Annotated in this window: 64 protein-coding genes and 1 pseudogene (1 of these 65 running past the window's edge); 36 read left to right on the top strand and 29 right to left on the bottom strand. The window is 72.0% G+C overall.

Annotated features, from left to right (window positions below; translation table 11 throughout):
* The 3 genes from DEJ30_RS15030 to epsC form a co-directional block, all read left to right on the top strand.
* Positions 1–815 carry the 3' portion of a dipeptidase gene (locus tag DEJ30_RS15030; RefSeq protein WP_110862505.1) on the top strand. Its footprint begins 223 nt before the window's first position, so 815 of the gene's 1038 nt are visible here — the last part of the coding sequence; its start codon lies off the left edge, out of view; its stop codon occupies positions 813–815.
* Between the two features lie 199 nt (positions 816–1014).
* Positions 1015–1953 (top strand): cysteine synthase A, encoded by a 939-nt coding sequence (gene cysK / locus DEJ30_RS15025; RefSeq protein WP_110862504.1) that lies wholly within the window; start codon positions 1015–1017, stop codon positions 1951–1953.
* On the top strand, positions 1950–2534 hold the full coding sequence (epsC, locus tag DEJ30_RS15020; RefSeq protein ID WP_258369978.1) for a serine O-acetyltransferase EpsC: 585 nt from the start codon (positions 1950–1952) through the stop codon (positions 2532–2534). Before cysK ends, epsC begins: the two co-directional genes overlap by 4 nt.
* A gap of 142 nt (positions 2535–2676) precedes the next feature.
* Here the strand turns inward: epsC and DEJ30_RS15015 are convergent, their stop codons facing one another.
* Entirely contained in the window at positions 2677–2976 is a 300-nt protein-coding gene (locus DEJ30_RS15015) for an excalibur calcium-binding domain-containing protein (protein WP_220032965.1), read from the bottom strand.
* A gap of 140 nt (positions 2977–3116) precedes the next feature.
* Here DEJ30_RS15015 and DEJ30_RS15010 point away from each other — a divergent pair, with 140 nt between their 5' ends.
* Positions 3117–3500, top strand: coding sequence for an MmcQ/YjbR family DNA-binding protein (locus DEJ30_RS15010; protein WP_110862502.1), 384 nt, complete (start codon positions 3117–3119; stop codon positions 3498–3500).
* A 51-nt stretch (positions 3501–3551) separates the two neighbouring features.
* Here DEJ30_RS15010 and DEJ30_RS15005 read toward each other — a convergent pair whose 3' ends face one another.
* Entirely contained in the window at positions 3552–4181 is a 630-nt protein-coding gene (locus DEJ30_RS15005) for an MOSC domain-containing protein (RefSeq protein WP_258369977.1), read from the bottom strand.
* 118 nt (positions 4182–4299) lie between these two features.
* On the opposite strand from DEJ30_RS15005, the gene DEJ30_RS18305 reads away from it, so the two are divergent.
* The 4 genes from DEJ30_RS18305 to DEJ30_RS14990 are packed head-to-tail and all read left to right on the top strand — an operon-like array spanning position 4300 to position 5965.
* Entirely contained in the window at positions 4300–4449 is a 150-nt protein-coding gene (locus DEJ30_RS18305; protein WP_181420165.1) for a hypothetical protein, read from the top strand.
* Between the two features lie 9 nt (positions 4450–4458).
* Entirely contained in the window at positions 4459–5013 is a 555-nt protein-coding gene (locus tag DEJ30_RS15000; RefSeq protein ID WP_110862500.1) for an RNA polymerase sigma factor, read from the top strand.
* Positions 5010–5660 carry a hypothetical protein gene (locus DEJ30_RS14995; protein ID WP_146238611.1) on the top strand — a complete coding sequence of 217 codons (651 nt, stop codon included), beginning with the start codon at positions 5010–5012 and terminating at the stop codon, positions 5658–5660. Before DEJ30_RS15000 ends, DEJ30_RS14995 begins: the two co-directional genes overlap by 4 nt.
* Entirely contained in the window at positions 5657–5965 is a 309-nt protein-coding gene (locus tag DEJ30_RS14990) for a hypothetical protein (protein WP_110862498.1), read from the top strand. Before DEJ30_RS14995 ends, DEJ30_RS14990 begins: the two co-directional genes overlap by 4 nt.
* Positions 5966–6053: 88 nt before the next feature.
* On the opposite strand, the gene DEJ30_RS14985 is transcribed toward DEJ30_RS14990, so the two are convergent.
* From DEJ30_RS14985 to DEJ30_RS14955, 7 genes are all read right to left on the bottom strand, one after another.
* Positions 6054–6926 carry a phospholipase gene (locus DEJ30_RS14985; RefSeq protein WP_110862497.1) on the bottom strand — a complete coding sequence of 291 codons (873 nt, stop codon included), beginning with the start codon at positions 6924–6926 and terminating at the stop codon, positions 6054–6056.
* 298 nt (positions 6927–7224) lie between these two features.
* Entirely contained in the window at positions 7225–7680 is a 456-nt protein-coding gene (locus DEJ30_RS14980) for a MarR family winged helix-turn-helix transcriptional regulator (protein WP_027466277.1), read from the bottom strand.
* Between the two features lie 176 nt (positions 7681–7856).
* Entirely contained in the window at positions 7857–8507 is a 651-nt protein-coding gene (locus DEJ30_RS14975) for a GntR family transcriptional regulator (RefSeq protein ID WP_110862496.1), read from the bottom strand.
* 153 nt (positions 8508–8660) lie between these two features.
* The gene (locus DEJ30_RS14970) at positions 8661–9128 is read right to left on the bottom strand and encodes a DUF1810 domain-containing protein (protein WP_110862495.1); all 468 of its coding nucleotides are present in this window, start codon (positions 9126–9128) and stop codon (positions 8661–8663) included.
* Positions 9125–9916, bottom strand: a complete 792-nt coding sequence (locus tag DEJ30_RS14965; protein ID WP_181420164.1) for a YqjF family protein — start codon at positions 9914–9916, stop codon at positions 9125–9127. The genes DEJ30_RS14970 and DEJ30_RS14965 overlap by 4 nt, the downstream gene beginning before the upstream one ends.
* Complete coding sequence (locus DEJ30_RS14960; RefSeq protein ID WP_110862493.1) at positions 9913–10311, bottom strand: hypothetical protein; 399 nt, start codon at positions 10309–10311, stop codon at positions 9913–9915. Before DEJ30_RS14960 ends, DEJ30_RS14965 begins: the two co-directional genes overlap by 4 nt.
* A 64-nt stretch (positions 10312–10375) precedes the next feature.
* The gene (locus DEJ30_RS14955; RefSeq protein WP_110862519.1) at positions 10376–11641 is read right to left on the bottom strand and encodes a phosphopantothenate--cysteine ligase family flavoprotein; all 1266 of its coding nucleotides are present in this window, start codon (positions 11639–11641) and stop codon (positions 10376–10378) included.
* 64 nt (positions 11642–11705) lie between these two features.
* On the opposite strand from DEJ30_RS14955, the gene DEJ30_RS14950 reads away from it, so the two are divergent.
* Entirely contained in the window at positions 11706–12497 is a 792-nt protein-coding gene (locus DEJ30_RS14950) for an NRDE family protein (protein ID WP_181420163.1), read from the top strand.
* A 210-nt stretch (positions 12498–12707) separates the two neighbouring features.
* On the opposite strand, the gene DEJ30_RS14945 is transcribed toward DEJ30_RS14950, so the two are convergent.
* Complete coding sequence (locus DEJ30_RS14945; protein WP_110862491.1) at positions 12708–13646, bottom strand: SDR family oxidoreductase; 939 nt, start codon at positions 13644–13646, stop codon at positions 12708–12710.
* A gap of 211 nt (positions 13647–13857) precedes the next feature.
* Between DEJ30_RS14945 and DEJ30_RS14940 the strand changes: the two genes are divergently transcribed.
* The 3 genes from DEJ30_RS14940 (at position 13858) to DEJ30_RS18300 (ending at position 16680) form a co-directional block, all read left to right on the top strand.
* Positions 13858–14967 (top strand): LLM class flavin-dependent oxidoreductase, encoded by a 1110-nt coding sequence (locus DEJ30_RS14940; RefSeq protein ID WP_258369976.1) that lies wholly within the window; start codon positions 13858–13860, stop codon positions 14965–14967.
* A gap of 188 nt (positions 14968–15155) precedes the next feature.
* Positions 15156–15818, top strand: coding sequence for a hypothetical protein (locus DEJ30_RS14935; protein WP_110862490.1), 663 nt, complete (start codon positions 15156–15158; stop codon positions 15816–15818).
* A gap of 370 nt (positions 15819–16188) precedes the next feature.
* Positions 16189–16680, top strand: coding sequence for a pyridoxamine 5'-phosphate oxidase family protein (locus tag DEJ30_RS18300; protein WP_181420162.1), 492 nt, complete (start codon positions 16189–16191; stop codon positions 16678–16680).
* A 126-nt stretch (positions 16681–16806) separates the two neighbouring features.
* Here the strand turns inward: DEJ30_RS18300 and DEJ30_RS14925 are convergent, their stop codons facing one another.
* Entirely contained in the window at positions 16807–18054 is a 1248-nt protein-coding gene (locus DEJ30_RS14925) for a hypothetical protein (protein WP_110862488.1), read from the bottom strand.
* A gap of 239 nt (positions 18055–18293) precedes the next feature.
* Between DEJ30_RS14925 and DEJ30_RS14920 the strand changes: the two genes are divergently transcribed.
* The gene (locus DEJ30_RS14920) at positions 18294–19703 is read left to right on the top strand and encodes an MFS transporter (RefSeq protein ID WP_110862487.1); all 1410 of its coding nucleotides are present in this window, start codon (positions 18294–18296) and stop codon (positions 19701–19703) included.
* 133 nt (positions 19704–19836) lie between these two features.
* Positions 19837–20613 carry an endonuclease/exonuclease/phosphatase family protein gene (locus DEJ30_RS14915; protein ID WP_110862486.1) on the top strand — a complete coding sequence of 259 codons (777 nt, stop codon included), beginning with the start codon at positions 19837–19839 and terminating at the stop codon, positions 20611–20613.
* A gap of 759 nt (positions 20614–21372) precedes the next feature.
* Here DEJ30_RS14915 and DEJ30_RS14910 read toward each other — a convergent pair.
* Genes DEJ30_RS14910 through DEJ30_RS14900 form a run of 3 tightly spaced genes read right to left on the bottom strand, consistent with a single transcriptional unit; the run spans position 21373 to position 24094 of the window.
* Positions 21373–22047, bottom strand: coding sequence for a methionine ABC transporter permease (locus DEJ30_RS14910; protein ID WP_220032964.1), 675 nt, complete (start codon positions 22045–22047; stop codon positions 21373–21375).
* Positions 22044–23144 carry a methionine ABC transporter ATP-binding protein gene (locus DEJ30_RS14905; RefSeq protein ID WP_110862485.1) on the bottom strand — a complete coding sequence of 367 codons (1101 nt, stop codon included), beginning with the start codon at positions 23142–23144 and terminating at the stop codon, positions 22044–22046. Before DEJ30_RS14905 ends, DEJ30_RS14910 begins: the two co-directional genes overlap by 4 nt.
* On the bottom strand, positions 23144–24094 hold the full coding sequence (locus DEJ30_RS14900; RefSeq protein WP_110862484.1) for a MetQ/NlpA family ABC transporter substrate-binding protein: 951 nt from the start codon (positions 24092–24094) through the stop codon (positions 23144–23146). Before DEJ30_RS14900 ends, DEJ30_RS14905 begins: the two co-directional genes overlap by 1 nt.
* 241 nt (positions 24095–24335) lie before the next feature.
* On the opposite strand from DEJ30_RS14900, the gene DEJ30_RS18295 reads away from it, so the two are divergent.
* A complete protein-coding gene (locus tag DEJ30_RS18295) occupies positions 24336–24845 on the top strand; it encodes a 2'-5' RNA ligase family protein (protein ID WP_181420161.1) in 510 nt (169 codons plus the stop codon).
* 171 nt (positions 24846–25016) lie between these two features.
* On the opposite strand, the gene DEJ30_RS14890 is transcribed toward DEJ30_RS18295, so the two are convergent.
* The 3 genes from DEJ30_RS14890 to DEJ30_RS14880 form a co-directional block, all read right to left on the bottom strand.
* The gene (locus DEJ30_RS14890) at positions 25017–26264 is read right to left on the bottom strand and encodes an FAD-binding protein (RefSeq protein ID WP_110862483.1); all 1248 of its coding nucleotides are present in this window, start codon (positions 26262–26264) and stop codon (positions 25017–25019) included.
* Positions 26265–26298: 34 nt separating this feature from the next.
* Positions 26299–27780 (bottom strand): MDR family MFS transporter, encoded by a 1482-nt coding sequence (locus DEJ30_RS14885; RefSeq protein ID WP_110862482.1) that lies wholly within the window; start codon positions 27778–27780, stop codon positions 26299–26301.
* Between the two features lie 167 nt (positions 27781–27947).
* Positions 27948–28229, bottom strand: a complete 282-nt coding sequence (locus tag DEJ30_RS14880) for an acylphosphatase (RefSeq protein ID WP_035808828.1) — start codon at positions 28227–28229, stop codon at positions 27948–27950.
* Between the two features lie 144 nt (positions 28230–28373).
* On the opposite strand from DEJ30_RS14880, the gene DEJ30_RS14875 reads away from it, so the two are divergent.
* From DEJ30_RS14875 to DEJ30_RS14845, 7 genes are all read left to right on the top strand, one after another.
* Positions 28374–29081: an NUDIX domain-containing protein gene (locus DEJ30_RS14875; RefSeq protein WP_110862481.1), complete on the top strand. Its 708-nt coding sequence runs from the start codon at positions 28374–28376 to the stop codon at positions 29079–29081.
* An 8-nt stretch (positions 29082–29089) separates the two neighbouring features.
* Complete coding sequence (gene nadA / locus DEJ30_RS14870; protein WP_110862480.1) at positions 29090–30361, top strand: quinolinate synthase NadA; 1272 nt, start codon at positions 29090–29092, stop codon at positions 30359–30361.
* Between the two features lie 32 nt (positions 30362–30393).
* Positions 30394–32130 carry an L-aspartate oxidase gene (locus tag DEJ30_RS14865; protein ID WP_110862479.1) on the top strand — a complete coding sequence of 579 codons (1737 nt, stop codon included), beginning with the start codon at positions 30394–30396 and terminating at the stop codon, positions 32128–32130.
* Positions 32127–33032 (top strand): carboxylating nicotinate-nucleotide diphosphorylase, encoded by a 906-nt coding sequence (nadC, locus tag DEJ30_RS14860; RefSeq protein ID WP_110862478.1) that lies wholly within the window; start codon positions 32127–32129, stop codon positions 33030–33032. Before DEJ30_RS14865 ends, nadC begins: the two co-directional genes overlap by 4 nt.
* A 2-nt stretch (positions 33033–33034) precedes the next feature.
* Positions 33035–34174: a cysteine desulfurase family protein gene (locus DEJ30_RS14855; RefSeq protein WP_110862477.1), complete on the top strand. Its 1140-nt coding sequence runs from the start codon at positions 33035–33037 to the stop codon at positions 34172–34174.
* Positions 34175–34253: 79 nt separating this feature from the next.
* Positions 34254–34520, top strand: a complete 267-nt coding sequence (locus DEJ30_RS14850; RefSeq protein WP_146238609.1) for a hypothetical protein — start codon at positions 34254–34256, stop codon at positions 34518–34520.
* 218 nt (positions 34521–34738) lie between these two features.
* Positions 34739–35029 carry a hypothetical protein gene (locus tag DEJ30_RS14845; protein ID WP_110862475.1) on the top strand — a complete coding sequence of 97 codons (291 nt, stop codon included), beginning with the start codon at positions 34739–34741 and terminating at the stop codon, positions 35027–35029.
* A gap of 3 nt (positions 35030–35032) precedes the next feature.
* On the opposite strand, the gene DEJ30_RS14840 is transcribed toward DEJ30_RS14845, so the two are convergent.
* The gene (locus DEJ30_RS14840) at positions 35033–35500 is read right to left on the bottom strand and encodes an MSMEG_6728 family protein (RefSeq protein ID WP_110862474.1); all 468 of its coding nucleotides are present in this window, start codon (positions 35498–35500) and stop codon (positions 35033–35035) included.
* 88 nt (positions 35501–35588) lie between these two features.
* Between DEJ30_RS14840 and DEJ30_RS14835 the strand changes: the two genes are divergently transcribed.
* Positions 35589–36185 (top strand): NAD(P)H-dependent oxidoreductase, encoded by a 597-nt coding sequence (locus tag DEJ30_RS14835; RefSeq protein WP_110862516.1) that lies wholly within the window; start codon positions 35589–35591, stop codon positions 36183–36185.
* Positions 36186–36197: 12 nt separating this feature from the next.
* Here DEJ30_RS14835 and DEJ30_RS14830 read toward each other — a convergent pair whose 3' ends face one another.
* From DEJ30_RS14830 to DEJ30_RS14820, 3 genes are read right to left on the bottom strand one after another with little or no spacing between them, the layout of a single operon-like run.
* On the bottom strand, positions 36198–36650 hold the full coding sequence (locus DEJ30_RS14830; protein ID WP_258369973.1) for an MmcQ/YjbR family DNA-binding protein: 453 nt from the start codon (positions 36648–36650) through the stop codon (positions 36198–36200).
* Entirely contained in the window at positions 36647–37015 is a 369-nt protein-coding gene (locus tag DEJ30_RS14825) for a DoxX family protein (protein ID WP_110862473.1), read from the bottom strand. The genes DEJ30_RS14830 and DEJ30_RS14825 overlap by 4 nt, the downstream gene beginning before the upstream one ends.
* A 47-nt stretch (positions 37016–37062) precedes the next feature.
* Positions 37063–37575, bottom strand: coding sequence for a MarR family winged helix-turn-helix transcriptional regulator (locus DEJ30_RS14820; protein ID WP_110862472.1), 513 nt, complete (start codon positions 37573–37575; stop codon positions 37063–37065).
* An 89-nt stretch (positions 37576–37664) separates the two neighbouring features.
* Between DEJ30_RS14820 and DEJ30_RS14815 the strand changes: the two genes are divergently transcribed.
* Entirely contained in the window at positions 37665–38723 is a 1059-nt protein-coding gene (locus DEJ30_RS14815) for an LLM class flavin-dependent oxidoreductase (RefSeq protein ID WP_110862471.1), read from the top strand.
* Here the strand turns inward: DEJ30_RS14815 and DEJ30_RS17945 are convergent.
* Positions 38720–39184 (bottom strand): MarR family winged helix-turn-helix transcriptional regulator, encoded by a 465-nt coding sequence (locus DEJ30_RS17945; RefSeq protein ID WP_181420160.1) that lies wholly within the window; start codon positions 39182–39184, stop codon positions 38720–38722. The two genes, DEJ30_RS14815 and DEJ30_RS17945, sit on opposite strands and share 4 nt — an antisense overlap.
* A 70-nt stretch (positions 39185–39254) precedes the next feature.
* Here DEJ30_RS17945 and DEJ30_RS14805 point away from each other — a divergent pair, with 70 nt between their 5' ends.
* Complete coding sequence (locus DEJ30_RS14805; RefSeq protein WP_110862470.1) at positions 39255–40133, top strand: NmrA/HSCARG family protein; 879 nt, start codon at positions 39255–39257, stop codon at positions 40131–40133.
* Positions 40134–40162: 29 nt separating this feature from the next.
* A complete protein-coding gene (locus DEJ30_RS14800) occupies positions 40163–41059 on the top strand; it encodes an NADP-dependent oxidoreductase (RefSeq protein ID WP_110862469.1) in 897 nt (298 codons plus the stop codon).
* 81 nt (positions 41060–41140) lie between these two features.
* On the opposite strand, the gene aroQ is transcribed toward DEJ30_RS14800, so the two are convergent.
* Positions 41141–41584 carry a type II 3-dehydroquinate dehydratase gene (gene aroQ / locus DEJ30_RS14795; protein WP_027466301.1) on the bottom strand — a complete coding sequence of 148 codons (444 nt, stop codon included), beginning with the start codon at positions 41582–41584 and terminating at the stop codon, positions 41141–41143.
* Positions 41585–41726: 142 nt separating this feature from the next.
* Between aroQ and DEJ30_RS14790 the strand changes: the two genes are divergently transcribed.
* Positions 41727–43397, top strand: coding sequence for a sodium:solute symporter family protein (locus DEJ30_RS14790; protein ID WP_071405106.1), 1671 nt, complete (start codon positions 41727–41729; stop codon positions 43395–43397).
* A 22-nt stretch (positions 43398–43419) separates the two neighbouring features.
* On the top strand, positions 43420–43755 hold the full coding sequence (locus tag DEJ30_RS14785) for a hypothetical protein (RefSeq protein WP_110862468.1): 336 nt from the start codon (positions 43420–43422) through the stop codon (positions 43753–43755).
* Positions 43756–43971: 216 nt separating this feature from the next.
* On the opposite strand, the gene DEJ30_RS18290 is transcribed toward DEJ30_RS14785, so the two are convergent.
* On the bottom strand, positions 43972–44133 hold the full coding sequence (locus DEJ30_RS18290) for a hypothetical protein (protein WP_181420159.1): 162 nt from the start codon (positions 44131–44133) through the stop codon (positions 43972–43974).
* A 464-nt stretch (positions 44134–44597) separates the two neighbouring features.
* Between DEJ30_RS18290 and DEJ30_RS14775 the strand changes: the two genes are divergently transcribed.
* The 3 genes from DEJ30_RS14775 to DEJ30_RS14765 are packed head-to-tail and all read left to right on the top strand — an operon-like array spanning position 44598 to position 46404.
* Positions 44598–45014, top strand: coding sequence for a VOC family protein (locus DEJ30_RS14775; protein WP_110862466.1), 417 nt, complete (start codon positions 44598–44600; stop codon positions 45012–45014).
* A gap of 37 nt (positions 45015–45051) precedes the next feature.
* Complete coding sequence (locus DEJ30_RS14770) at positions 45052–45672, top strand: DNA-3-methyladenine glycosylase I (protein WP_110862465.1); 621 nt, start codon at positions 45052–45054, stop codon at positions 45670–45672.
* A 51-nt stretch (positions 45673–45723) separates the two neighbouring features.
* Positions 45724–46404 carry a DJ-1/PfpI family protein gene (locus DEJ30_RS14765; protein ID WP_110862464.1) on the top strand — a complete coding sequence of 227 codons (681 nt, stop codon included), beginning with the start codon at positions 45724–45726 and terminating at the stop codon, positions 46402–46404.
* A gap of 153 nt (positions 46405–46557) precedes the next feature.
* Here the strand turns inward: DEJ30_RS14765 and DEJ30_RS14760 are convergent, their stop codons facing one another.
* Positions 46558–47028, bottom strand: a complete 471-nt coding sequence (locus DEJ30_RS14760) for a GNAT family N-acetyltransferase (RefSeq protein WP_110862463.1) — start codon at positions 47026–47028, stop codon at positions 46558–46560.
* Positions 47025–47852, bottom strand: a complete 828-nt coding sequence (locus DEJ30_RS14755; protein ID WP_181420158.1) for a LysR family transcriptional regulator substrate-binding protein — start codon at positions 47850–47852, stop codon at positions 47025–47027. Before DEJ30_RS14755 ends, DEJ30_RS14760 begins: the two co-directional genes overlap by 4 nt.
* A 33-nt stretch (positions 47853–47885) precedes the next feature.
* Between DEJ30_RS14755 and DEJ30_RS14750 the strand changes: the two genes are divergently transcribed.
* A complete protein-coding gene (locus DEJ30_RS14750; RefSeq protein ID WP_017888549.1) occupies positions 47886–48275 on the top strand; it encodes a DUF5997 family protein in 390 nt (129 codons plus the stop codon).
* 39 nt (positions 48276–48314) lie between these two features.
* The gene (locus tag DEJ30_RS14745) at positions 48315–48821 is read left to right on the top strand and encodes a hypothetical protein (RefSeq protein WP_110862461.1); all 507 of its coding nucleotides are present in this window, start codon (positions 48315–48317) and stop codon (positions 48819–48821) included.
* Between the two features lie 48 nt (positions 48822–48869).
* Here DEJ30_RS14745 and DEJ30_RS14740 read toward each other — a convergent pair whose 3' ends face one another.
* Both DEJ30_RS14740 and DEJ30_RS14735 read right to left on the bottom strand, forming a co-directional pair.
* Complete coding sequence (locus tag DEJ30_RS14740; protein ID WP_110862460.1) at positions 48870–49319, bottom strand: phage holin family protein; 450 nt, start codon at positions 49317–49319, stop codon at positions 48870–48872.
* A 175-nt stretch (positions 49320–49494) separates the two neighbouring features.
* Entirely contained in the window at positions 49495–50970 is a 1476-nt protein-coding gene (locus DEJ30_RS14735; RefSeq protein ID WP_110862459.1) for an MFS transporter, read from the bottom strand.
* 110 nt (positions 50971–51080) lie between these two features.
* Between DEJ30_RS14735 and DEJ30_RS14730 the strand changes: the two genes are divergently transcribed.
* Positions 51081–51647: a TetR/AcrR family transcriptional regulator gene (locus DEJ30_RS14730; protein WP_110862458.1), complete on the top strand. Its 567-nt coding sequence runs from the start codon at positions 51081–51083 to the stop codon at positions 51645–51647.
* Positions 51648–51656: 9 nt separating this feature from the next.
* Positions 51657–52184 carry an Lrp/AsnC family transcriptional regulator gene (locus DEJ30_RS14725; RefSeq protein ID WP_110862457.1) on the top strand — a complete coding sequence of 176 codons (528 nt, stop codon included), beginning with the start codon at positions 51657–51659 and terminating at the stop codon, positions 52182–52184.
* Positions 52185–52200: 16 nt separating this feature from the next.
* On the opposite strand, the gene DEJ30_RS14720 is transcribed toward DEJ30_RS14725, so the two are convergent.
* Entirely contained in the window at positions 52201–52632 is a 432-nt protein-coding gene (locus tag DEJ30_RS14720; protein WP_110862456.1) for a GNAT family N-acetyltransferase, read from the bottom strand.
* 111 nt (positions 52633–52743) lie between these two features.
* Between DEJ30_RS14720 and DEJ30_RS14715 the strand changes: the two are divergent.
* A pseudogene (locus DEJ30_RS14715) lies at positions 52744–53087 on the top strand (hypothetical protein); the annotation flags it as partial.

Below are 53087 nucleotides of genomic sequence, written 5' to 3'. Positions count from 1 at the left end.
TCGACCTCGCGCACCGCATCATCGAGCGCTACCCCGACGACCTCGCGCTCGCCCGCACCGCCGCCGAGGTCCGTGCCGCCGTTGACTCCGGCCGGATCGCGTCGCTGCTCGGCGCCGAGGGCGGGCACTCGATCGGCGACGACCTCGCGGTCCTCAGGACCCTCGCCCGGCTCGGCGTCCGCTACATGACGCTCACCCACAACGACGACACCCCCTGGGCCGACTCCGCGACCGGGGAGCGGGCACACGGCGGCCTGACCGACCGCGGGCGGCAGGTCGTCGCCGAGATGGAGCGGATCGGCATGCTCGTCGACCTGTCCCACACCGCCCCGGCCACCATGCGGGACACCCTCGACGTGGCGACCCGGCCCGTCGTGTTCAGCCACTCGTCGACCGTCGCGATCGACGACCACCCGCGGAACGTGCCCGACGACGTGCTCGCCCGGCTGGCCGACAACGGCGGCGTGGTGATGATCACCTTCGTGCCGAAGTTCGTGTCGCGGGCGTGGGCGGACTGGGAGGAGTCGGGCATGTCCGGTGAACCGCCCCTGGTCACGGTGTCGGACGTCGCCGACCACGTCGAGCACGCGCGCGACGTCGCCGGTGTGGCGCACCTGGGCCTCGGCGGTGACTACGACGGCACCCCGGTGCTGCCGCCGGACCTGCGGGACGTGTCGCGGTACCCGGTGCTCGCGGCGGAGCTCGTCCGGCGCGGCTGGGGCGAGTCGGACCTGCACGCGCTGGCCGGCGGCAACGTACTGCGGGTTCTGGAAGCGACCGACGAGCGGTTCGCCCGGACGGCGTTCGTGCGCTGACGCGGTGGGGCGAACGCCTCGCATCCGCCGTGCACACCGAGTGATGGACAGGGCCGCCGACGGCGTGGAGGCGCGACTCGCGTCCCGCGCGCAGGCGCCGTCACGGACAGGACCGCCTGGGGTCCGGTCGCTAGGATCGGGCGCACACCGCGCCTCCAGGAAGAGCGATGCGCGACCTGAGCTGCGAAGGACGGACCGGATGAGCGGCACCATCTACGAGAACATCTCCCAGGCGTTCGGCAACACCCCCCTCGTCAAGCTGAACCGGCTGCCGAAGGCGGGCGGGGCCGAGGTGCTCGCGAAGCTCGAGTTCTACAACCCGGGCGCCAGCGTCAAGGACCGCCTGGGCGTCGCGATCATCGACGCCGCCGAGGCCTCCGGCGCGCTGCAGGCCGGCGGCACCATCGTCGAGGGGTCGTCCGGCAACACCGGCATCGCCCTCGCCCTGGTCGGCGCCGCACGTGGCTACCGGGTCGTCATCACGATGCCCGAGACGATGAGTGTCGAGCGCCGCGCGGTGATCCGTGCGTACGGTGCCGAGATCGTCCTGACCCCCGGGCCCGAGGGCATGAAGGGTGCGGTCGCCAAAGCCGAGTCGATCGTCGCGGAGACCCCGGGCGCGATCCTCGCCCACCAGTTCGAGACGGCTGCGAACGCTGAGATCCACCGGAAGACCACGGCGGAGGAGATCCTGCGCGACACCGAGGAACACGTCGACGTGTTCGTCGCGGGTGTCGGCACCGGCGGCACGATCACCGGTGTCGGGCAGGTGCTGAAGGAGCGAGTGCCCGGCGTGCAGATCGTCGCCGTCGAGCCGAAGGACTCGCCCCTGCTCTCCGAGGGCAAGGCGGGTCCGCACAAGATCCAGGGCATCGGCGCGAACTTCGTCCCCGAGGTCCTCGACCAGAGCGTCATCGACGAGGTGTTCGACGTCGAGCTCGACGACGCGCTCCGGGTCGCCCGCGCCCTGGCGACGCAGGAGGGCATCCTGTCCGGCATCTCGTCCGGCGCGATCATCCACGCTGCCCTCGAGATCGCGGCACGCCCCGAGAACGCCGGCAAGCGGGTCGTCGCCATCGTGTGCGACACCGGAGAGCGCTACCTGTCGACGGTGCTCTTCGAGGGGCTCACTGCGTGAGTCGTCCCCTCCGACGAGGCGTGCTGCGGACCATCCGTGAGGACTTGTCCGCAGCACGCCGAGGTGACCCCGCTGCCCGGGGCGACCTGGAGAACGCGATCGTCTACTCCGGGTTGCACGCCATCTGGACGTACCGGGTGACCCACCGCCTCTGGCACGCGCAGGGGCTGACCGGGTCCCGGTTCGCGGCCCGCCTGCTCGGGCAGGTCGCGAGGTCGGTCACCGGCATCGAGATCCACCCGGGGGCGCGCATCGGCCGTCGGTTCTTCATCGACCACGGCATGGGCGTCGTCATCGGGGAGACCGCGGTGATCGGAGACGACGTGCTCGTGTTCCACGGAGTGACCCTCGGCGGGCGCGGGGGCGACCACGGGCCGGGGGCTCGACGGCACCCGGTGGTGGGGGACCGCGTGGTGCTCGGCGCCGGGTCGTCGCTGATCGGGGCGATCACGATCGGTCCGGACTCCGTCGTCGGTGCCAACACCGTGGTGACGAAGGACGTACCGGCGGGGTCGGTCGTCACCGGCGTCGCCGGGACTCCGCGTCCCCGGTCCGGGCACGAGGGCGTCCCGACGCTCTGAGCGCGTCGCCCAGCGCCGCGCCGGGCGCACACCGGGCGTGGCAGGCCGCAGGACACCGGTGTTCGCGCGTCGCAACGCGGTGTGCGGGTGTTCAGGGCGCGACCACCGGTGTCGTGCAGGTGTCACCGAGCGCCAGCGAGCGTCAGCTCTTCTCGCAGGCGATGCCGTCCTTGTCGCGGTCGAGCTTGACGTTCGCCTTGTACAGGGCGTCGTCCTTCTTCACCGTGCCCTTGAGCGCGCGCGAGGTGGTCTTGCCGCCGGAGACGACCTTGTTGCTCGTGACGGACTTCTTGGCGATGCCGCCGGAGTACACCTTCTGCACCGCGGAGCAGTTGGCGTAGGACTTCGGCGCTGCCTGCGCGGTCGAGGTCCCGCCGACGACGACGGTGGTCGCGAGGACAGCGGTGGCGGCGGCGATGCCGAGGGTACGGATGATGCGCACGGGTTCCCCCTGGAACTGGTGGTGGTCGCGCGAGCGACCGCCGCGTCGGGTACGCGGCGTGGCGATCCTACGACGTGATCGAGGCGCACGACCCGCCCCCGAACGGGTGCGCTGTCGGCGGCCTGCGCCATGCTGGTCCCATGGACGGCCAGCAGCTGCACGAGATCGCGAGCCGCACGGCCCTGGGGCTGCCGGCGGCCGTCGAGACCCAGCCGTTCGGCGAGGGCTCGCTCGTCTACAAGGTCGTCGGCAAGATGTTCGTGATGATCAGCGAGGTCCGAGGCACCCCGATCGTGAACCTCAAGTGCGCACCACCGCACGGTGCCGCGCTCGTTCGCGACCTCGCCGAGATCACGCCCGGGTGGCACATGAACAAGCGGCACTGGATCACGCTGACACCGGGTGACGGCATCGACGAGACCCTGGTCGAGGACCTCGTGGCGAACGCCTACGACCTGGTGGTCGCCGGGCTGCCTGCGGCGAAGCGTCCGATCGACCCGTCGCGCGGCGTGCTGCCGGGCTGACCGGGCGCAAGGGGCTCGACGGGCTCGACGGGCTCGACGGGCTCGACGGGCTCAGGCCCGCGCGGCGACCTTCGACAGGTCCTGGACGACCTTCGGTGCCAGCCGCTCACCCGAATCGAGCACGGCCCGTGCACGCTCGGGCGACAGGTCGCTGAAGATCTCGCCGATGGTCACCCCGTGGTCGGGCCGGTGGGTCACCTCGATCGGGTCGCCCGCCGCGACCGAGCCGGACTTGACCACGCGGAAGTACGCCCCCGGCCGCCCCTCGTCGGCGAACCGCTTCACCCACCGGTCGATCCCCATCCGCCGGGCGAAGGTGCCGCAGGGCGTGCGGGGGATCGTCACTTCGAGCACGAGGGTCTCGCCGATCCGCCAGCGTTCCCCGGTCACGGCCCCGGTGACGTCGATGCCGCTGGTGCGGAGGTTCTCGCCGAACAGGCCCGGCGTGACCTCGCGGTCGAGCAGGTCGGCGAAGTACGCGGCGTCCTCGTCGGCGTAGGCGTACACGGCCTGGTCCACACCGCCGTGGTACTTGCGGTTCGCCTGCACGTCGGCGCGCAGGCCGAGGGGTCGGACCCGGACGCTGCCGGTGACCGGGCGCTTGTCGATCGCGGTGACGCCGATGATGCCGGAGTCCGGCAGCAGGCGGTCGACGCGGCAGACGGCGGTGACGAGCGACATGGAGCCACTCTGGCGCACCCGGGTCGGTGCGCCAAACCCCGACCGGCAGCTGGTGCTGATGTGTGACGAAACGGGTGCGACGCACGTCCCATCGTCGACCACACCACGAGGAGACGACATGACCCGCACCGTCGCAGTCCCCAGGAACGCCCCCGCGCACGTGCTCGCCCTGGCGCGTGTCCGGTCGCTCACCGCCCGGCCGGTCGGACCGCTCAAGGTCGTGCCGGCCCACCGGCGCACCCAGCCGTTCTCCATCCACCACCAGTAGAAGGAACGCGTGCACCACCAGTCCCTCGCCGAGCTCGACGACGCGGTCCTCGCCGGCCGGTCGTCCGACGGTGACGTCCGGGCCTTCGAGGTCCTGATCCGTCGCCACACCCCGCTGCTCCGCGCCTACGCTCGTCGGACCCTCGGTTCCACCGATGAACTCGACGACGTCGTGCAGGAGACCTTCATCACCGCCTGGGACCGCCTCGACAGCCTCGAGGACCTCGCGCGGGTGAAGTCCTGGTTGATGCGCATCCTCAGCCGGAAGTGCCTGGACCGCATCCGCGCACGTCGCATCCACGACGACGTCACCGAGCTCGAGGTCGCCGCGCCCGCCGACGACGCACCCGACCGGGTCGCCGAGGCTCGCTCCCGCGAGGACGCGGTGGAACGTGCGCTGGCCGAACTGCCCGAAGCCCAACGACGGTGCTGGATCATGAAGGAGGTGCTCGAGTACCGGTACGACGAGATCGCCGCCGAACTCGACCTGCCACCGTCGACGGTCCGGGGACTGCTGTCCCGAGCGAGGAAGAACATGATCCGACTCATGGAGGGATGGCGATGACCGACCACGACGGCATCCGACCGGACCTGCCCGACAGCCCCGAAGCACTCGACTCCCTGGAGCCGGGTGACCTGGACGGACACTCGATCGACGAGCTCGCCGACTACCTCGACGCGGGCATGCAGCCGGCCGACCCGAGCATCGACGACTCGCCCGCCTGCCAGAACGCCCTCGCCGCGATCATCCGCGTCCGCCACGCCTCGCTCCGCTCGCTCGAGGCGGCTGCGCGCGACGAGGCCCCGGCCGACGAGTCCTGGGTCACCGGCGTCCTGGCGAACATCTCGATCGAGTCCCGCTCCGGACGCGACGTCCCGCTCCGCCCGCTGTCCGAGACGGAGCGCCCCGTGATGACCGAGGGCGCCATCCGCTCCCTCATCCGCCGCACCGGCGACGAGGTCCCCGGGGTGCTCGTGGCCCGGTGCCAGCTGGACGGTGACGTCACCGAGCTGGCATCCCCGATCCGGGTGCTCGTGGAGATCGCGATCGCCGCCGGTCCGTCGATCCCCGCGACCGCCGAGCTGGTCCGCACCGCCGTGGCCGGTGCCCTGGCCGAGCAGACCGACCTGCTCGTCGAGGCGATCGACGTCGTCGTCCGCGACCTCCTGCCGGACCCCGAGCCCGGCACCGACCCGGAGGAGGCCCGATGAGCGCCACCGACGAGACCCTCGCCGCGATCGAGTCCGCAGTCCTGCAGGTCCCGGGCGTCGACGACCTCTACCGTTCCCGCCCGACGGTCGCGAGTGCGGTCCACGCGGTCCGCAGCATCGCGACGAACACCGGCCCGCTCCGGGTCGTCGTGGACGACGACGCCCTGCGCGTCGTCATCGGCACCGATGGCTTCCGCCCGGCCCCCGAGGTCGCCCGCGCCGTCCACGACGTCGCCCTGGCGACCGCCGCAGCCCACGGCCTGGCGCTCAGCCGCGTCGACGTCCGCGTCGCCCGGGTGGGTTGACCGCGACCACGAAGCGGACGGGAGGCCCGTGGCGGACCCGCCACGGGCCTCCCGTCCGTCTGCCGGTCGCCTTCGCGACCCGCGCCGATCAGTAGAAGTTGTTCGCCTGCGAGTGCCCCCACGCTGCGCACGGGGTGCCGTACGCCGAGCTGATGTACTGCAGACCCCAGGTGATCTGGGTGGTGGCGTTGGTGCGCCAGTCGGCGGCGATCGTGGCCATCTTCGAGCCGGGGAGCGCCTGCGGGATGCCGGTCGCGCCGCCGTTCGTGTTGACGGCCTGGTAGTTCCAGCCGGACTCCTTGGTCCACAGGTTGTCCAGGCACTGGAACTGGTCGGCACCCCAGCCGTACTTCGACGACGCGAGCGAGGTCGCCGTGGCCTTGGCGCCGGCGACGGTGTTGCCGGCGGCGAGCTTCCGGGCGGCCTCCGCTGCCTCGGCGGCCGCCTGCCGCTCGGCTGCGGCCTTCGCTGCGGCTGCGGCCTTCGCGTCGACGTCCCGCTTGTCCTGCGTGGCGCTCGCCTGCGCGACGTCGGTGGTCGACGCGACCGTCGTCGAGATCCGGTTCGTCAGCGCAGCGCCGGACAGGTCCGGGTAGTCGCTCAGCGCGTCGACGCGCTGTTCGAGCGCCGAGGTGTCGACCCTGTCGTTCGCGGTCTGCATGACGGTCTTCGCCGTGGTGATCGTGGCGGCTGCCTGGGCGCGGTCGAGCGCGGTGCCGCGCAGGGCGGGCTGTGCGGTCGCCGAGGCGCTCGCGGTGCCGGTGGGCATGCCGAGGGCCTCGCCGATGGCGGGCTGCGTGCCGACGGTCAGCGCGCCTCCGGCGACGGCGAGGACCGCGGCGCCGCCGGCGATCAGCGTCGCGCGGTGCCGTAGGGCCCGGCGCATCCGGCGGTTGGGGGTGTTCAGGGCCTCACGTCGGGTCGAGGCGGTGGTGGTGGGGAGCTCAGGGGTGTGTCGCATCGGTTCCGCAGGTCGGCGGCTCGGTGGGGGAGGGACTCCTGCTCGCGCGAACGAGGTCGTGCGGGCACGCCGGAGGCTGGCGGTGTCGGTGACACCGTCGGCGACGACGAGGAGTCCTCGAGCCGGTGAGGACCGGACGGTGGTGTGGGGCCCGTCCGTCCGCCGGGAGCAGCCGTGGGGTGGCCGCGGTCAGGCGGAGCCGACACCATGACCGGTCAGACTGGGCAGCGCGTCCAGGAACGCTGGCAGAACGGTCCGTCCACCGCTTGGTAACGGTTCGGTAACGGTCGTGCGCGGCCTAGAAGGTGTGAGGTTCCTGGGCGTGCTCGCCCTGGGCGACGCGCTCGAGCGCGGCCAGGGCGCCGGCGATCGCCTGGACGTCCGACTCGTCGAGCTCGGCGATGAGTTCGGCGACGATCCCGGTGCGGTTCGCGCGGGCCTGCTCGACCGCTTCGATGCCCTCCGGCGTGGCCGTCACCATGAACGCCCGGCCGTCGCGCGGGTCGGCCTCGCGCTGGATGAAGCCGCGCTGCTCGAGCTCGGTCAGGATGCGGGTCATCGTGGGCTTCGTGACCACCTCGATCCGCGACAGGTCGCCGGGGCGCAGGGGTCCGTGCCGTTGGATCGACGCGAGCGCCGACACGATGCCGTACCCGAGCGAGGCCGAGTCGGTACGGGCCCGTCGGTTGATCCGACCGACCGCGGCGGCCAGGCGTGCGGCGACCTCGGTACGGTCCGTCGGGCGGGGGTTCATGTGCTGCTCCGGGTGCCTGGTTCAGGTGGTCGCCAGCGATGCTATCGGTCCGCGCGGCCCTGGGACTGGGAGCGTCACGCGCGTGCCCGAGCCACCGGCCGGGAGGCCCGTGGAACGTCGACCGCCCGCCTCGCGTCGGCGAGACGGGCGGTTCCTGTACGCGGGTACAGGTGAGCTCAGTGCTTCTCGCCCGGCAGCTGGTGGATCGCCTCGGTCGCGAGCTCGGCCGCGACGTTGTCGCCGGACTCGGTCGCCGCCCGGAGTCGTCGGAAGTCCTCGGTCATCCGGTCCCAGTCGACCAGCTCGTCGAGGTTGGGCAGACGCAACCGGAACGCCAGGCCGTCCATCGTGTCGCGGCAGACGCGCTGCAGGTTCTCGTTGCCGCACTCGGCGACGTACAGGGCGAAGACGTCGAGGGCGTCGTGGTTGACGGCGGCGACCTCGTGGGCCTCGAGCTCGGTGATCGTCTTGTCGAGCTGCGCGAGGATCTTCTTCCGGCCTGCCGACCCCAGGCGCGGGACCGCGAGTCGGACGACGCCGCCGAACAGCACGCCGAGGGTCTGCATCGCCTCGACGACCTCGGTCGGGTCCGGCGTGGTGACGCGGGTGTACCGGTTCGGGGCCATCTCGATCAGGCCGGCGCGGGACAGCTGGCTGAGGGCTTCGCGGATCGGCGTGCGGGAGACGCCGAGCCAGGCGATGAGCTCGTCGTCGTTCAGGCGTTCCCCGGGCAGGAGCGTGCCGTCCATGATCGCGTCGTGGATCTTGTGGCGGACGGTGTCACGGAGCAGCTGGTGCTCGGTCGGGGCGCTGCGGGGGACCGGCATGCGTTCTCCTTCGGGGGCGGTGGCGTCGGGGCGCCGGGCGAACGGGCACGGTCGACATCGCACGTGCTCGCATCACCGTACCTGATATGACAACGGCGTTCCGATCGGCTCAGCGCGTGTCAGCGTCGACGTGTCAGGTGCCGGTCATGCGCGTCACTCGTGTCCGGAGCGTTCACCGAGCAGGCGGAGCGTGGCCGGGTCCTCGGCGCCGTCGTACCAGCGGTCGAGCACGGCGAAGAACGGCCGCGGGTCGGCGGCGACCCGGGCGAAGAGCGTCATCGACGACCGGAGCTTCACCGCGTCGATGCCCCCGAGCAGGGCGTCGGCGGAGTGGGCGGGGGCGTTGTGTGCGACGTCGGTCGCCGCGAGCAGGCGGGGACCGAGCACCGGGTGTGCCAGGTAGGCGCGGGCTTCGTCCGCGCCGGTGATCGCGAAGCGCACCGCCGTGGCGCTCCGTCCCAGGCCGGCCAGCTGCGGGAACACGAACCACATCCAGTGCGACGACTTCCGGCCCCGACGGAGTTCGTCGAGCGCGACGTCGTGGACACCCTGCTGGGCCCGGACGAAGCGGTCGAGGTCGAACGGGTCGTCGGCCTGTGCGTCGGTCTGTGCGTCCGTCACCGGACGACCCCGCCCCAGCCGTACCGGACGGTCGTGCCGTCGACCACGAGCAGGGAGTCCGGCGCCCGGTCGAACAAGCCCGGCATGCCGACGGCGTCGGGCAGGTCGCCCTCGAGTCGGTCGAGCGTGGCCGAACGGGTGGTGAGCACCGGGTGCTGCCGCTGCCAGAACAGGGTCTGCGCCAGGTACCGCGCGTGGATGCCGGCGCGGGTGGTGAGCTCCGCGGCCAGCGGGGTGTCGACGGCCTCGCCGGCGGTCACCCGCACCGAGGCCGCGTGCTTCGGCCGCGCCGCACCGGTCGGGCGTTCCTGCCGGAGCGACCGCGCCCACCGCACCGGGTGCAGTGCGCGGGTCGGGTGCCGGACGGATCGGTGCGCCACCGCGTCACCACGGCGACGGGAACCTGCGTGCGCGAACGTGTACGGCACGCCGAGCAGCGCGTGCGCGGCGACGATGGCGGGCACGTTCGCGGTGTCGACCGTGCGGTAGGTCACCCCGCGCCGCCCCTGGTCGTCCACCGTGAGCACCTCGATCGTGACCTCGGTCATGGTGCCGAGCCGCCCGGCGGACGGGAACGGCGGCACCCGGGTCTCCCGGAACACGTACGCCGACAGCCCCACCCAGGCGCTGCCGTCGACCACGTCCGGACGGGTCCCACGGGGGACGAGCCGCTGCAGCGACGCCGGGTCGTGCCGCCAGTGCGCGAACACGATGTCCTCCCAGGCGTGCTGGGTGACCGGGCGGTGCAGCAACGGCACCGCCGCGCGCGTCCACGACGGCTCGGTCACGGCTTCGGTGCGTGCCGACCGACGCGCACGCCCCACAGCACCAACGGGGCCTGCAGCGGGAGCCGCAGCACCGAGACCAGCCGCGCCGCCCGGCTCGAGCGGGGGTGGTCGAGGAGGTCGTTCGCCATCTTCACGTTGGCCGGGAACACCGCCGCGAACAGCGCCGCGGCTGCCCACCCCGAGGCACGGCGGGTCGCGGGGAACACCAGCCCGGCGGCGATGCCGAGCTCGGCCACGCCGGATGCCAGCGTGGTCAGCCGCGGGGGCAGCGCGTCCGGCACGATCCGGTCGTACCCGCGGGGGCGCAGGAAGTGGGTGACACCGGCAGCGCCGAGGATCACCGCCAGGAGGGTGGCCGTGCGGTTGGCACGGCGGACCCGCTCACGTCGTCGCATGCGCCCCATCGTGCTCGCCGGTCCTCGGAACCAGGTCAGTGCGCCGGTTCACGTCGGTGTCCCTTCACGTCAGTGCGGTCGCGACGAGGTCGAGGACCGCCGTCGCCACCTCGGCCTTCGAGCCGGAGGTCTCGCGGACCACCTCGCCGCCGGGCACCAGGACCTCGATCGCGTTCTCCTCGCGCTCGAAGCCGGCCGACCAGCCGACGTGGTTCACGACGAGCAGGTCCGCGGGCTTCCGGCTGATCTTGGCGCGCCCGAGCTCGATCCGCGCGTCGCGGTCGGGTTCGGTCTCGGCGGCGAACCCGACGATGATCTGCCCCGTCCGCCGTGCCGCCACGAGGTCGGCGAGCACGTCCGGGTTCCGCACCAGCTCGAGCGTCATGCGCTCGCCCTGCGAGTCCTTCTTGAGCTTCTCCGTGAGCACCTCGGCCGGACGGTAGTCGGCGACGGCGGCGGTCATCACGACGACGTCGGCTTCGGTGGCGGCGGTGTGCACGGCCTCGGCGAGTTCGAGCGCAGACCCGACGGCCACCACGGTCGCGTCCAGCCCGGCGGTCAGCGAGCCCTCGACGTTCGCGGCGACGAGGGTCACGGACGCGCCCCGACGGACGGCATCGGCGGCGATCGCGATGCCCTGGCGGCCGCTCGAGCGGTTGCCGACGAACCGCACCGGGTCGAAGGGCTCGCGGGTGCCGCCCGCGCTGACGACGACGCGGACGCCGGCCAGGTCGCCCTGTTCGCCACGGGCTCCGGTGCCGGCCACCGAGCCGTCCGCGTCGCGGCGACCGGCCGGTGCGGGGTGCTGGTCGAGCACGGCGAGCGCGGCGGCGACGATGTCCTCGGGCTCCGCCATCCGACCGATGCCCGCATCGTCGCCGGTGAGCGCGCCGACGACCGGGCCGACCAGGTGGACGCCGCGGTCACGCAGCGTGGCGACGTTCGCACGGGTCGCGGGGTGCTCCCACATCTGCGGGTGCATCGCGGGGGCGACCACCACGGGTGCCTCGGTCGCGAGCAGTGTCGTACCGAGCAGGTCGCTCGCCAGGCCGTGCGCCATCCGGGCCAGCGAGTCCGCGGTGGCTGGGGCGATGACGACCAGGTTCGCCCGGCGACCGAGCGCGACGTGGCGCACCTCGGCGACGTCGTCCCACACGCTCGTGGTGACGGGGTTGCGGCTGAGGGCCTCGAGCGTCGGCAGTCCGACGAAGCGCAGGGCGCCCTCGGTCGGGACGACGTGGACGTCGTGGCCGCGCTTGACCAGGTCGCGGACGACCCCGACGGCCTTGTAGGCGGCGATGCCCCCGGTGATCCCCACGATGACGGTCAGGGCGCGCTCTGCTGCTGCGTTCACCTGGCTCACGCTACCGGGACCTCGTGCGAGGATCGACGGCATGTGCACCGTCGTCGTCCGCGTCGACCCCGGGTCCGCGTGGCCCGTCACCGTGCTCGCCCTGCGGGACGAGTCGCCCGAGCGTCCGTGGGACCCGCCCGCTGCCTGGTGGCCGGACCGCGACCCGGACCTCCGTGGTGTCCGTGACCGCTCCGCCGGTGGTGCGTGGCTCGCCGCGTCCGACCGAGCCGGCCTGGCCGTGGTGCTCAACCGCGCCGAACCCGTGACGAGCGTCGACGGCACGTGGACGACCCGCGGCGTGGTGCCGGTGGACGCCGTCGCCGACGACCTGCTGCCCGGACACGACGGCACACTGCCGACCACGCGGGCCTTCAACCTGGTGCGCGCCACGGCCGAGGGCGCCTCGGTGCTGACCTGGGACGGCGAACAGGTCCGCACCACCGACCTCGGCCCCGGCGTCCACATGGTGACGCACGGTGCGGCCGACGATCCCGCGGCGCCGCGCATCGGTCGGTGGCTCGAGGCCTTCCGTGCCGTCGACGCCCCGGCCGGCCCGCCGGTGCTCGGCCCGTTCGACGAACTCCGCACCGTGGACTCCGGTGGCGACGCCGGGGACGGCTGGGGTGGCTGGTTCGGCGTGCTGGCGGAGTCCGCAGCGCTGCCGAGCGACCACCCCGACGCGATCCTCCGCGACGTGCACGAGGCCGAGGGCCACATGACGACCCTGTCGATCGTCGCCGCGGCGATCGCGCCGGGCCGCACCGTCATGCAGCACGCCCGCCTGACCGAACCTGGTCGGCTGGACGGGTCGGTGGAACTGCACCGCGCCTGACGCTGGCGACGTGCCGGACCCGCCCCGGGCCTCCCGGCCGCGCCCCGCGCCCGCGCCCGCGTCCCGGCGCGCACGACGTCCGAGCGGTGCGAGGTTGCGTCCGTGGTGCGACCCGCGTCCCCTCGCACCACGTCCGGAACCTCGCACGGCCGCGGTGCCCCTCGCACCGCGCGAGGGGCGCGACCAACACGACCCGCGCCGCGCCCGCGCTCAGAGCGGCGGACGCGTCCCGGTGAGGTCCTCGGCGACGGCCCAGAGTGAGCGGGCGAGGTCGGCGCTCCGCGCGGACCCGGGGATCGACACGGTGGTGGTCGGACCGGTCATGCCGAACGGACCCGAGGGGCCGTAGTACGCGCCGCCCACGGCGTTCGGCCCGACCGCCGCGTACAGCAGCGGCTCGGTGCCCTGCGCGACGGCCTGGGTGAACGGCAGGGCGCGGTTGCTCGACCGCACCGGCTTCGACCGACCGAGCGAGCGTCCCGCGGCCTGCAGGTTCGTCCGGGTGTAGCCGGGGTGGGCGGCGGTGCTGACCAGGGGCACGTCGGCCTCGACGGTCAGGCGGTGCAGGTGCAGCGCGAGGAGCAGGTCGGCGAGCTTCGACTGCGCGTAGGCGCGCCAGCCGTTGTAGCCACGCTCCCACTGCAGGTCGGCGAAGCGGATCCGGCCGGGGATCGCGGCGAGGCTCGACATCGTGACGACACGGGGTGCCTGGGCCAGGGGCCCGTCGGCGAGGGGTGCTCGGGCACGGAGCAGCGACGGCAGCAGCAGGTTCGTCAGGGCGAACGGGCCGAGGAAGTTCGTGCCGAACTGCAGCTCGAAGCCGTCGACGGTCTCGAAGCGTTCCGGTGGGGCCATCACGCCCGCGTTGTTCACGAGGACGTCGATCGGACGGTCCTCGTCGACGATGCCGCTGGCGAAGCGGCGGACGTTCGCCAGGTCGGCGAGGTCGAGTTCGCGGACCTCCACGTCGGCTGCGGGGTGGGCGGCGCGGATGCCGGCGGCGGCGGTCTCGCCCTTCTCGGTGCTGCGGACGGCGAGCACGACGCTGGCGCCGGCTCCGGCGAGGCGCAGGGCGGCCTCCTGTCCGGTGCCGCTGTTGGACCCGGTGACGACGATGCGACGTCCGGTCTGGTCGGGGAGGTTCGGCATGCGGGCGACCGTACTCGTGCGGGCTGGCCGACCCCGGCCCGACCTCGAGCCGACCCCGGCCCGACCCCGAGCGGGCCCCGAGCCGACCCCGAGCGGGCCCCGAGCGGACCCCGAGCGGGCCCCGAGCGGGCCCCGCGGCGGGCCCCGTGCGCGCGGACCCACGTCGTGCTATGTTTATGCAAACGCATGGAAGTGCGACCAGGAGGACACCATGAGCAACGCATTCGGCACCGATCGTCCCTCGGACGTCCCGCCGCCCGCACCCGAGCGGATCGGGCCGCTGCAGCTCGGCCTCGACACCTTCGGCGACGTCACCGAACGCGCCGACGGCAGCCTGCAGTCCGACGCGCAGAGCATCCGCGACGTCGTCGACCAGGCCGTCCTCGCCGACCAGGTCGGCGTCGACTTCATCGGCGTCGGGGAGCACCACCGAGCCGACTTCGTCGTGAGCGCCCCCGAGGTCGTCCTCGCCGCGATCGCCGCCAGCACGGAGCGCATCCGGATGGGCTCCGCGGTCACGGTGCTGTCCTCCGACGACCCCGTCCGCGTGTACGAGCGCTTCGCCACCGTCGACGCCCTGTCGAACGGCCGCGCCGAGGTCATCCTGGGTCGTGGCTCCTTCACCGAGTCGTTCCCGCTGTTCGGCTACGAGCTGAGCGACTACGAGGTCCTGTTCGAGGAGAAGCTCCAGCTCTGGGCAGCCCTGCGCGGCGGCGACGCCGTGACCTGGTCCGGCACGAAGCGCGCGGGCCTGGTCGACCAGGACGTCTTCCCGAAGCTCGAGCACGGCGCGATCCCGACGTGGATCGGCGTCGGCGGCTCCCCGCAGTCGGTCATCCGTGCCGCGTCGTACGGCCTGCCGCTGTTCCTCGCCATCATCGGCGGGCAGCCGGCCCAGTTCGCCCCGTTCTCCCGCCTGTACCGCCAGGCCCTCGCGCAGCTCGACCTGCCGCAGCAGCCCATCGCGATGCACTCGCCGGGCTTCGTGGCCGCCACCGACGAAGAGGCCGCCGAGCGCTACTGGCCGTACCACAAGGCCGTCACCGACCAGCTCGGCCGGGAGCGCGGCTGGCCGCCCCTCGACGTCGCCGGGTACCGCGCGAGCCTGTCGGCCGGCGGGTCGCTCTACGTCGGCTCGCCGGAGACCGTCGCCCGGAAGGTCGCGCGCAACATGCGGATCCTCGGCGCCTCGCGCTTCGACATGCGGTACGCGACGGGTCGCCTGCCGCACGCCGACATGATGCGGTCGATCGAGCTCTACGGCACCGAGGTCGCACCCCGCGTGCGCGAGCTGCTGGCGCAGCCCGTCCCCGTCGCCTGACGGTCGCGGGTCCGGTCGGGGTCCGCAAGACACCGGTGTTCGCGCTCCACACCACCCTTCGCGGGTGTTCGGAGCATGGACACCGGTGTCTTGCGTGTGGACTCCGTCCGGTGCCGCACGCAACGGCCGGGAGGCCCGGGGAGGCCCACCGAGATCGGCTCACGGGGGCCGCGGGTACGGTCCAGGGCATGTCGTCACGCCCCGACCACGCCTCCGGTCCCGCTGCTGGTCACGCCTCCGACTCCGTCGTCGAACGCCGGTTCCGCGGCCGGATCATGGGCGTCGGCACCACCTCGGGCGTCCGGATCGTGGTCGGGATGTGGGACCGCTCGCCGTTCGGCCCGTTCACGGACGTGTTCCTCGAGCTCCCCGACGGCACCAGCGTGCTGCTCGCACCCGACGAGATCGTCGCCGCGTACGTCTCCGGCACCTACCGCTTCGACACCGTCTCGGTCGTCGACGTCCGCGCCCGCCGCACCGCCAGCGGCCTCGAGCTGTCCGCCGGGGCACTGCAGGCCTCGATCGACGTCGGCGGCATCTCGCCGCTCGGCCGGATCCTGCGCATCGTCCCGAAGCCGATCGCCCGCGACCCGCGCTGGCTCGCCGCGATCGACCCCGTGGCACGGCTGCTCGCGCCGGCGTCCGGCACGGCGGGGTCGGCGGGCAACGGTCGCCGCGAGTACTACGGCGTGACCGGGGCGCACGACGTCACCGGCGTGCGGGGGACCTGGGCGGGGGAGCCGCTCGGGGACCTGGCGCCGCTCGACCCGCCCGTGGCGTTCGGCTTCGCCTCGATGCCGAAGATCCCGCAGGTCGTCGACGTCGAGACCACCATCCGCGAACCCGCCTGACCCTCCGCGGGACCCGTTCTGGGTGCGTGCGTGTGCATGTTCCGACGATCCACGCGTCGATCGACTCGTGTCCGGTCGCTCGATGCACACGCATCCGGTGCGTGTGCATGCAACGACGTTCCACCTGTCGATCGACGCGCGTGGTGTCGCTTTATGCGCACGCATGCACGGCCCGCTGGCCGTGACGCGCCGGGCCGGGGGCGGCGCGGCGGAGGTGCGCCGGGCCTCCAGGCCGACCAGGACCGGACCACCTGGACGCGCCGGGCTGACGCGTCCAGCGCCGGAGGGGCACACTGGTCGGAACGGTACAGCCCCGTGCACCGACGGTCGCACGTCGCACGGAGCGGGGCGCATGACGCAAAGGAGCACCATGACCGACACACAGACGGACCAGCGCGCCGCCATCTCGGACATCGTCCACGGCGCCCACACGGCACTGCTCACCACGGTGAGCGAGGACGGGAACCTGCACGCCAGGCCCCTCGCGGTGCAGGACAAGACGTTCCACGGGACCCTGCGGTTCCTGGTGCAGGACGGCAGCGAGAAGGTCGAGGACATCGCGCGGAACCCGCACGTCAACGTCTCGATCGAGTCACAGGGCGGGTACCTGTCCATCGCCGGCACCGCCACCGTGACCCGCGACGACTCGGTGGTCGACGAGCTGTGGTCCCCGTTCGCCGAGGCCTGGTTCCCGAAGGGACGCCAGGACCCGTCGATCCGGCTCCTGACGGTCGAGGGGGTCTCGGTCGAGTACTGGACCCAGGACACCGGGCCGGTCGGCAGCCTGGTGCAGATGTTCAAGGCGGCGCTCGGCAAGCAGAGCCAGCCGGACACCGGCGACCACGGCACGATCGAGCTCTGAAGCGCGACGCGACGCCGTCGTCCTGTCGGGACGGCGGCGTCGTGCCGTGTCGGGACGGGGCGCGCGGTGCTCGTGCGTCGTGCGCGGTGCCGCGGCCCGTGCCTGCTCGGGCTGCGCGTCAGCCGGTCACGGAGGGCCGAGCAGCCACAGCACCGCGACCAGCACCGGCTGCCCGGCCAACGCGGCCGTCACGAAGGTCCACCGCATCCAGGGCTTCGCGACCAGCTCGGGCGACCCGAACAGCGGCGCGAGCGGCATGAGCAGCCGCGGGGTCGAGGCCATCGGCAGCGACACCGCGAAGATGTACAGCGCGTACGCGGCCGAGTACAGCACCGTCGTGGGCCCGAGCCGCAGCGTCGAGCGGCGGAGCAGCCAGATCGGGTACGTGACGAGCAGGAACACCACGATCAGGATCCCGCCCACGCCGAGCCAGCGACCCGCGATGAGGAACCACGGCGTCAGCGGCACGAAGTCCACCCGGCCGATGAAGTTCACCCACCAGGACATCTCGGTCTCCAGGTAGGCGTTCGGCGTCCCGGTGACGTGCGAGGCGATCACCGGCCAGGCGAGCCCGGCGAGGACCATGGTCAGCCCCGCGGCGACGACCCGGACCTGCTCGCGGAGCGGGAAGCCCTCGAACACCCGGCCGGTCTCGCGCCGTGCACGCACCCACCGCACGAGCGCGACGACGCCGAGCACGAGCGGGATCGCCAGGGCGCCGGGGCGGGTGAAGGCCGCAGCGACGCCGAGTGCCGTCAGGAGCCCGTAGCGCCGACGTTCCAGGGCGAGCAGCGCCCCGAACGACAGCGCGAGGAACATGCTCTCCGCGTACCCGACCTGCAGCAGGAACGAGAGCGGACCGCAGCTGAAGAAGAAGACCGCCCACATCGCCGCGGCGTGCCCGGCGCGGTCCCGCACCAGGCGGTGCAGCAGGTAGGTGGCGAGCAGCCCGGCAACGACCGCGACGAGCGGGGCGCCGAGTTCGAACGGCACCCCGGTCGAGGCGGTCAGCGCCCGGATCGTGAAGGGGAACGCCGGCAGGAAGGCCCAGGCGTTCTGCGCGACGTTGCCGGTGGCGTCGAGCGGCAGCGCGTCGGGGTACCCGTGCAGCGAGATCTGCTCGTAGTACTGCCCGTCCCAGGCCACCAGGAAGGCGCCGAACCCGTGCTCGTTGCCCCAGATCGCGTTGCCCGGAAGCGCACGACCGATGAGCGGGTACGCGAGCGCGAGCCACAGGGTCGACAGGACCCGGCCGCCCGTCCAGACGAGCAGGACCGCCGCCCACGCCGGCAGGGAGGCCACGGTGTCCAGGACGCGGCGTCGACCGCCGGCCGTGCCCGCGGCGACCACACCGGCGCTGTCGGTGCGGCTCACGCGCGAGTTCCTCGGCGTTCGGGTGGTCTGGTCGGCACCCGGCCAGGGTAGTTGGCCCGAGCCTGAGGATCACACGGAACCCCGCCCGGAGGCCCGTCCCGCGTCGTGCGTGCCGCCTCGCGTCCGGCGGGTGGCCGGTGCGGCGTCCGGCGGGTGGGCGGTGCCGCGCACGGTGCCGCGTCCGGTGGGCGGCCCGTCCGTGACGGCGCGGACGTCCGCGGGCATAGTCTCGGTGGGCGATGACGACGACGGCGACGACACCCAGACGACGGACGGGCAGCACGGCGGTCGCCGTGCTGGTGGCCGGGACCTTCTTCATGGAGCTCCTGGACGGCACCATCCTGGCGACCGCCGCCCCGGCGATGGGGCGTGACCTCGGGGTCGACTCCGCCGCGGTGGGCGTCGCGATCACCGCCTACCTCGTGACCCTCGCGGTGTTCATCCCGGTGTCCGGCTGGCTCACCGACCGGATCGGCTCGCGGACGGTCTTCGCCGGGGCCATCGCGCTGTTCACGATCGCGTCGGCCCTGTGCGCGCTGTCCACCGGGCTGGTCGAGCTGACGCTGTGGCGCATCCTGCAGGGTCTCGGCGGAGCGCTCATGGTGCCCGTCGGCCGGCTCGTCGTGCTCCGGAGCGCGGGGCGCGAACAACTCGTCACCGCCATCGCCATCCTGACCTGGCCGGCCCTCGCCGCACCGATCATCGCGCCGTTCATCGGCGGGGTCCTCGTCGAGACGCTGACGTGGCACTGGATCTTCCTCATCAACATCCCGCTCGGCGTCATCGCCTTCGTCGCCGCCCTGGTGCTCGTGCCGCAGGAGCGTGCGGCGCAGCGCGTGCCGTTCGACTGGTTCGGGTCGCTGCTCGCCTGCGTCGGGCTCGGCTCGCTCGTGGTGATGGCCTCGCTGCTCGCGCTCGACGCCGTGCCGGTCACCGCGGTCGTCGTCTCCGGGGTCCTCGGCGCCGTGTGCTGCTGGCTCGCGATCCGGCACTTCCGCCGCGCCCCGCACCCGATCATGGGACTCGACGCGTTTCGACTCGAGACCTTCCGGGTGTCGCACGCCGGCGGCAGCCTGTTCCGCCTGGCGGTGTCCGCGGTGCCGTTCGTGCTCCCGCTGCTGTTCCAGGACGCCTGGGGCTGGAGCGCCGTGCTCGCCGGGTCCGCGGTGCTCTGGGTGTTCGTCGGCAACCTCGGCATCAAGCCGATGACGACCCCGTTCCTCCGTTGGTTCGGCTACCGCCCGGTGATCATCGTGTCGTCGGCCGTCGCCGCGCTGACCGTGGTCGCGATGGCGTTCATGACCGAGGACACCCCGTTCTGGCTGCTCGCCGTGCTGCTCGTCGTCAGCGGTGCCGCCCGCTCCGTGGGCTTCACGGCGTACAACACCATCGCCTTCGCCGACGTCGAGCAGGCCGACATGACCCCCGCGAACACGCTGTCCTCGACGCTGCAGCAGACCGCCGCGGGCTTCGGTGTCGCCGTCGCCGCCGTGGTCATCCGCGCGGCTTCCGGCCTGGGCGGCGACGGACCGTACGCGGCCGCGTTCTGGGTCATCGCCGCCCTGCTCGTGGTCGCCTGCGTCGAGGGCATCCTGATGAGTCGCACAGCGGGCGACACCGTCCGCCCGGTCCGCCGTGTCCGCGCCTGATCCCGCCGCTGTCCGTTTCCGTCACGGTCACACGGACGAAACCCGGCAGGCGTTACAGTCTCAGCAACCGTCCGCGGTACCCGAGTACGGTGACCGCGGCAGGGTGACCGGAACACCCGGACAGGAAGGCAGCATGGCCGCGCCAGAGCAGCAGAGCACGATCGCACCAGAGCAGACCGTGCAGCCCACGCAGCTCCGTGTCGTCAGTTACAACCTCCGCGAGCACACCGCGAACGGCGAGCTCGCTGCACTGGCCGAGGCCTCCGAAGCCGACGTCCTGTGCGTGCAGGAGTGTGACAGCAACGACCTCGCACCGTCGATCGGCGGCCTCTCGCTCGCCGCGTCGACCCGTACCAACCGACTCGGGCTCGCGATCTACAAGCGCGACGACCGCTTCGAGGTGCAGGACTTCAGCATCCACTCGCTGCAGAAGTCGCTGCACGACCGGGTCCTCGCACCCGCGCACGAGCGGCTCATCGCGATGCACCTGCGTGACACCGAGGCTGACGCCGAGGTCGTCGTCGCCTCGTTCCACGCCTCACCGCTGACCGCGACGAACTCCCTGCGCCGCAAGCAGATCGAAGCGGCGCACCAGTTCCTGCGCGAACTGGCGAAGGACGTCCCCGCGGTCATGGTCGGTGACTTCAACTACCCGTGGTTCCAGACGAACCTGCGGCGCAAGATCGAGCAGCACGGCTTCGCCCTGTCGCTGTCCGACCAGCCGACGTACCTGCGCTACCGCAAGTTCACGGGCCACTTCGACTTCGCGACGAGCGTCGGCCTGCACATCGCGGGCGTCGAGACCCTGCCGGCCGGCATCTCCGACCACCGCCCGATCCTGGTGCGTGCGCACTACGAGCACCCCGGCGAGACCGGCGCCGTCACCACCGTCGAGGCTCCCGCCGCCTGACCCGGTGCTGCCGTCGGGCGGCGCCGTCGCGCGGCGTGCGGCGGGCGTGGCGCCGCCGCGCGGCGTGCCGCGGGCGTGGTGCCGAGTGGTCGGGAACTGTCGGTTGCGGGGGCGGCGGGCGACGGTTCGTGCGCCTTCGGCGGAGGTGAGCGGGGAGTCGTGGCCGCTCGGCAGTCGGCGCCGGGTGCGTCGTCGGGCGTGACCGCTCGGCACTCGGCGACGGGTGCGTCCCCGGCGTGTGGCGAGGTCGCTCGACGTGCCGCGGGCGTGGTGCCGAGTGGTCGGGAACTGTCGGTTGTGGGGGCGTCGGGCGACGGTTCGTGCGCCTTCGGCGGAGGTGAGCGGGGAGTCGTGACCGCTCGGCAGTCGGCGGTGGGTGCGTCGTCGGGCGTGTGGCGAGGTCGCTCGGCGTGCCGCGGGTTTGGCGCCGAGTGGTCGGGAACTGTCGGTTGTGGGGGCGTCGGGCAACGGTTCGTGCGCCTTCGGCGGAGGTGAGCGGGGAGTCGTGACCGCTCGGCGGTCGACGCTGGGCGCGCCCGTCACGCCGGCGACGCACTGGAGGCCCGGTGCCGGTCTCGTGGACCGGCACCGGGCCTCCAGGCGGTGGCGTTGCCGAGTGGTCAAGAACTGTCGCCTGCAGCCCCGCCGGGCGACACTTCGCGACCGCTCGGCGGACGTGAGCGGGGAGTCGTGACCGCCCCGCACCGTCCCGACCGTCCCGACCGCCCCGCACCGTCCCGACCGCCCCGCGAGCCCGCGTCAGCGACGCAGCGTCACCCGCGCCAAGCGGTTGCCGATGAACTGGCCGAGCTGCACGATGACGACGATCGCCGCCACCGAGACGTAGACCACCCACCAGTCGTAGCGCTGCGAGCCGTAGGTGATCGCGTACTCACCGAGTCCGCCGCCACCGATCAGCGCGCCCTGCGCCGTCATGTCGACGATGCCGATGTAGATGAACGTGTAACCGAGGATCAGGGGGCCGAGACCCTCGGGGATGAGCACCGTCAGCAGGATCGACACGGGGTGCGCACCCGAGGCCCGAGCAGCCTCGACGACACCCGGGTCGACCGACAGCAGGTTCTGCTCGACGATCCGGGACACCGCGAAGGCCGCGGCCAACGAGATCGCGAAGGTCACCGCGGGGACACCGATCGTGGTCTGCACGACGACCCGCGACAGCGGCGCGATCGCGGCGAGGAAGATCACGAACGGGATCGGGCGGATCAGGTTCACGAACACGTTGAGCACCGTGTACGCGGTGCGGTTGCCGAGCACGTTGCCCGGCCGGGTCGCGTACAGCAGCAGGCCGAGCGCGAGGCCGATGACCCCGGCGATGACCAGCGAGACGAGCGACATCACGATGGTGTCGCGGATGGCGGCCAGGAAGACGTCGAACGTGTCGATCACGCTCTGGAACGAGTTGTTGTTCACGCGGCGGCCTCCTCGTCGGTCGTGACGCCGTCGGCGCGGAGTGCGGCGATCGCGGCGTCGATGGCGCCGGGCGCACCGGTTGCACCGGACGCACGCGATCCGCCGGGGCCGCCTGGCCCGCCTGGCCCGCCGCTGGCGTCGCTCAGCTCGTAGGTGAGCGACCCGATCCGACGCTCCCGGATCTCCCCGACCCCGCCGTAGACGAGCTCGGCGGTGACCCCGGCGGCGCGGAACGCGGCGTCGATGCGGTTCTGCAGCCCGGCCTCGTCGGTGATCTGCACCGTGACGAGCCGACCGGGGTGACGGTCCCGCAGGCGCCGGAGCGTCTCGGGGGAGGGCCGGTCGTGCAGCGCGGTGCGGACGAAGCGCTGCGCGGCGCCGGTCTTCGGGGTCGAGAACACGTCGTAGACGTCCCCGACCTCGACGACCCGGCCCTGCTCCATCACGGCGACCCGGTCGGCGATCTGCCGGACGGCATCCATCTCGTGGGTGATCACGATGATGGTGACACCGAGCTCCCGGTTGACCCGCCGGAGCAGCGCGAGCACCTCGGACGTGGTCTCCGGGTCGAGGGCGCTGGTCGCCTCGTCGGCGAGCAGCAGGTCCGGCGACGCGGCGAGGGCGCGGGCGATGCCGACGCGCTGCTTCTGCCCGCCGGAGAGCTGCTCCGGGTAGGCATGGGCGCGCTCGAGCAGGCCGACGAAGTCGAGCAGCTCGGCGACGCGGCGGTCCCGCTCGGCCTTCGGCACACCGGCGACCTTGAGCGGGTACGCGACGTTGCCGGCGATCGTGCGGGACCGGAACAGGTTGAACTGCTGGAAGATCATCCCGATGTTGCGACGCGCCGTACGGCGGTCCCGCTCGGGGATCGCCGTCAGCTCGCGGCCCGCGACGGTCACCGTGCCGGAACTCGGCAGTTCCAGCGCGTTGACCAGGCGGACCAGGGTGGACTTGCCGGCACCGGAGTACCCGATGACGCCGAGGACCTCTCCCAGGTGCACGTCGAGGGAGACGTCCTCGACGGCCACCACGGTCTCGCCGGTGTCGGCGCGGCGGTAGTGCTTCGAGACGCCGCGGAGTTCGACGAGGACCGGCACTACTGCTTGGCCGCCTTCGCGTCCTGCTCGACCTGGGCGAGCTCGTCCTGCAGCTTCGAGGCGCTCTCGTCGCGGGCGACGGCCTCGGGCAGGTCCTTCTCGAAGGCCTGCTGCACGGCGTCGTCCTGGAACAGCTCCGCCAGCTCGAGGTAGGTCTTGTTCCCCTTGTCCTCGTCGCGGACGGCGAACACGTTCACGTACGGGGCGGCACTCGCGCTCGAGGGGTCGTCCTGGTAGATCGCGTCCGAGATCGGCAGGCCGGCGGCGGTGGCGAAGTTGTTGTTCACGACCGCGGCGGCGACCGAGCCCTGCTGCAGCGCGTTCGCGGTCTGCGAGGCGTCGAGGGGCTGGACGTCGACCTTCTTCGTCTCGATGTCGTCGGCGGTGGAGAACGCCGAGCCGCCGTCCTTCAGCGTGATCAGGTCCGCGGCCTGCAGGATCAGGAGCGCACGGGCCTGGTTGATCGAGTCGTTCGGGATCGCGACCTTCGCGTTCGCGGGCAGCTCGGAAGGCTTGTCGTACTTCGTCGCGTAGAGCGGCAGCGGGTAGACGGCGGTGGAGCCGATCGGCTGCAGGTCGTCGTTCGAGGTGACGTTGTAGTCCGCCAGGTACTGGATGTGCTGGAACTGGTTGATGTCGAGCTGGCCGTCCTTGAGCGCGGGGTTCGGCAGCGAGTAGTCGGAGAAGTTCGTCAGCTTGACGGTGACGTTGAGCTTCTCCTTCGCGAGCTTCGTGTAGGTGCTCCAGTAGCCGAGCGACTTGTCCGCGACACCGATGGTGACGGTCTTCGGGGCGGCGTCGCCGGCGGCACCGGCGTCGTTGCTCCCGGAGCGGACGGCTCCGACGATGACGGCGACGACGATCGCGACGACGACGATCGCGGCGGCGACGATCCAGCCGATCGGACGCTTGCCCTTCGGCTTCTCGGGCAGTGCGGGGGCTGCGGACATGCTGGTGCTCCTCGTGGGCCGTGCGTGTGGGGGAGCCGCGGTGGTCCGCGGCGTGGAGACGAGTGTGACGTGCGGTCCACCCCCGGGGCGAGTTCCGTTCCGCTGTGTTACATCGCCGTCACGGAGCGCGTCGCGGGACGCGTTACGGAGGGCGTCACGGGACGCGTTACAGAGCGCGTCGTGGGACGCGTTACGGACGCGGCGCAGGACGCCTCGCGGTCCGGGTTGGTTGACTCGGATCGTGCGCAGCATCGAACTCGTCCTCGGCCCGGAGTCGGACGCCGCCGTGCGGTCCGCCTGGCAGGCCCTCATCGATGCCGACCTGCCGAGCCTCGGTCGGCACCCGTCGCCGTCGAACGCCCCGCACGTCACCCTGGCCGCCGGGGACTCGCTGCCCGTGCCCGCGGGGTTGCGAACGCCGGCCCCGACGTCGATCCGGCTCGGTGGGCTCCTGCTCTTCCCCGCGGGTGCCGGTCGGTCGGTGCTCGTGCGAGCGGTGGTCGTCGACGCAGCGCTCACGACCTTCCACGGCGAGGTGCACGCGGTCGCCCCCGGCGGCGTCGAGACCTCGTTGCCCGGACACTGGTCACCGCACGTCACGCTGGCCCGCCGGGTGCGTGACGAGGACCTGCCGCGCGCCGTTGCTGCGCTGCGCGCCGTGCCGTTGCCCGAGGCGCTCGACGTCGGCGGCGTCCGGCACTGGGACGGCGAGACGCGGACGATCACGCCGCTCGCGTTCACGTCGATCTGACCGCTGGCGGGTCGGGCGCGTTCCCGCATCCCGGAACCAGGTTCCGGACACAGCACCGTGCGATCCCGTGGTTCGGTGTCCAGAACCTGGTTCCGGGTGCGGCGAGCGGCGCGGCGAGCGGTGCGGCGAGCGGCGAGCAACGGAACGCTGGGCACGGCCTGGAGGCCCGGGTCAGGTCCCGAGCACCCGCTCGCCGAACGCGGATGCGAACGTCCGCTCCGGGTCGGCCCGGGCGACGAGCTCGCGGAAGTCCGCCAGTCGCGGGTACAGCCCGGCGATCGCCGCGTGGTCGAGCGAACTCATCTTGCCCCAGTGCGGTCGGCCGTCGAAGACCGCGAGCCGGGACTCCAGGTCGGGCAGGAGCGCGGCGACCTCGGCCGGGTGCTTCTTCCAGGTGAACGCGATGCAGAGCACGTCCTCGCCCTGGGTCGGGCTGAGCCACAGGTGATCCGCTGCCATCGTCCGGAGTTCGCAGACGTGCAGGTGCGGCTGGATCCGGTCGGCGAGCCCCCGGAGCGCGTCGAGGGCGGCCGCTGCGTGCCGGAGCGGGACGAAGTGCTCGCTCTGCACCTCGGACCCGTGGCTCGGGACGGACCCGATCGGGAAGTGCGGCAGCCGGTCCCACCAGGGTCCGACCGAGCCGTCGCGGGCGGTCCGGTGGTCGTCGCCGGGGGTGCCGGGCAGCCGGGCTGCGCCGGCCAGCGCGTCCGGTACCGGGACGTCGTCGGCGCCGTCGGGCACGCGCGACTTCACCAGGACCTCGGTGATCGCGTCGCCGAACACCGTGTAGGCGCACACGGAGTACGCGGCGGCGTGCACCTCGGCGACGTTCGCCGTGAAGGTGTCCCAGGGGATCGCGCCGTAGACGTCCTGACGCATCCGGTAGGCCGGTTCGACCTCGAGGGTCACCCGGGTCACGATGCCGAGCAATCCGAGGTGCAGCACGCCGCCGTCGAACGCGGGGTCCGTCCGGTCGATCGTCCGGGCGGTGCCGTCCGGACCGAGCACCTCGAGCGCGCGCACCGCGGTGGCGAGCGAGCCCAGTGTCGTGCCGGAGCCGTGGGTCCCGGTCGCGACCGCACCCCCGACCGAGATGTGCGGCAGGGACCCCGTGTTGTGCAGGGCGAACCCGGCACGGTCGATGTCGGCCGCGACGTCGCCGTACCGGGTGCCGGCCCCGAGCGTCACGGTGCGGTGCTCGGCGTCGACGACCAGGTCCGTGGGGATCCCGGTCAGGTCGAGCAGGATGCCCGCGGTGTCGGCGACGTCGTTGAACGAGTGGCGGGTGCCCAGCCCGTGCACCCGTTCGGCCTCCGCCACGACCTGAGCTGCCTCGTCGATCGACGACGGACGGACGACCCGTTCGGCCGTGTACGTGACCGTGCCGGACCAGTTGAGTTCGCTCGTCGTCGACCGCATGCCGCCCACACTGCCATGCGGGCCCGCGACGGGGTCAGTGCACGGGCGGGGGCGTCGGCGCGCCTTCGGGCACCTCGGGCCGGCGGACGAACACCGACGCCAGGATGCCGAACAGGGAGATGATCGCGCCGACCATGAAGGCGGTGCTGACGCCCGAGGCGGTGGCCACCTGGACCCCACGGGCACCGGAACCCTCGACGGCGGTGGCCGCACCGATCGTCAGCAGCGTGACGAACAGGGCGGTGCCCGCCGCACCGGCGAGCTGCTGCGCCGTGCCGAGCACCGCGCTGCCGTGCGAGTACAGCTTCGGGGGCAGCCCGCCGAGCGCCGCGGTGAACAGCGGCGTGAAGGTCAGGGCCAGACCGATGCTCAGCACCACGTGCGCACCGAGGACGAACCACACGCTGGTGTCGACGCCGACGGTGGAGAGCGCCCAGAGCACGGCGCTGACGATGATCGATCCGGGGATGAGCAGCACGCGCGGGCCGCGGCGGTCGTAGATGCGACCCACGATGGGGGAGAGCAGGCCCATCAGCAGACCACCGGGGAGCAGCAGCAGGCCGACCTGCAGGACCTCGAGTCCGAGGACGCGCTCCAGGTAGATCGGCAGCAGGATGAGCGTGCCGAACATCGCCATGAAGCTCAGGCCCATCGCGACGATCGGCACCGTGAAGCCACGGGTGCGGAAGGTGCGGAGGTCGAGCAGGGCGCTGTCGGTGCGCTGCAGGCGCGTCTGCCGGACGATGAACACCGCGAGGGCGACGGCACCGACGACCAGGGCGGTCACCGGGACGAGCGGTCCGGTCGCGCCGGCTTCACCGATGCTGGACAGCCCGTAGACGATGCCACCGAACGCGAAGGCGGAGAGCACGACCGAGACGACGTCGATCGGCGCCTTGCGCGGCGTCGAGACGTTCTGCACCTTGACCATGCCGAGGACCAGCGCCGCGATCGCGATGGGCAGCACGAAGCCGAACAGCCAGCGCCACGAGAACGCGTTGAGGATCAGGCCGGAGATCGTCGGGCCGATGGCCGGAGCGACCGAGATGACGATCGAGATGTTGCCCATGATGCGGCCACGGTGCGCGGGGTCGACGAGGGTCAGGACCGTCGTCATCAGCAGCGGCATCATGATCGCCGTGCCGCTGGCCTGCACGATGCGGCCGACGAGCAGGACGGTGAAGCCCGGCGCGAGCAGGGCGATCAGCGTGCCGACCGAGAACAGGCCCATCGCCCAGACGAAGACGGGGCGGGTGTTGAAGCGCTGCAGCAGGAACCCGGTGATCGGGATGACGACCGCCATGGTGAGCAGGAAGCCGGTGGTCAGCCACTGGCCGGTCGCGGCGCTGATGTCCAGGTCGTCCATGAGCCGGGGCAACGCCACGCCCATGATCGTCTCGTTCAGGATGACGACGAACGCGGAGACGAGCAGCAGCCCGATCACGAGTCGGGTCTCGGCAGCGGACGGCTGCGAGACGCTTCCCGTGCGGGGGGCGGAATCGACGGCCTGGGTCATGCGGGTGCTCCTGGTGGGTCACGACGGGTGGAACGGGTGTGGCGCAGGACGCGCAGACAGGCCAACTCCCTGAGTGGATGCGATTATTCCGCTTCGTTCCGACATCCGCAGGTGAACGATCGGTGCCGAGCGCGCCGGACGCCGGCACCGCTCCCACTCACGTCCGCTCAGTGCAGGATCGCGAACCCGTCGGCGTCCCCGTGCGGGACGACCGAGCGCAGGGTGACGTCGGTCACGGTCGCCGACGGTGGTCCGGTCCGCAGGCACTCCACCAGGGAGTCGACCGCGACCGACGGTCCCTCGGCCTCGACCTCGACGGTGCCGTCCCAGAGGTTCCTCGCGTAGCCGACGAGGTCGAGCCCGTCGGCCTTCCGAGCGGTCCAGTACCGGAAGCCGACCCCCTGGACCGTCCCCGACACCACGGCATGCACCCTCGTCACCGTCGTCATGTCCTCCACGCTAACCGCGGCTGGCCGTCGGGAGTTTTCGGCCCCGTGACGATCTGTTTCCGGCTCGTGACGAGCGCGCCGTGTCGACAGTGATAGTGTCATCTCAACCCGAACACTTCGAGTCAGATTGACACTATCTCCACCATGGACGAAGCAGGCATCCGCGTCGCGGTCTCCACCGTGATCGTCGCGCTGCGCCCGCACCCCGACACCGGGGCCCCGGCGCTGTGGATGCCGCTCGTCCGTCGCGTCGCCGAACCGTTCGAGGGTTCCTGGGCGCTCCCCGGCGGCTGGGTCGGCGACGACGAGGGGTTGGAGGACTCGGCGGCCGCCCGACTCCGCGAGACGACCAACGTGCAGCCGCGGTACCTCGAGCAGCTCTACGCGTTCGGCGACGTCGGACGCTCCCCGAGCCGGGTCGTGTCGATCGTCTACTGGGCACTGGTGCACCCGGACGAGGCGAACGTCGTGCCCGACGACTGGAACGTCCGGTGGTTCCTGGCCGACGAGCACCCGCCGCTCGCCTTCGACCACGACCGCATCGTGGAGTACGCCCTGTGGCGGCTGCGCAACAAGATGTCGTACTCGCGGATCGCGCAGGCGTTCCTCGGCGACCGCTTCACCCTCGCCGAACTCCGGGGCGTGTACGAGGCGGTGCTCGGCCGAGCACTCGACCCCGCGAACTTCCGTCGGCAGGTCGAGAAGACCGACGCGGTCCTGCCGACCGACGAGACCACGAGCGGGGGCCGGCACCGTCCGGCCCGGCTGTACCGCTCGAACCCCGACCTGGCCTACGCGGACAACGGCCCGCTGCGGACCGGGGCCGATCAGCACCAGCAGCGGAACCGATAGGAAACCCCGTGTCCATCGCCACGACGATCGAACTCATCTCCAACGGCCGGGCCGGCGGCAGCACCTGCACGCCCGACCTCGCGGTGCCGACGTGGGACTTCGACTCGCGCCCCGGGTACGGCCCGGGGTCGTCGATGTCCGACGTCATCCCGACGAGCGCCCCGCGCCAGGGTGTGCTGCCCGACGAGTACAAGACTGCCCCGACCGACGAGCTCCACGAGCGCATCGAGCGGGCGAAGGCCACCCTCGGCGACCGGGTCGTCGTCCTCGGGCACTTCTACCAGCGCGACGAGGTCGTCCGGCACGCGGACTTCCTGGGCGACTCGTTCCAGCTCGCGAACGCCGCCCTGACGAAGCCCGACGCCGAGGCGATCGTGTTCTGCGGTGTGCACTTCATGGCCGAGACGGCCGACATCCTGGCGCGCGACGACCAGCGCGTGATCCTGCCGAACCTGGCGGCCGGGTGCTCGATGGCCGACATGGCCGACATCGACAGCGTCGAGGCCGCGTGGGCGGAGCTGACGGCGGTGTACGGCACCGAGCCCGACGCCGACGGCCGCGTCCCCGTGATCCCGGTCACCTACATGAACTCCGCCGCCGACCTCAAGGCCTTCTGTGGTCGCAACGGTGGCATCGTCTGCACCTCGTCGAACGCCGCGACGGTGCTCGAGTGGGCCTTCGAGCGCGGGCAGCGCGTCCTGTTCTTCCCCGACCAGCACCTCGGCCGCAACACCGCGAAGGCGATGGGCATCAGCACCGACCTGATGCCGATGTGGAACCCCCGGAAGCCCCTCGGCGGCAACGAGACGAGTGACCTCGAAGCGGCCAAGGTCATCCTCTGGCACGGCTTCTGCTCGGTGCACCGCCGCTTCACGGTCGACCAGATCGACCAGGCACGCCGCGAGCACCCGGGCGTGCAGGTCATCGTGCACCCGGAGTGCCCGATGGCCGTGGTCGACGCCGCCGACCACGCCGGCAGCACCGACCTGATCCGGAAGACCGTCGCCGCGGCCACCGAGCCGACCACCTTCGCGATCGGCACCGAGATCAACATGGTGAACCGGCTCGCCGCCGAGTACCCGCAGCACACGATCTTCTGCCTCGACCCGGTCGTCTGCCCCTGCTCGACGATGTACCGGATCCACCCGGGCTACCTCGCCTGGGTGCTCGAGGCACTCGTCCGCGGCGAGGTCCTCAACGAGATCGTCGTCCCCGCCGACGTGCAGGCCGACGCCAAGGTGGCACTCGAGCGCATGCTCGCCGCGAAGCCGCGCGGCTGAGACGCGGACCCGACCGAACGAGGGAGACCACCGTGCACGTCGTCATCGTCGGGTCCGGCATCGCCGGCCTGACCGCAGCGATCCGTGCGAGTGCCCTGCACGACGTCACCCTGGTGACGAAGGGGGCACTCGCCGACAGCGCCACCGCGTACGCCCAGGGCGGCATCGCGGTGGCGCTCGGCGCCGACGACTCCGCGACGCTGCACCAGGCCGACACGCACGTCGCCGCGGCCGGCAGTGCCGACGCCCGGGCCGTCGAGGTCCTGTGCACCGACGGCCCGGCCCGCGTCCGCGACCTGCTCGCGCTCGGGGTGCCCTTCGACCGCTCGTCGGACCCGGCGTCACTGGACCGGTACGGCGACGACCTCGCCCGCGGTCGCGAGGCCGCGCACGGCCGGTGGCGCGTCGTGCACGCGGACGGTGACGCGACCGGGGCCGCCATCGAACGCACCCTCATCGCGGCACTGCACCGACGGCACGTCACGATCCTGGAGCGCACGAGCCTGACCGACCTGGTCGTCCGCGGCGGAGCGGTGGTCGGCCTCGACGTCCTCGACCTGCTCGGAGAACCCCGCCGGCTCGACGCGGACGCCGTCGTCATCGCGTCCGGGGGAGCCGGACACCTGTACCGCGAGACGACGAACCCCCTGGTCGCGACGGGCGACGGGGTCGCCGCCGCCTGGCGCGCCGGCGCCGTCCTCGCCGACCTGGAGTTCGTCCAGTTCCACCCGACCCGACTCGCAGTCCCCGACGGGGGACTGGTCTCCGAGGCCGTCCGTGGCGAGGGTGCCGTGCTCCGCGACGCCGCCGGGCACCGCTTCATGACCGACGCGCACCCGGACGCCGAGCTCGCCCCGCGTGACGTCGTCGCCCGTGGGATCGCCGCCGCGGTGCGCGACCAGGGCGGCGCGCCCGTGCTCCTCGACGCCACCGGTCTCGACGCCGGGTTCCTGGTCTCGCGGTTCCCCGGACTCACCCGGGCCACCCGCGCCGCCGGGTTCGACTGGACCCGCGAAGGCGTCCCCGTCGCACCGGCCGCGCACTACTCGATGGGCGGCATCGCCACCGACGCCGAGGGCCGCACCAGCCTGCCCGGACTGCTCGCCGTCGGCGAAGCCGCCTGCACCGGGGTGCACGGCGCCAACCGGCTCGCCTCGAACTCCCTGCTCGAGGGACTCGTCTTCGCGGTCCGCGCAGCGGACGCGGTCGCCGCACCGCGACCCGGCCTGCTCCGCCTGCGCGGGGACGCCGGTCTCCACGTGACCAGCGTGCCCCGAGCGGCCGACGCGATCCGTGCCTCTCCCCACCTGCTCGGCCGTCACGCCGCTCCGCAGGCTCCGCAGCGCGCCGGAACCGGCAGGCGTGGGCCCAGTCCGACCCTGCCTGGAGGCGCGACCCACCTCGACGACGTCGGTGCCGTCCGGCTGGCGGTCCAGTCCGTCATGACGGACCGTGTCGGGCTGCTCCGTGACGCCGTCGGGCTTGCGAGCGCACGCCGCGACCTCGACGCGCTGACCGCGCCGACCGGCGGCGGCGTGCGTGAGCACGAGGACCGCGCGCTGCTCGACCTGGCACGACTCGTCGCGCTCGCCGCTGCAACCCGCACCGAGTCCCGCGGGGCGCACGCCCGCACCGACCACCCCGACACCGACCCCGCCGCCCCGGCCTCGTACGCCTGGGTCGTCGACCACACCGACGCACACCCCGACGAGCACACGGACGAACGTGCCGACGGCTCCGCAGTCTTCCCGCAGGAGGTACCCGCATGACCACCGACCCCGGCACCATCCCGCCGCACGCGCTGCGTCGCGTGATCGAGACCGCGCTCGAGGAGGACGCGCCCTGGGGCGACGTCACCAGCGAGACCCTGATCCCCGCCGAGGCGACCGCGACCGCGACCCTCGGCGCGCGCGAGCCCGGCGTGCTGAGCGGCGGTGGGGTCTTCGTCGCCGTGATGCACGCCGTCGACCCGGCGGTCGATGCGGTCGTGCACGTCGCCGACGGCACGCACTTCGCGGCCGGCGACGTCCTCGCGACCGTGACCGGGTCGGCGCGGGCCGTGCTGCGGGCCGAACGGGTCGCCCTCAACCTGGTCCAGCGGATGTCGGGCATCGCGACGGCCACCGCCGCCCACGTCGCGGCCGCCGCGGGCACCGCTGCGCGGATCGTCGACACCCGGAAGACGACGCCGGGCCTCCGTGCGCTCGAGCGGTACGCCGTCCGGTGCGGCGGCGGACACAACCACCGCACCTCGCTCTCCGACGCCGTGCTGGCCAAGGACAACCACCTGGCGGTGCTCCTGGCCGGCGGCATCGGCATCGGCGACGCGATCGCCCAGGCCCGCGTGCGTCTCGGACACACCGTGCACGTGGAGGTCGAGGTGGACCGCATCGACCAGATCGAACCCGTCGTCGCGGCCGGGGTCGACACGATCATGCTCGACAACTTCACCACGGACGAACTCGTGACCGGGGTCGGCATCGTCGCCGGACGCGCGCTCGTCGAGGCCTCGGGCGGAGTGTCGCTCGACACCGTCGCGGCGATCGCGGCCACCGGCGTCGACGTCATCTCGGTCGGGGCGCTGACCCACTCGGCGCGGGCGCTCGACCTCGGGCTCGACATCGACGTCGCGGTGCCGACGGAGCACGTCGCGGTTCCCGTGCGGGACTGACCGTGTTCTACCTGGACCGCGCCGCCACCACCCCGGTCCGCCGCGAGGTGCTCGAGGTGATGTGGCCGTACCTGACGGGGGTGTTCGGCAACCCCTCGTCGACGCACGGGTTCGGGGACGAGGCCGCGCGGGGTCTCACCGCCGCACGGGCCGCCGTCGCCGGGGTGCTCGGGTGCCGGCCCGCCGAGGTCGTCTTCACCACCGGCGGCACCGAGGGGGCGAACACCGCGATCAAGGGGATCGCCCTCGCCGCTCCCCGCGGTCGGCACGTCGTCACGAGCGCCATCGAGCACGAGGCGGTGCTGGAGAGCTGCGCGTACCTCGCCCGCTTCCACGACTTCGACGTCACCGTGCTGCCCGTCGGACCGGACGGCCGCGTCGACCCGGCGGTGCTGCGTGCGGCCCTTCGCTCGGACACCACGCTCGTCTCGATCGCGCACGCCGACAACGAGATCGGCACCGTGCAGGACGTGCCGGCGCTCGCCGCGGTGGCGCACGAGGTCGGGGCGCGCTTCCACACCGACGCCGTGCAGTCCGCGCCCTGGCTGCCGATCGGTCTCGGGCCCCTGGGCGTCGACGCGCTGTCGTTGTCCGGGCACAAGCTCGGCGCCCCGAAGGGCACCGGCGTGCTCGCCGTGCGCTCCGGCGTCCCGCTCGAGCCGCTGCTGCACGGCGGGGGACAGGAGCGGGGGCGGCGGTCCGGCACCGAGGACGTGGCCGGTGCCGTGGCGGTGGCGACCGCCCTCGGGCTGGCGGCGGAGACGGTGCGGTCGGGGGAGGGCACGGCGACCACCGTGCGCGACGCGGTGCTCGACGGCGTGCTCGCCGCGGTCCCCGGTGCATTCGTCACCGGATCGCGGGAGCACCGACTGCCCGGGCACGCGTCGTTCTGCTTCCCGGGTGTCAACGGCGAGACCGTCCTGCTCGAGCTCGAGCAGCGCGACGTCGTGTCGTCGTCGGGCAGTGCCTGCGCGGCGGGCAGCACCGAGGCCTCGCACGTGCTCACGGCGCTCGGGGTCCCCGAGGACGTGGCCCGGACCGCGCTGCGCCTGACGTTCGACGCCTCGCTGACGGCCGACGACGTCCGGGTCGTCGTCGGAGCGGTGGCCGACGCCGTGGCGACCGTCCGTGACCTCGGCTGAGGTGTACTAGACGTTCTACTCCATCTCTGGGTACGTGTCCCCCCTTCTGCGGACAACCGATCTGCGTCAGAGTGTCGTCATGGCAAACGCGATGATGACCAGGACCCGACGGGACGACCGCTTCCGAGCGGTGCAGCTCCTGCCGGCGCCGGCCACCCTCGTCGCGCTCGCCCTGGCAGCGCAGCACGACCTCGGCACGGCCCCGCTCGGGCTCATCGCCGTGGTCGGAGCGCTCGCGACCGCCGGGAGTGCCCTGCTCCCGATGGTCCGGCCAGCCGCCGCCCCCCGGTCGATGCCCGCACCGACCGAGACGGACCGGTACCGAGAGGACACCGAACACCCTTGAGGTCCACCACCGTGCGGTTCCCCTGAACCGAGCCGCGCGGTGGACCCAGACCGGATGTCGACCCCCTGATCGACGTCCGGCGCGGGGCGCGACGTTCCCCCTGTCGTCGTGTCCCGCCGTACACCGCGATCCCGCCGTGGGTCGACGTCCGCACCCCTGAGCGGCGTCGGTTCCCCTGCAGCCCACGGCGGGTTCCGGTTCCCCGGTAGCGTCGTCGCATGCCCTCGTACCGCGTGACCCTGGCGATCGGTGCCCTCGCGACCGGCACCGCACCGGACGCCGTCCTGCCCGCCGCGGCCGCCCTCGTGCGCGAACACGCCGTGGTCGAGGCCGAGGACGTCCGCCTGCTCCGTGGCGTCCCGTGCGCGGTCGTGCGCTTCGAGGCCGAGGACGACCGTGTCGCCGCGGCCGTCCGCGACGTCGCGGTCGACGGGCTGCAGGACGTGGTCGAGATCCGCTCCGACGTCGTCACCCGGCGCGAGGGTGGTCGCTGGATCCCGGTCGCCTGACGATCAGGCGGTGTGCGTCGCCGGTGCCGGGGTCCCCGGCCAGACGTAGTCCAGGTCGTCCGGCACGTCGGGGAACAGCTCCCGGTAGTGCTCCGGCGCCTTCTGCACGAGCTTCGAGCGGTGCGAGACGTGCAGGGCCTCGTCGTCGTTCCACGGCGGGATCGGCACGTCACCGCGCTCGTACGCCGCCAGGTCCTCCGGCACACGGCCCAGGTCGAGCAGGGTCTTCTCGAGGCACGTGTCGGCGTACCCGCGCTCGGCCCAGACGCGGCACGTGGCCTCCTGGTAGGCCATCAACGCCGGGCGGTAGCCGCGCCACATCGCCGTCACCGGGTGGTGCTGCCAGCCGTAGTCGGGGAGCGTCAGTGCGCGCATCACCTGCAGGGTCTCGACCCGCTGCTTGCCGAGCCGCCGGTCGTCGAGGACCTCGGCGGATGCCCGGAAGTCGGCGTACGGCAGGAAGGTCTGCATGGCGCGGACGCTACCCGGACCGACTGGCACCCGACACATGTCGTCACGAACGTGCCGCCCGCCCCGGCAGCGTGTGAGCATCGACCGCATGAGCGGAGAACTGGTCGTCGGCGTCAGTGGCAGCCCATCGGACCCCTCGCGGACCTCGACCCTGGTCGCGGCGACGGTGGCCCGGTTGGCCGAGGAGATCGACGGCGCCCGGACCGAGACGATCGAGATCGGCCCGCTGCTCGCCGACCTCGGAGCGGCCTCGGGTCGCGAGACGATGTCCGACCGCACCCGCCGGGCCCTCGAGACGGTGGAGGCCGCGGACGTGCTCGTCGTCGGCAGCCCGGCCTTCCGGGCGGCCTACTCCGGCGCCTTCAAGCTGTTCTTCGACTGGGTCGGGCAGTACGACCTCGTCGACACCCCGGTGCTCCTGACCGCCACCGGTGGCAGCGACCGGCACGCCTTGCTCGTCGAGCACCAGATGCGCCCGCTGTTCGGGTTCTTCCAGTCCACGACCCTGCCGCTCGGGGTCTTCGGCAACGAGCGGGACTTCACCAAGCGCGAGGGTGGGTACGACATCGCGAGCGTGGACCTGGAGCTCCGCATCGACCAGGCCGTCCGTAGGGCCGTGCCGCTCATCCGCGGGGGCTTCGCCACCGCCGGGGTCGCCGACGTGCCCCGTCCCGCGGACTTCTGACCCGCGGTCCGCTCAGTCCGGTCGGTGACGTCGTCCGCTGCGGACGGGCCGTCGCGCCTGCGGCAGGGTCTCGACGACGAGCTCGTACGAGTTGCGGACGAGGTCGCCGACGAACGCCTCGGTGACGCCGGCCCCGCCGTGGAGCGTGATCCAGTGCTCCTTGTTCATGTGGTAGCCGGGCGTGACGGTGTCCCGCTCCTGTCGCAGGGCCTCGGAGTGCTCCGGCTCGGCCTTGAGGACCACGACGGGCTCTCCCGGGACCTCGGTGACCAGCAGGAACACCTTGCCGACCACCTTGAAGACCTCCCAGTCGGGGCCGAAGGGGTGCTCGTGGGTCACCGCTGGCAGACCGGCCGCGACCTCCATCGCGTGCTCCTGCACGGCGGTGCCGTCCAGGTCGTCGGGGTGGCCTGAGTCGTCGCCGTCGTGCGCCTGTGAGGAGTCCGTCCGCGGTGCGCCCGTCATCCGGCCACCGTCGTGAAGCCGAGCACGGCCGCGGCGACGGAGAGGACGGCCAGGACGAGCGGCGGCACGACGGGTTCGTGTCGCCGGGCGTGCACGACGACCGCCCCGATCATCAGCACGGCGAGCCCGACAGCGGCGATCGGGGTGAGGACCTGAGCGGTCGAGGTGAGCAGCGGCAGGACGAGGCCCAGGGCGCCGACGACCTCGAGGGCCGCGATCAGCTTGATCGCGGCGGGGGAGAAGTCTGCGGCCCAGGGCATCCCGCCGTCGATCAGCGCCGATCGGGGGCGGACGAGCTTCAGGACGCCGGCGCCGAGGAAGGCGAAGGCGAGGAGGCCGGAGATGATCCAGAGTGCGATGAGCATGGGGTGTCTTCCTGTTGGTGAGCGTGGTGAGCGTGGTGCGCGGTGGTTCAGTCGTGGTCGTCGGGGCGATCGGCGTCGGCGTCCCGCTGGTCGAGGTGGTGGTGCAGGGTGGCCGTGAGTGCTCGCATGGTCTCGAGCTGGTCGGGTGTGAACGCGTCGACGAACACCTGGCGGACCAGCCGGAGGTGCGCGGCGGACGAACTGCGGAAGACGCTCGCCCCGGTGCCGGTCAGGGTGACGGCGGCGCCGCGAGCGTCACCGCCGACCCGTCCCCGGAGCACGAGCCCGCGTTCCTCCATGCGTTTGAGGTGGTGCGACAGGCGGCTGCGCTCCCACCCGATCCCCGTCGCCAGGTCCGACGACCGCAGGGTGCGGTCCTCGGCCTCGCTCAGGGCGAGCATCACCGAGTAGTCCCCGGGGGAGATCCCCGAGGTGTCCAGGAACGCCGTCGACAGTGTGCGCCGGACGCGCTCCGACGCCTCGACGTAGGCGCGCCAGGTCGCCAGTTCGTCCGCGTTCGGTGATCGCCGTCCGGGTCGGTGCTCGTCGGTTCCGTGCACGGTGCCTCCATCGTTGACAAGCCGACCATATCCGCAGATGATTGACGCGTCAATTACATGATTGACACGTCAATGAAATGAGGGCCACCATGTCCGACATCACCTTCGGCCTCGACACGTTCGGGGACGTCCCCACCGATGACCACGGCGCCCAGGTGGGTCACGCGAGGTCGATCCGGCAGCTCGTCGACGAGGCGGTCCTGGCGGACCAGCTCGGCGTCGACGTCTTCGCGGTGGGCGAGCACCACCGGCCGGAGTACTCGGTCTCCTCGCCCGAGACCGTCCTGGCCGGCCTGGCGACGGCGACCGAGCGCATCCGTCTCAGCTCGGGCGTCACGGTGCTGAGCTCTGACGATCCGGTCCGTGTGTTCCAGCGCTTCGCGACGGTGGACGCGCTGTCGAACGGACGGGCCGAGGTGATCCTCGGTCGCGGGTCCTTCACCGAGTCGTTCCCGCTCTTCGGCTACGACATGACCGACTACGAGGTGCTGTTCGAGGAGAAGATCGAACTGTTCGCCCGGTTGCTGCGCGAGACACCCGTCACCTGGTCGGGCACGACCCGTGCGCCACTCGTCGACGCAGACGTGTTCCCGAAGACCGAGCACGGGCTCCGGACCTGGGTCGGCGTCGGCGGGTCACCGCAGTCCGTGGTGCGCACCGCCCAGTACGGCTTCCCCCTGATGCTCGCCGTCATCGGCGGGCAGCCGGAGCGCTTCCTGCCGTTCCTGGACCTGTACCGCCGTGCCACGGAGGAGTTCGGGACGACCGCCCACCCCGTCGGCATGCACTCACCCGGGTTCGTGGCCGACACCGACGAGGAAGCGCTCGAGGCGTGGTACCCGCACTACAAGGTCGTCCGCGACCGGATCGGAGCGCTGCGCGGGTGGCCGCCGGTGACGCGGGCCGAGTTCGACCACGAGGTACGGTCCGGCTCGATGTACATCGGGTCCGCCGAGACCGTGGCCCGGAAGATCGCCCGGACCGTGCACGCGATGGGCGTCGGTCGGTTCGACATGATCTACACCTCGGGGGCCCAGTCGATGCGCGCCCGCCTGCGCTCCGTCGAGCTCTACGGCGGTACCGTGGTGCCGCGCGTGCGGGAGCTGCTGGCCGAGATGCCGGCGACGCAGACGACGGACGCGGCCTAGCTGCGGTCAGGGGAGGGCTCGGCGGCCAGGGTGTCGCCGAGTCGGGTCAGCAGGCCCCGGAGCACGTCCTGCTCGCTCGCTGTCAGGCCTGCTGTCGTCTGCGCTTCCAGGGAGTCCCAGACGGCCGCGACGGGCTCCTCGAGCGCGCGGCCGGCGGCGGTGAGTGACACGAGGACGATCCGACGGTCCGCCGTCGAGCGCTCGCGGTTCACGAGTCCGAGCTTCTCGAGCCGCGCGAGCGCCTTCGCCGTGGTCGGTGGCTCCACGGACAACCGACGCGTCAGGTCCGCCTGTGACAGCGGGGCTTCCCTCCACAGCTCCATCAGCACGAACTCCTGGCCGGCGGCGAGACCGACGGCCTGCAGCAACGAGCCGGCGAGCTTCCGGTGTGCCTTGGCCACCGCGGGGATCAGCGAGCTGATCGGGGTCGCAGGGCGCTCGGGGCTGCCTGGGGAGTCCATCCGAGTCCTTCCGGAATAATCATTAGTCGGCTTAGCTTCTACCCGACGATCGAACACGAAGGAGTCAACCATGACGACAGGATCCACCCCCACCATCGCCGTCTTCGCCGCCACCGGGAGCCAGGGCGGTGCCGTCACCGACGCGCTGCTGGCACGCGGCGCCACCGTGCGCGCACTCATCCGCGACACCGGTTCCGAGAAGGCCGCCGCGCTCGCCGAACGCGGGGTCGAGCTCGCCCGTGTCGACGTCGCTGATGCCGCCTCGCTCGCCGCTGCGCTCGAGGGCGTCGACGCCTTCTGGTTCATGACCACGCCACCCGGGGGCATGCAGGACGCCGACACCGCTGGGGAGACCGCCCAGGGCATCGCACTGGCCGACGCCGCTGCGGCGGCACGCGTGCCCCGCGTCGTCTTCAGCTCGGTCGGCGGTGCTGAGCGCGACTCCCACGTGCCGCACTTCGACTCGAAGTACCGCGTCGAGGAGCACCTGGTCGCCCTGGGGCTGGTCACCACGATCGTGCGTCCGGTGTTCTTCATGGACAACTTCCGCTGGTTCGCGCCGACGACCGAGGACGGCACCCTGGTCCTCCGCCTGCCGTTCCCCGACGACGTCGTGCTCCAGATGATCGCGGCGCGCGACGTCGGCGCCGTGGCCGCCACGGCACTGCTCGATCCGGACGCCGTCCCGGCCACGATCGAGATCGCCGGCGACGCCCGTACCGGCAGCGAGATCGCCGCGGCCTTCGCCGAGCACACCGGCATGCCCGCCCGGTACGAGGCGCTGCCCCTGGCCGTGATGGACGGGCAGGACGACATGCAGGCCATGTTCCGGTGGTTCGCCGAGACGCCCGCCTACCAGGCCGACCTCGACCAGGTCCGCCGCATCGCGCCGGACACCTGGACGCTCGACCGGTGGCTGCAGGCCGTCCACTTCACGCCCGCCCGCTGACGCCGCCGACGAAGCACCAGGGAGACACCATGCAGGCAGTGCAGTTCACCGCGTACGGGTCACCGGACGTCCTCGAGGTCGTGGACGTCGGCGTGCCTCGCCCCGGGCCCGCCGAGGTCGTCATCGACGTCGCCGGTGCCGGCATCAACCAGCTGGACACCAAGATCCGCTCCGGGGCGATGGCCGCGGGTGCAGCGCTCGCCGCACCGTCCGGCACGGGGTTCGACGCGGCCGGGACCGTCGTCGAGGTCGGCACCGACGTGACCGACGTCGTGCCGGGCGACACCGTCTTCGGCACCGGACGGGACACGCTCGCCCAGCAGGCCGTGCTGACCCGGTGGGCGCTGGTCCCCGCCGGTGTGGACGCCGCCGACGCCGGCGGATGGGGCGTCGCGGTCGAGACGGCGAACCGGCTCCTCACCGAGATCGGCCTCGAGCACGGCACGCTCCTGCTCAGCGGCGCGTCAGGTGGCGTCGGTTCGGCGCTCGTGCAGCTGGCCCGGGCTCGCGGGCTGCAGGTGGTCGGGACGGCGAGCGAGCGGAACCACGCGTACCTCGAGGGCCTCGGAGCGGTCCCGGTCACGTACGGGCCCGGACTGGTCGAGCGGGTGCGCGCGGTGGCGCCGAGCGGGATCGACGGCGCGCTGGACCTCTCCGGCGCCGGGGCCATCCGTGACCTCGTCGCGCTCGTCGGCGATCCCCGGCAGGTGATCTCGATCTCGGACTTCACCGCCCCCGGGCTCGGCGCGCGCGTCTCGACGGGCGCGAACCGCTCCACCGATCCGCGCGACGGCTTCGTCGAGGCCGCAGCCCTGCCGGGCTTCTCGCTGCACGTCGAGCGCCGGTACCGGCTCGACGAGGCGCGGGCCGCGCACACGGCCGCGGAACGCGGGCACACCGTCGGCAAGCTCGTCGTCATCCCGTAGGCGAAGGCGGTCCGGGGCGCGTCGGGTGTCGGACGGGAGGCCCGTGGCGGGTCCGCCACGGGCCTCCCGTCCGCCTGTTGCTCAGCCGAGCAGGGACGCGACGTGCGCGACCGCCAGGCGGTAGCCGTCGGCGCCCGCGCCGGCGATGACCGCCGTCGCGGCGGTGGCGACGTGGTCGACGTGGCGGAACGGCTCGCGCTTCCACGTGTTCGACAGGTGCACCTCGACGACGGGGACCCACAGGGCCTCCACCGCGTCGTGCAGCGCGACCGAGGTGTGCGCGTAGGCAGCGGGGTTGATGACGACCGCGGCGAAGTCGTCGAGCGCCTCGTGCAGCCACTCCACGAGCTCGCCCTCGCGGTTCGTCTGGCGGAAGTCGGCCTCGAGCCCGTGCACGGCTGCCTCGGTGTGCACGATCGCCTCGATCTCGGCGAGCGTCACGGTGCCGTACTGCTCCGGGTCGCGGCGCCCGAGGATGTCGAGGTTCGGGCCGTTGAGGACGAGGATGCGCGACGCGTCGGTCATGGGCCGAGCGTAGCGAACCGGGGGAGCGTTGCGCGGCTCGGACGATGCATGTGCTGGCTATGTGAACGGTCACAAACCGGTGTAACGTCTCCGTCCGGGTCGGCAGAGTTGTCGACTGCAACACACTGACGTGGAGATGTGAATGGTTCTCGCTGCAGCGAACGAAGGGATCCGGCTCGACTTGGGCTGGGTCGACTACCTGATGATCATCGTGTACTTCGCGGTCGTCATCGGGATCGGGTTCACCGCCCGCAAGCAGGTCCGGACGAGCATGGACTTCTTCCTGTCCGGCCGCTCGATGCCGGCGTGGATCACGGGCCTGGCGTTCGTGTCCGCGAACCTCGGTGCCACCGAGATCCTCGGCATGGCGGCCAACGGTGCCCAGATCGGCATGGCCACCCTGCACTACTACCTCGTCGGCGCCGTGCCCGCGATGGTGTTCCTCGGCCTCGTGATGATGCCGTTCTACTACGGCTCGAAGGTCCGTTCCGTGCCGGAGTTCATGCTGCGCCGCTTCGGCAAGGCGCCGCACCTGGTGAACGCGATCGCGTTCGCGGTGTCGAACGTGCTCATCGCGGGCATCAACCTCTACGCGATGGCCATCGTCATCGAGGCCATGCTCGGCTGGCCGGAGTGGCTGGCGATCATCGTCTCCGCCGGCTTCGTGCTCGTCTACATCACCCTCGGCGGGCTCTCGAGCGCGATCTACAACGAGGTCATGCAGTTCTTCGTGATCATCGCGGGCCTCATCCCGCTGACGATCGTCGGTCTGCACCGCGTCGGCGGCTGGGACGGCCTGTCGAAGGCCATCACCGAGACCCAGGGCGTGCAGCACCTGCAGGCCTGGGCCGGCACCGGTTTCGGTGACGTCACCAACCCGATCGGCGCCAACTGGCTCGCCATCGTGCTCGGCCTGGGCTTCGTGCTCGGGTTCGGCTACTGGACCACGAACTTCACCGAGGTGCAGCGCGCGTTCTCGGCGAAGAACATGTCGGCGGCCCGGCGCACCCCGCTCATCGCCGCGATCCCGAAGCTCTTCATCCCGGCCATCGTCGTGATCCCCGGCCTCATCGCCGCGGCCGTCGTGGGCAACCAGTTCGCAGACGGAACGCTGACCTACAACGACGCGATCCCGAAGCTCATCCAGATGTACCTGCCGACCGGCGTGCTCGGCATCGCGGTGACCGGTCTGCTGGCGTCCTTCATGGCCGGCATGGCGGCGAACGTCTCGTCGTTCAACACCGTCTTCACCTACGACATCTGGCAGCGCTACATCCGCCCGAACATGCCCGACCTGCACTACCTGAAGACCGGTCGCTGGGTCACAGTGGTCGGCGTCGTGGTCGGCATCGCAACCGCGTTCATCGCGGCCCAGGCGTCGAACATCATGACGTACATGCAGACGCTGTTCTCGTTCTTCAACGCACCGCTGTTCGCCGTGTTCATCCTCGGCCTGCTCTGGAAGCGCATGACGACGCAGGGTGCGCTGTGGGGCTACGTGCTCGGCATCGTGACCCCGACGATCACCTGGATCGCCTACCTGGTCAACCCGGACCTGTTCGCCACCGCCACCGCTGAGACCCTGTACGGCGCGATCATCTCGTTCGTCACCGTGCTCGTCGTCGGCTTCGTCGTCTCGATGCTCACCAAGCCGAAGGACGAGAAGGAGCTCGGCGGGCTCGTCTACGGAGTCGGCAAGATCGACCTGCACGGCGACTCGGTCGCGACGGACACCGCCTGGTACCGCTCGCCCGCCCTGCTCGGCACCGTCGCGCTCGTGCTCTGCGTCGTCCTGTACCTCCCGTTCCTCTGATCCGCGAAGGAGACCACTTCTCATGAGTGACACCACCACCCCCGGCGCGATGACCGAGGAGCAGAAGGCTGCCCTGGTCCGCTCCACCCGCCGACTCGACCTGCGCCGCATCCTCGGCGGCCTGTTCGTGCTCTACGGCGTGATCACGACCATCGTCGGGATCGTGCACTGGAACACCGACCCCGAGAAGACCGGCGGGATCCACATCAACCTGTGGGTCGGGATCTCGCTGCTCGTCGGCGGTGGCCTGTTCTTCCTCTGGGACCGCCTGAACCCGGTGCCCGCCGAGGACATCATCGGCCAGGCCGAAGCCGAGGCGGACCAGCGTGCCGCGGGCGAAGGGCGCGAACTGGCCTGAGGCGCCCGGGTCGGGCGTCCCGGCCTGACGTGGAACGACGAAGTCGCTGTCGGACGACAGCGACTTCGTCGTTTCCAGCCTGGGCGGCGGACGCCTTGACCGGAGCCTTGCATGGCGGGTAGCATTGATATGTCGATCGGGTGCTGCTCGTTCGAAAGTGAGCCCCGGAGTATCCTGCAGCCAGCGCGGGACCGGGGTTTTGCGCTGCCCGGGCGGTCATTCGGCCCGCACGACCTCCACTCGCACGTGCTCGCTCTCGGCGCCGTGCACGTGCATCCCGCAGGCGATGTCGGCGAGTGACAACAGCGGCTCCAAGCCGCCTCGGACGTGTTCGTACTGCAACTCGGCGCCGAGGCCCCGAGCGCGGAGAGAGTCCATCATCGAAGCATCACCTGCGTCCCGCGCCGGCCCGCGCGACTCGAAGACCACGCGACTGACTCCGCGCTGATCGAGCTCCCAAGCGAGGCGCTCCCAGGCATCGCCTGCGACGGCGTTCCGTCCGGGCCGGACGACCGGTGTAATGGATGACGACGATGGCGACGGCATGCCGCAGGAGGTCGAGCCATGAGAGGCGCTGTTCTCCGAGCGCCTCGTACCAGTGCAGCTTCCGCATCCGCCGAGGGGTCGCCCGTCGAATCGCCTCGCGGGCTTCGTCCTCGCCATTGGTCCGCATGATCACCGCGGCGAGGACGTACGCGGCGTGGTCCCGTCCACCACCGGGTTCCGACTCATCGACGTACGCCTGCATCGGACCAGCATATTGTGTACCGGTTGGTTCCCCCACGAAACGGTTGCGTGCTGATCCAGGTGGGTCCAGGTTGAACGTGACGAAAGGAACCGCCATGGACACGATGGTTTTCATCAACCTGCCCGTTGCCGACCTCGAACGCTCGAAGGCGTTCTACGAGGCGCTCGGCTACTCGATCAACCCGGCCTTCAGCGACGACACCGCGGCGTGCGTGGTGGTGAGTGACGCCATCTACGTGATGATCCTGACCACCGCGAAGTTCGCGGAGTTCACCGACAAGCGGATCGCCGACGCCGACACGATCGAGGTCATCAACTCGCTCAGTGCCCCGTCGAAGGAAGAAGTGCACCGCGTCGTCGACGCCGCGGTGGCCGCCGGCGGCACCGAGGACCGCCCGGAGATGGACCTCGGCTTCATGTACCAGCGGAGCTTCACCGACCCGGACGGACACCGCTGGGAGTACGTGTGGATGGACGAGCAGGCGACGCAGGACGGCCCGCCCGCCGAGTGAGCCAGGCGCTGTCGGCGGCGCCCGCCAGGATGGTCGCATGAGCACCGAGCCCGTCGACGCCCCGCCCGTGCCCGACCTCGTCACCGGCGACGACGGCCTCGCCCGGCCGGTCTGGGCGTCGTCGGACGAGCTCCTGCGCGAGTACTACGACACCGAGTGGGGCATGCCCGTCCGCGACGAACGCGGGGTGTTCGAGCGGCTCTCGCTCGAGGCGTTCCAGTCGGGTCTGTCGTGGCGCACGATCCTCGCGAAACGACCGGCGTTCCGTGCAGCCTTCGCCGACTTCGACGCCGACACCGTCGCGGCCTTCGGCGAGGACGACGTCGCACGGCTGATGGCCGACGCCGGGATCGTCCGGAACCGCGCGAAGATCCTCGCGACGATCACCAACGCGAACGCCACGATCGCGCTGCGGCAGGACGGCGGGCTCGCCGACTTCGTGTGGTCGTTCCGGCCGGCGTCCACGCCCGAGCCGCGGTCGTCCGCCGAGGTCCCGACGAAGTCGGACGAATCCCTCGCCCTGTCGAAGGCGCTGCGAAAGCGCGGCTACGCCTTCGTCGGACCGACGACGATGTACGCCCTGATGGAAGCGCTCGGCATCGTCGACACCCACCTGATGGGCAGCCACCGGCGCGGCACCTCCGGGGTCTGGAGCTGACGGAAGGAAGCGGCAGGGGCGGGGTGCGCGGGCCGGGACTATGGTCGCGGCATGGCCGATGAGATCCGGATCGCGTTCCTGCTGTTCCCGCACCTGACCCAGCTCGACCTGACCGGTCCGGCGCAGGTCCTCAGCCGCGTGCCCGGCTCACGCGTGGAGTACGTGGCGGCGACGCTCGACCCGGTGCCGAGCGACTGCGGCTTGTCACTCGTCCCGACCGTGACGATCACCGACGCGAGCGCTGCGGACGTTCTGGTGGTGCCCGGCGGCGACGGTGCCTTCGACGCGATGCTGGACCCCACGGTCGTGGCCTTCGTCCGGCGCCAGGCCCGGGACGCGACGTGGATCACCTCGGTGTGTACCGGCGCCTTCGTGCTCGGCGCCGCCGGGCTGCTCGCCGGCAGACGCGCGACGACCCACTGGGCCTCGAAGCCGATGCTCGAAGCCTTCGGCGCGCAGCCGGTGGACGTCCGGGTCGCCCGGGACGGCGCCGTCGTCACCGCCGCCGGGGTGAGTGCGGGCATCGACATGGCGCTGTGGCTCGCGGCTGAGCTCGCCGGACGGCCCGCGGCCGAGGCGATCCAGTTGCAGATCGAGTACGACCCGCAACCGCCGTTCGACCACGGATCCGCCGAGCGTGCCGACGCCGCCGTCGTCACCCGGGCCCGCGCAGCAGCCGAGGAAGCGCGCGGCGCGAGGGTGACCCGCGCAGCCGCAGCGGTCCTGCACTGATGCGGACCTGCGCACGGTCACGAATCCCCGCTGGGCTCCGCCGAGTGGTCACGACGCGTCGTTCCGGGCGCGGCCAGTCGACACTTCGTGACCGCTCGGGGCCATGCACGCGGGGTGTTGTGACCGGGCGGTGACCCGAGCCGCCGTCCTGCGCTAGACCAGGGCTTTGCGCATCTGCGCCGACGTCACCTGGTACCCGAGCGCCGCGTAGAGCTCCTGCGCCCCCGTGTTGTAGCCGAACACGTTCAGCCCGATGCTCGTCGCACCGTTCTCGGCGGCGGCACGGTGCCCGAGTTCGAGCGCCCGACGGGCGTGCCCGCGGCGCCGGTGCGCCTCGTCGATCTCGACGTTGAACACCCACCAATCGGTGCTGCCCGGCGTGAGTGGTCCGATCCACAGGTACCCGATGACGGTGTGGTCCTGATCGGTGACGTCCCACACCAGGTGTCCGTCAGCGGGGGAGCCGCCCGGGAACCAGCGGTCGAGTGACTGCTGCTTGTTCGCCTCGGCCTGCTCGCGGGTCTCGCCCGCCTGCATCCGTGACTCGACGTACTCGGCCATCGTGCTCTCGAGCCAGGCCGGCAGACGTGTGGCCGGCATCACGACCAGCCGCGTGTCCGTCATCGGTTGCCCTTGGAACCCCGGCTCGGCTTGCCGCGCATCTTGCCGCGACCGGGCGTGGGCCCCTTGCCGGTGTTCGACTTCTTGCCGCTGCCGGACTTGCCGCTGCCGGGCGACTTGGCCTTGGCCTTGCCGCCGGCGCCGGCGCCGGCGCCGGCGGAGCCGCCCCTGGAGCCCGACGCCCCCGACGCACCCGACCCACTCGACCCACCCTTGGCAGCCGACCCGGCCTTGGCACCGCCACGAGCCGGACGCGAGCCGTTGTCGTCGTCGCGATCCGTGCCTCCCGGCTGGCGCGAACTGTTGGCGGTCCGCCCGCGCACCACGCCGATGAACTCCTCGGTGGTCTCGGTGGCGTCCTCGTCCCGCCAGACCAGCGCGATGCGCGTGCCCTCGGCGTTCATGAGCGGACGGCCCACCAGGTCCTTGCGGCTGGCGGCGCGGAACAGTGACTGGGGGAGCACGACGACGCCGACGTTCGCCTCGACCAGGTCGAGCGATCCGTCGATGTCGGCAGGCACCGGGCCGGCGTCGATCACGTGGACCTCGGCGTCGGCGAGGTCGACCTCGGCGAGTTCGGCGAGGGGGGAGTCCTTGGGCATCGCGACGACGGCCGTCTCGGTCCAGAGCGGGATGGCGTTGTGCTGCTCGGACACGGGCATGCGTGCGAAGACCATGTCGGCCTCGCCGGCCAGCGTGTCGTCGACGTCGTCGGCACCGATCGGCCGCAGCCGGAGCTCGATGGAGGGGAAGCGTTCCCGCCAGACACGGGCCCACTTTGCGGGGGAGACCCCCGGCACGAAGGCGATGGTGAGAGCCGCGGTCATGCAGACGAGCATAGGGGCCGTACCCTTGTCCTCATGGCGCAGGAACAGACCATGAAGCCCGAGACGGCTGCGAAGAAGCTCGGCATCTTGCTGACGGCCGCTCCGGAGTCCTTCCAGAGCGCTCCCCTCACGCGGACCGCCTTCGACGAGCTCCGGACCGAACCCCCGACCTGGCTCGAGGACCTCCGCCGCGACGGCCCGCACCCGCGACCCGTTGTGGCGCAGAAGCTCGGCATCTCCATCTCCGGCCTGAGCCGTGCGGGGATCGACGACGCGCTGACGACGGCGGACATCAAGACGCTGCTCGAGCAGAAGCCCGAGTGGCTCGTCCGCGAACGTGCGACGCAGGCCGCCGTGCACGCCGAGAACGCCCGCGTGAAGCAGGAGCGCGCCGCCAAGGCCGCTGCCCGCGCCGAGGACTGACCCCACCCGCTCTCCTCCGCCGCACCGAGGACACCCCACGTGCACGAGACCGTCGCCGACGCCATGCTCGTCGTGCCGCAGTTCGCGTCCGTGTGCTGCATCGTCGGTGACCGCTACCGCCCGCGTCCGGGCGTGATCGTGCCGGCGGGCGTGATGCTCGTCGCGATGCTCATGCCCGTCGTCGACGCCGGAGCGGTGTGGACCCTGTTCGCCTCGACCCTCCTGCTCCTGCTCGCGCCGTTGCCCGTGATGCGTCGCCGCCGCCCCGACGGTCGCCGCGCGGAGCCGATGGACGTTCACCGCGCGCTCTCCGCCGTCGTGATGGCGGGGATGCTGCTGACGGGGCACGCGACGGGGGTCGCCGGCGACCACGCCGGGCACGGCATCGCACTGTCCGCGGTGCTCGGCGCCGGCGTGATCGGCTACTGCGCGTTCAGCGGCTGGCTGCTCCGGTACGAGTGGGGTCGTGAGGACCGGCGGGCCGTCCGCAGCGGCGAGGTCTTCGCGATGACCGTCGCCGTGGTCGGCATGACCCTGGCCATGTAGCGGAGCCGCCTGCCCGGTCAGTCGCGCGCAGCCGGTCCGTCGGGTCCGTCAGTCGCGCGCGGCGCTGTCCGTCGAGGCGTCCGCCGCGTGCGTCACCCGCTGCTTCGCCGCCTGGATCGTGTCCTTCGCCACTGGCGGCACACCCCGCCGGATCCCGCGCAGGCCGACGACGAACAGGATCGCGGTCACGATCGCGAACACGACGAACGTGATCCCGGTCGCCGCCCACAGCGGCAGCGCCAGGGCGAGCAGCGCCACCGCGAAGCCCGCCAGCGCGACCAGGGTCGTCACGGCGAACGCGACGGCCACCCCGGTGAGCACCAGCCCGGTCTTCGCACCGCTCGCGCGCTCGCCGATCTCGCGCCGAGCCGAGGCGACCTCGTCACGCACGGCGCGCAGCACCGGCTCGAGGGCCTTCTGCACGAGACCGGCGGTCACCGTGTCGCGGAACGACGGCCGTCCGGGAGCGGTGGTGTCGTCGTGGTCGGTGCTGCTCATGGGGGTCTCCTGTCCGGGCGCGGCGGTGCGCGTCCCCTGACGGGACGCGGCTGGTCCGATGATCGTCACGCTGGCTCGCGTGCGCCCGGTGCGTTCCCAGGTTGTGCAACGGACGGGAGGCCCGCCCCGCGTCGACGACGCCGGACGGGCCTCCCGGGTGGTCGGGCCCACGGCCCTACTCGCTGACCTCCTCGAGGTCGTCGATCCCACGTGCGGCGGCCGCTGCGCGGCGGGCGCGCATCGACGGCGCGGCGAGTGCGGCGAGCACGGCCACGACCGCCACACCGGTGCACGCCCAGAACCCGATCGTGAAGGCGTCGTCCGTCGGCAGCCCCTGCGGCGTGCTGTGCGAGGTGATCAGCGCTGCGATGACGGCGGTGCCGACGCTCGAGCCGATGGTGCGGACGACCGTGTTGGCGCTGATGGCCTCACCGGTCTGGTTCGCGGGGACGCTCTCGATGATCGCGTTCGAGCAGGCGGCGAGGGCCATGCCGATCCCGATGCCGGTCAGGACGCCGGAGGCCACCACCTGCCACAGCTCGGCGTGTGCGATCGCCGGCAGCAGGAACGCGGCGACGATGGCGAACCCGCCGATGAGCATCGGCGGCTTCGGGCCGACCTTTCGCACCAGGATGCCCGCGATGGGCCCGGCGACGACCATCATCACGACGGTCGGCAGCAGGAACAGACCGGCCTGGGTGACGTCCTTGCCGAAGCCGTAGCCGAGCGCCGTCGGGAGCTGCAGGAGCGTCGGCACGAGGACGAAGGTGCCGAACATCGCGAACCCGAAGACGAGTGCGACGACGTGGGCGGTCCAGACCCCGCGGACCGCGAAGAGCCGGACGTCGATGAGCGGCTCGGCGACCCGGAGCTCGACGAGGACGAACACGACCAGTGCGACGGCGCCGAGGACCAGCAGGCCGATGGTCTTGCCGTCGCCCCAGCCCCAGGTCTCGCCCTCGCTGACGGCGAGCAGGATCGCGACGAGCGACACCGCGAGGACGAACGTGCCGACCATGTCCAGGCGGCCGGGCTTGCGCACGGGCGACTCCGGCATGCCGAAGACCGCGCCGAGCAGTGCGATGACGACGAGCACGGCGGGGAGCCAGAACAGCCAGTGCCAGGACAGGTGCTCGACGATGGGGCCGGCGGCGACGATGCCGACACCGGCACCGATGCCGAAGATCGCGGACAGCAGGCCGATCGTGACGCTGACCTTCTCCTTCGGCAGCTCGTCACGCACGATGCCGATCGACAGCGGCATCACGGCTCCGGCGGCACCCTGCAGCGCCCGCCCGACGATCAGGACGCCGAGGTTCGGCGCGAGGGCGGCGAGCACGGCGCCGACGAGCAGGATCGACAGCACGACGATCAGGACCTTGCGCTTGCCGATCATGTCGCCCAGGCGACCGAGGATCGGCGTGAGCACCGAGGCGGAGAGCAGGTAGGCGGTGAGCACCCAGCTCGTCGCACTGGTGGAGGCGCCGAGGTCCTGCCCGATGGTGGACAGTGCCGGGGCGACCAGCGACTGCAGGACCGCGAAGGACAGGCCGCCGAGTGACAGGTAGACGATGATCGCCGTGCTGTTCGGCCGGCGTCCGTCGGTGGTGGGGTGCGAGCCGGTCCGTGGGCTCTGCAGAGTGTCGGTCATCGTGCTCCGTGTCGTCGATGTAAACAATTGCTGACATGACGAGCGTACGCGTTCGGGAGAGCATGTCAACGCTTGCTTACATCCCTGTGAGGACCGATAGGCTGCGCTCCATGAGCAAGGACGCCGCGGCCACCCGACTGCTGCTCGTGCAGGCCGCCCGGCGTCGGTTCGCCTTCGACGGGTACCGCGGGACGACGGTGCGCGACATCGCCGGGGACGCCGGGGTGAACGTCGCCCTGATCAACCGGTACTTCGGCTCGAAGGAGGGGCTCTTCCGCGCCTGCCTCGACCGCGTCGTCCGCGCACTGGGCGCCGAGGAGACGAGCGAGCGGGGCCTCGAACGGGCGCTGACCGGCATCATCACGCACATCGTGCGCGCCCCGAACGACGACGACTCCCTGCAGCTCATGCTCCTGCTCCGGTCCTCCGGCGACGACGGCGCCGATGCCATCCGCCGTGAGACGCTGCGCCGGTACGCCGAACGGCTCGCGGGCGCGGTCGGCGGCGCGGGGTCCGAGGAGCTGCTCGTCCGCGCCGAGATCGCGCTGGCGGTGGTGCTCGGGATGTCGATGCTCCGTCAGTCCACCGCGGTGGAACCGCTGGCATCCGCTGACGACGCCGTCGTGTCGGCCGCGCTCGAGGACGCCCTCCGCGCCCTGCTCGCACCGCCGCGGTAGCGTCGAGCCGTGTCCGACCGTCCCGCACGTCGCCCCGACCCCGTTCCGCGCCTCGACGAGGTCGACGAGCGCATCCTCTGGACCCTGTCGGCCGACGCCCGGATCCCGAACAACCGGCTCGCGGCCGCCGTCGGCATCGCGCCGTCGACCTGCCTGGCACGGGTCCGTGCGCTCGAGGACGCCGGGGTGATCCGCGGCTACCGGGCCGAGGTGGACGTCGCCCGGCTCGGGTTCTCGATCGAGGCGATGGTGTCCGTCCGGGTGCACGCCGCGGCCCGCCACGAACTGCGGGACTTCGCCAAGCGCCTGCTCCGGGTGCCCGTCGTGCAGGACGTGTCGTTCCTGGCGGGGGACAAGGACTTCCTCGTGCACATCGCGTGCGAGTCGACCGAGCAGCTCCGGGACTTCGTCGCCGACGAACTCAGCGGCGACCCCTCGGTGGCGACGACGCAGACGAACATCGTGTTCGAACGCCTCGTCGCCGACCGGGCGACCCAGGGCCGCTCGTTCGACGAGCTGCGGCGCTGGCGGGCCTGACGCGCGGAACCCCGGGTCAGCGCTTCCGGGTCATCGGGATGTGCGGGATGCGGTCCTCCAGGTACTCGTCCCCCGAGCGCACGAAGCCGAAGCGGCCGTACCACTGCTCAAGGTGCGACTGCGCGCCGAGGGCGATGCTCGGCGAGCGGGACTCGGCGATCGCGGCCTCCATGAGCTGCACGGCGAGCCCCTGGCCGCGGGCGTGCTTCGCGGTGGCGACCCGGCCGATGCGTTCGGTGCCGTCGGGCTCGCGGAGCAGGCGGAGCGTCGCGTCCACCGAACCGTTGCCGGCCCAGAACTGCACGGTGCCCGGCTCGAGGTCACGGCCGTCGATGTCGCCGTACGCGGCCTCCTGCTCGACGACGAAGACGTCCTGGCGGAGCCGCAGGATCTCGTGCAGCGTGACGATGTCCAGGTTGCGGGTCGGAGCGTTGAAGATCGAGACCACGGACGGCCCTTCCTGAGAATTTCTTCCGAAACAGGGTGTGTTCCGGACCGGATCGGCGTACATTGCCGGTCAACCACTCTACGTGCGCAGCCGAGATCAGGAGGTGAGCGCATGGACCACCCGTTGCGCGCACCCTGGCGCGCCGCACTCCGCATCGTCCTGCTGGGCGTCGGGACCCTCGCCGCCCTCGTGCTGCTGTCCCTGTTGCTCGGCGCACGACCGGCCTCCGCCGCGACGACCTCGGCCACACCGACCGAGCAGCGCGGACTCGTCGGCAGCGTCGTCGACGGCATCGGTGGCACCGCGCAGGGCGTCGCCGGCGAGGTCGGCAAGGTCGTCGGCGGCGTGACCGATCCCGTCCGCAAGGCCGTGGCACCGGCACCTGCTGCACCGGCACCTGCTGCGCCCGCTCCGATCCCCCTGCCCGCACCTGCTCCTGTCTCTTATACACATCT

Origin of the sequence: Curtobacterium sp. MCPF17_003 (genome assembly GCF_003224385.1) — a bacterium.
In the GTDB taxonomy this organism is placed as follows: Bacteria; Actinomycetota; Actinomycetes; order Actinomycetales; family Microbacteriaceae; genus Curtobacterium; species Curtobacterium flaccumfaciens.
This window is presented reverse-complemented; position numbering and strand designations above follow the sequence as displayed.

Excerpts from the sequence above, each read along its gene's own strand:
- cysK (WP_110862504.1), top strand. The coding sequence starts at position 1,015 with ATGAGCGGCACCATCTACGAGAACATCTCCCAGGCGTTCGGCAACACC.
- DEJ30_RS15010 (WP_110862502.1), top strand. The coding sequence starts at position 3,117 with ATGGACGGCCAGCAGCTGCACGAGATCGCGAGCCGCACGGCCCTGGGG.
- DEJ30_RS15005 (WP_258369977.1), bottom strand. The coding sequence starts at position 4,181 with ATGTCGCTCGTCACCGCCGTCTGCCGCGTCGACCGCCTGCTGCCGGAC.
- DEJ30_RS18305 (WP_181420165.1), top strand. The coding sequence starts at position 4,300 with ATGACCCGCACCGTCGCAGTCCCCAGGAACGCCCCCGCGCACGTGCTC.
- DEJ30_RS14995 (WP_146238611.1), top strand. The coding sequence starts at position 5,010 with ATGACCGACCACGACGGCATCCGACCGGACCTGCCCGACAGCCCCGAA.
- DEJ30_RS14990 (WP_110862498.1), top strand. The coding sequence starts at position 5,657 with ATGAGCGCCACCGACGAGACCCTCGCCGCGATCGAGTCCGCAGTCCTG.
- DEJ30_RS14985 (WP_110862497.1), bottom strand. The coding sequence starts at position 6,926 with ATGCGACACACCCCTGAGCTCCCCACCACCACCGCCTCGACCCGACGT.
- DEJ30_RS14980 (WP_027466277.1), bottom strand. The coding sequence starts at position 7,680 with ATGAACCCCCGCCCGACGGACCGTACCGAGGTCGCCGCACGCCTGGCC.
- DEJ30_RS14975 (WP_110862496.1), bottom strand. The coding sequence starts at position 8,507 with ATGCCGGTCCCCCGCAGCGCCCCGACCGAGCACCAGCTGCTCCGTGAC.
- DEJ30_RS14960 (WP_110862493.1), bottom strand. The coding sequence starts at position 10,311 with ATGCGACGACGTGAGCGGGTCCGCCGTGCCAACCGCACGGCCACCCTC.
- DEJ30_RS14950 (WP_181420163.1), top strand. The coding sequence starts at position 11,706 with ATGTGCACCGTCGTCGTCCGCGTCGACCCCGGGTCCGCGTGGCCCGTC.
- DEJ30_RS14945 (WP_110862491.1), bottom strand. The coding sequence starts at position 13,646 with ATGCCGAACCTCCCCGACCAGACCGGACGTCGCATCGTCGTCACCGGG.
- DEJ30_RS14940 (WP_258369976.1), top strand. The coding sequence starts at position 13,858 with ATGAGCAACGCATTCGGCACCGATCGTCCCTCGGACGTCCCGCCGCCC.
- DEJ30_RS14935 (WP_110862490.1), top strand. The coding sequence starts at position 15,156 with ATGTCGTCACGCCCCGACCACGCCTCCGGTCCCGCTGCTGGTCACGCC.
- DEJ30_RS18300 (WP_181420162.1), top strand. The coding sequence starts at position 16,189 with ATGACCGACACACAGACGGACCAGCGCGCCGCCATCTCGGACATCGTC.
- DEJ30_RS14920 (WP_110862487.1), top strand. The coding sequence starts at position 18,294 with ATGACGACGACGGCGACGACACCCAGACGACGGACGGGCAGCACGGCG.
- DEJ30_RS14915 (WP_110862486.1), top strand. The coding sequence starts at position 19,837 with ATGGCCGCGCCAGAGCAGCAGAGCACGATCGCACCAGAGCAGACCGTG.
- DEJ30_RS14900 (WP_110862484.1), bottom strand. The coding sequence starts at position 24,094 with ATGTCCGCAGCCCCCGCACTGCCCGAGAAGCCGAAGGGCAAGCGTCCG.
- DEJ30_RS14890 (WP_110862483.1), bottom strand. The coding sequence starts at position 26,264 with ATGCGGTCGACGACGAGCGAACTCAACTGGTCCGGCACGGTCACGTAC.
- DEJ30_RS14885 (WP_110862482.1), bottom strand. The coding sequence starts at position 27,780 with ATGACCCAGGCCGTCGATTCCGCCCCCCGCACGGGAAGCGTCTCGCAG.
- DEJ30_RS14880 (WP_035808828.1), bottom strand. The coding sequence starts at position 28,229 with ATGACGACGGTGACGAGGGTGCATGCCGTGGTGTCGGGGACGGTCCAG.
- DEJ30_RS14875 (WP_110862481.1), top strand. The coding sequence starts at position 28,374 with ATGGACGAAGCAGGCATCCGCGTCGCGGTCTCCACCGTGATCGTCGCG.
- nadC (WP_110862478.1), top strand. The coding sequence starts at position 32,127 with ATGACCACCGACCCCGGCACCATCCCGCCGCACGCGCTGCGTCGCGTG.
- DEJ30_RS14850 (WP_146238609.1), top strand. The coding sequence starts at position 34,254 with ATGGCAAACGCGATGATGACCAGGACCCGACGGGACGACCGCTTCCGA.
- DEJ30_RS14845 (WP_110862475.1), top strand. The coding sequence starts at position 34,739 with ATGCCCTCGTACCGCGTGACCCTGGCGATCGGTGCCCTCGCGACCGGC.
- DEJ30_RS14840 (WP_110862474.1), bottom strand. The coding sequence starts at position 35,500 with ATGCAGACCTTCCTGCCGTACGCCGACTTCCGGGCATCCGCCGAGGTC.
- DEJ30_RS14835 (WP_110862516.1), top strand. The coding sequence starts at position 35,589 with ATGAGCGGAGAACTGGTCGTCGGCGTCAGTGGCAGCCCATCGGACCCC.
- DEJ30_RS14830 (WP_258369973.1), bottom strand. The coding sequence starts at position 36,650 with ATGACGGGCGCACCGCGGACGGACTCCTCACAGGCGCACGACGGCGAC.
- DEJ30_RS14825 (WP_110862473.1), bottom strand. The coding sequence starts at position 37,015 with ATGCTCATCGCACTCTGGATCATCTCCGGCCTCCTCGCCTTCGCCTTC.
- DEJ30_RS14815 (WP_110862471.1), top strand. The coding sequence starts at position 37,665 with ATGTCCGACATCACCTTCGGCCTCGACACGTTCGGGGACGTCCCCACC.
- DEJ30_RS17945 (WP_181420160.1), bottom strand. The coding sequence starts at position 39,184 with ATGGACTCCCCAGGCAGCCCCGAGCGCCCTGCGACCCCGATCAGCTCG.
- DEJ30_RS14805 (WP_110862470.1), top strand. The coding sequence starts at position 39,255 with ATGACGACAGGATCCACCCCCACCATCGCCGTCTTCGCCGCCACCGGG.
- DEJ30_RS14800 (WP_110862469.1), top strand. The coding sequence starts at position 40,163 with ATGCAGGCAGTGCAGTTCACCGCGTACGGGTCACCGGACGTCCTCGAG.
- aroQ (WP_027466301.1), bottom strand. The coding sequence starts at position 41,584 with ATGACCGACGCGTCGCGCATCCTCGTCCTCAACGGCCCGAACCTCGAC.
- DEJ30_RS14790 (WP_071405106.1), top strand. The coding sequence starts at position 41,727 with ATGGTTCTCGCTGCAGCGAACGAAGGGATCCGGCTCGACTTGGGCTGG.
- DEJ30_RS14785 (WP_110862468.1), top strand. The coding sequence starts at position 43,420 with ATGAGTGACACCACCACCCCCGGCGCGATGACCGAGGAGCAGAAGGCT.
- DEJ30_RS18290 (WP_181420159.1), bottom strand. The coding sequence starts at position 44,133 with ATGGACTCTCTCCGCGCTCGGGGCCTCGGCGCCGAGTTGCAGTACGAA.
- DEJ30_RS14775 (WP_110862466.1), top strand. The coding sequence starts at position 44,598 with ATGGACACGATGGTTTTCATCAACCTGCCCGTTGCCGACCTCGAACGC.
- DEJ30_RS14770 (WP_110862465.1), top strand. The coding sequence starts at position 45,052 with ATGAGCACCGAGCCCGTCGACGCCCCGCCCGTGCCCGACCTCGTCACC.
- DEJ30_RS14765 (WP_110862464.1), top strand. The coding sequence starts at position 45,724 with ATGGCCGATGAGATCCGGATCGCGTTCCTGCTGTTCCCGCACCTGACC.
- DEJ30_RS14760 (WP_110862463.1), bottom strand. The coding sequence starts at position 47,028 with ATGACGGACACGCGGCTGGTCGTGATGCCGGCCACACGTCTGCCGGCC.
- DEJ30_RS14755 (WP_181420158.1), bottom strand. The coding sequence starts at position 47,852 with ATGACCGCGGCTCTCACCATCGCCTTCGTGCCGGGGGTCTCCCCCGCA.
- DEJ30_RS14750 (WP_017888549.1), top strand. The coding sequence starts at position 47,886 with ATGGCGCAGGAACAGACCATGAAGCCCGAGACGGCTGCGAAGAAGCTC.
- DEJ30_RS14740 (WP_110862460.1), bottom strand. The coding sequence starts at position 49,319 with ATGAGCAGCACCGACCACGACGACACCACCGCTCCCGGACGGCCGTCG.
- DEJ30_RS14735 (WP_110862459.1), bottom strand. The coding sequence starts at position 50,970 with ATGACCGACACTCTGCAGAGCCCACGGACCGGCTCGCACCCCACCACC.
- DEJ30_RS14730 (WP_110862458.1), top strand. The coding sequence starts at position 51,081 with ATGAGCAAGGACGCCGCGGCCACCCGACTGCTGCTCGTGCAGGCCGCC.